Origin of the sequence: Pseudoalteromonas sp. SR45-6, assembly GCF_014163545.1 — a bacterium.
Lineage (GTDB): Bacteria > Pseudomonadota > Gammaproteobacteria > Enterobacterales > Alteromonadaceae > Pseudoalteromonas > Pseudoalteromonas rhizosphaerae.
Genome location: NZ_JACJDM010000007.1, coordinates 1 through 57671, shown reverse-complemented (window position 1 = coordinate 57671; position 57671 = coordinate 1). Strand labels below are relative to the sequence as shown.

48 protein-coding genes and 1 tRNA gene (1 of these 49 running past the window's edge) are annotated in these 57671 nt (G+C 40.6%); 37 read left to right on the top strand and 12 right to left on the bottom strand.

All coding sequences use genetic code 11. The features are described 5' to 3' along the window. Window positions 1–822, bottom strand: partial view of a GlxA family transcriptional regulator gene (locus H5158_RS05290; RefSeq protein ID WP_149982524.1) — the 5' portion only. Its footprint begins 189 nt before the window's first position; only the first 822 of its 1011 coding nucleotides appear in the window; the start codon lies at window positions 820–822; the stop codon falls past the left edge of the window. A gap of 126 nt (window positions 823–948) precedes the next feature. Between H5158_RS05290 and H5158_RS05285 the strand changes: the two genes are divergently transcribed. The 8 genes from H5158_RS05285 (at window position 949) to H5158_RS05250 (ending at window position 11936) form a co-directional block, all read left to right on the top strand. Continuing rightward, a complete protein-coding gene (locus H5158_RS05285) occupies window positions 949–2856 on the top strand; it encodes a beta-ketoacyl synthase (protein ID WP_182739617.1) in 1908 nt (635 codons plus the stop codon). A gap of 185 nt (window positions 2857–3041) precedes the next feature. Continuing rightward, complete coding sequence (locus tag H5158_RS05280) at window positions 3042–4844, top strand: M14 family metallopeptidase (protein WP_182739616.1); 1803 nt, start codon at window positions 3042–3044, stop codon at window positions 4842–4844. A 3-nt stretch (window positions 4845–4847) separates the two neighbouring features. Further along, window positions 4848–5489 carry an MBL fold metallo-hydrolase gene (locus tag H5158_RS05275; RefSeq protein ID WP_145233146.1) on the top strand — a complete coding sequence of 214 codons (642 nt, stop codon included), beginning with the start codon at window positions 4848–4850 and terminating at the stop codon, window positions 5487–5489. Window positions 5490–5578: 89 nt separating this feature from the next. Beyond that, a complete protein-coding gene (locus H5158_RS05270; protein WP_016707271.1) occupies window positions 5579–6037 on the top strand; it encodes an Lrp/AsnC family transcriptional regulator in 459 nt (152 codons plus the stop codon). Window positions 6038–6160: 123 nt separating this feature from the next. Next, window positions 6161–7717 (top strand): SulP family inorganic anion transporter, encoded by a 1557-nt coding sequence (locus H5158_RS05265; RefSeq protein ID WP_145233147.1) that lies wholly within the window; start codon window positions 6161–6163, stop codon window positions 7715–7717. A gap of 268 nt (window positions 7718–7985) precedes the next feature. Further along, the gene (locus H5158_RS05260; protein WP_145233148.1) at window positions 7986–9599 is read left to right on the top strand and encodes an ABC-F family ATPase; all 1614 of its coding nucleotides are present in this window, start codon (window positions 7986–7988) and stop codon (window positions 9597–9599) included. Between the two features lie 222 nt (window positions 9600–9821). After that, on the top strand, window positions 9822–11333 hold the full coding sequence (locus tag H5158_RS05255; RefSeq protein WP_246175591.1) for a BCCT family transporter: 1512 nt from the start codon (window positions 9822–9824) through the stop codon (window positions 11331–11333). A gap of 219 nt (window positions 11334–11552) precedes the next feature. Further along, the gene (locus H5158_RS05250; protein WP_182739615.1) at window positions 11553–11936 is read left to right on the top strand and encodes a hypothetical protein; all 384 of its coding nucleotides are present in this window, start codon (window positions 11553–11555) and stop codon (window positions 11934–11936) included. Here the strand turns inward: H5158_RS05250 and fghA are convergent. Further along, window positions 11890–12732: an S-formylglutathione hydrolase gene (gene fghA / locus H5158_RS05245; RefSeq protein WP_182739614.1), complete on the bottom strand. Its 843-nt coding sequence runs from the start codon at window positions 12730–12732 to the stop codon at window positions 11890–11892. The genes H5158_RS05250 and fghA overlap by 47 nt on opposite strands. 59 nt (window positions 12733–12791) lie before the next feature. Beyond that, window positions 12792–13913 (bottom strand): S-(hydroxymethyl)glutathione dehydrogenase/class III alcohol dehydrogenase, encoded by a 1122-nt coding sequence (locus H5158_RS05240; RefSeq protein WP_182739613.1) that lies wholly within the window; start codon window positions 13911–13913, stop codon window positions 12792–12794. 117 nt (window positions 13914–14030) lie between these two features. On the opposite strand from H5158_RS05240, the gene H5158_RS05235 reads away from it, so the two are divergent. The 5 genes from H5158_RS05235 to H5158_RS05215 all read left to right on the top strand — a co-directional run bounded on the left by H5158_RS05235 (window position 14031) and on the right by H5158_RS05215 (window position 18723). Beyond that, the gene (locus H5158_RS05235) at window positions 14031–14900 is read left to right on the top strand and encodes a LysR family transcriptional regulator (protein ID WP_182739612.1); all 870 of its coding nucleotides are present in this window, start codon (window positions 14031–14033) and stop codon (window positions 14898–14900) included. A 137-nt stretch (window positions 14901–15037) separates the two neighbouring features. Continuing rightward, complete coding sequence (locus tag H5158_RS05230; protein ID WP_182739611.1) at window positions 15038–16255, top strand: lipoprotein-releasing ABC transporter permease subunit; 1218 nt, start codon at window positions 15038–15040, stop codon at window positions 16253–16255. Beyond that, on the top strand, window positions 16248–16946 hold the full coding sequence (gene lolD, locus H5158_RS05225) for a lipoprotein-releasing ABC transporter ATP-binding protein LolD (RefSeq protein WP_145233154.1): 699 nt from the start codon (window positions 16248–16250) through the stop codon (window positions 16944–16946). The genes H5158_RS05230 and lolD overlap by 8 nt, the downstream gene beginning before the upstream one ends. Continuing rightward, a complete protein-coding gene (locus tag H5158_RS05220) occupies window positions 16936–18180 on the top strand; it encodes a lipoprotein-releasing ABC transporter permease subunit (protein WP_182739610.1) in 1245 nt (414 codons plus the stop codon). The genes lolD and H5158_RS05220 overlap by 11 nt, the downstream gene beginning before the upstream one ends. 9 nt (window positions 18181–18189) lie before the next feature. Beyond that, window positions 18190–18723 (top strand): DUF924 family protein, encoded by a 534-nt coding sequence (locus H5158_RS05215; RefSeq protein ID WP_182717426.1) that lies wholly within the window; start codon window positions 18190–18192, stop codon window positions 18721–18723. Here the strand turns inward: H5158_RS05215 and H5158_RS05210 are convergent. After that, entirely contained in the window at window positions 18720–19484 is a 765-nt protein-coding gene (locus H5158_RS05210) for a spermidine synthase (protein ID WP_182739609.1), read from the bottom strand. The two genes, H5158_RS05215 and H5158_RS05210, sit on opposite strands and share 4 nt — an antisense overlap. A gap of 135 nt (window positions 19485–19619) precedes the next feature. On the opposite strand from H5158_RS05210, the gene H5158_RS05205 reads away from it, so the two are divergent. The 5 genes from H5158_RS05205 to H5158_RS05185 all read left to right on the top strand — a co-directional run bounded on the left by H5158_RS05205 (window position 19620) and on the right by H5158_RS05185 (window position 24510). Then, window positions 19620–20093 carry a DUF1456 family protein gene (locus H5158_RS05205; RefSeq protein ID WP_145233406.1) on the top strand — a complete coding sequence of 158 codons (474 nt, stop codon included), beginning with the start codon at window positions 19620–19622 and terminating at the stop codon, window positions 20091–20093. A 334-nt stretch (window positions 20094–20427) separates the two neighbouring features. Further along, complete coding sequence (gene gdhA, locus H5158_RS05200) at window positions 20428–21780, top strand: NADP-specific glutamate dehydrogenase (RefSeq protein WP_182739608.1); 1353 nt, start codon at window positions 20428–20430, stop codon at window positions 21778–21780. Window positions 21781–21983: 203 nt separating this feature from the next. Next, window positions 21984–23381: a M28 family peptidase gene (locus H5158_RS05195; protein ID WP_149982512.1), complete on the top strand. Its 1398-nt coding sequence runs from the start codon at window positions 21984–21986 to the stop codon at window positions 23379–23381. A 216-nt stretch (window positions 23382–23597) separates the two neighbouring features. Beyond that, window positions 23598–23900 carry a hypothetical protein gene (locus H5158_RS05190; RefSeq protein ID WP_310736219.1) on the top strand — a complete coding sequence of 101 codons (303 nt, stop codon included), beginning with the start codon at window positions 23598–23600 and terminating at the stop codon, window positions 23898–23900. A gap of 139 nt (window positions 23901–24039) precedes the next feature. Next, the gene (locus H5158_RS05185; RefSeq protein WP_182717431.1) at window positions 24040–24510 is read left to right on the top strand and encodes a hypothetical protein; all 471 of its coding nucleotides are present in this window, start codon (window positions 24040–24042) and stop codon (window positions 24508–24510) included. Window positions 24511–24657: 147 nt separating this feature from the next. Here the strand turns inward: H5158_RS05185 and H5158_RS05180 are convergent, their stop codons facing one another. Both H5158_RS05180 and H5158_RS05175 read right to left on the bottom strand, forming a co-directional pair. Beyond that, complete coding sequence (locus H5158_RS05180) at window positions 24658–25833, bottom strand: putative zinc-binding metallopeptidase (protein ID WP_182739607.1); 1176 nt, start codon at window positions 25831–25833, stop codon at window positions 24658–24660. A 129-nt stretch (window positions 25834–25962) separates the two neighbouring features. Then, window positions 25963–26763 carry an SHOCT domain-containing protein gene (locus H5158_RS05175; RefSeq protein ID WP_182717432.1) on the bottom strand — a complete coding sequence of 267 codons (801 nt, stop codon included), beginning with the start codon at window positions 26761–26763 and terminating at the stop codon, window positions 25963–25965. Window positions 26764–27338: 575 nt separating this feature from the next. Here H5158_RS05175 and H5158_RS05170 point away from each other — a divergent pair. From H5158_RS05170 to H5158_RS05150, 5 genes are all read left to right on the top strand, one after another. After that, window positions 27339–30650, top strand: a complete 3312-nt coding sequence (locus H5158_RS05170) for a DUF2126 domain-containing protein (protein ID WP_145233164.1) — start codon at window positions 27339–27341, stop codon at window positions 30648–30650. Between the two features lie 146 nt (window positions 30651–30796). Beyond that, window positions 30797–33316: a circularly permuted type 2 ATP-grasp protein gene (locus H5158_RS05165; protein WP_182717434.1), complete on the top strand. Its 2520-nt coding sequence runs from the start codon at window positions 30797–30799 to the stop codon at window positions 33314–33316. After that, complete coding sequence (locus tag H5158_RS05160) at window positions 33313–34191, top strand: transglutaminase family protein (RefSeq protein ID WP_145233166.1); 879 nt, start codon at window positions 33313–33315, stop codon at window positions 34189–34191. Before H5158_RS05165 ends, H5158_RS05160 begins: the two co-directional genes overlap by 4 nt. A gap of 43 nt (window positions 34192–34234) precedes the next feature. After that, a complete protein-coding gene (locus tag H5158_RS05155; RefSeq protein ID WP_182739606.1) occupies window positions 34235–35689 on the top strand; it encodes a circularly permuted type 2 ATP-grasp protein in 1455 nt (484 codons plus the stop codon). Window position 35690: 1 nt separating this feature from the next. Beyond that, window positions 35691–36620: an alpha-E domain-containing protein gene (locus H5158_RS05150; RefSeq protein WP_145233168.1), complete on the top strand. Its 930-nt coding sequence runs from the start codon at window positions 35691–35693 to the stop codon at window positions 36618–36620. A gap of 82 nt (window positions 36621–36702) precedes the next feature. Here H5158_RS05150 and H5158_RS05145 read toward each other — a convergent pair whose 3' ends face one another. From H5158_RS05145 to H5158_RS05135, 3 genes are all read right to left on the bottom strand, one after another. Continuing rightward, window positions 36703–38448, bottom strand: a complete 1746-nt coding sequence (locus tag H5158_RS05145) for an AMP-binding protein (protein ID WP_182739605.1) — start codon at window positions 38446–38448, stop codon at window positions 36703–36705. A gap of 201 nt (window positions 38449–38649) precedes the next feature. Beyond that, window positions 38650–39096, bottom strand: a complete 447-nt coding sequence (locus H5158_RS05140; RefSeq protein WP_145233170.1) for a DUF3010 family protein — start codon at window positions 39094–39096, stop codon at window positions 38650–38652. A 66-nt stretch (window positions 39097–39162) separates the two neighbouring features. Next, entirely contained in the window at window positions 39163–40176 is a 1014-nt protein-coding gene (locus tag H5158_RS05135) for an endonuclease/exonuclease/phosphatase family protein (protein WP_182739604.1), read from the bottom strand. A gap of 258 nt (window positions 40177–40434) precedes the next feature. Between H5158_RS05135 and thrS the strand changes: the two genes are divergently transcribed. From thrS to H5158_RS05105, 6 genes are all read left to right on the top strand, one after another. Further along, complete coding sequence (gene thrS / locus H5158_RS05130; protein WP_145233174.1) at window positions 40435–42345, top strand: threonine--tRNA ligase; 1911 nt, start codon at window positions 40435–40437, stop codon at window positions 42343–42345. Between the two features lie 59 nt (window positions 42346–42404). Continuing rightward, window positions 42405–42968 (top strand): translation initiation factor IF-3, encoded by a 564-nt coding sequence (gene infC, locus H5158_RS05125; RefSeq protein WP_145233176.1) that lies wholly within the window; start codon window positions 42405–42407, stop codon window positions 42966–42968. Window positions 42969–43176: 208 nt separating this feature from the next. After that, entirely contained in the window at window positions 43177–43377 is a 201-nt protein-coding gene (gene rpmI / locus H5158_RS05120; RefSeq protein ID WP_004587840.1) for a 50S ribosomal protein L35, read from the top strand. 15 nt (window positions 43378–43392) lie between these two features. Further along, window positions 43393–43755 carry a 50S ribosomal protein L20 gene (gene rplT, locus H5158_RS05115; protein WP_008110477.1) on the top strand — a complete coding sequence of 121 codons (363 nt, stop codon included), beginning with the start codon at window positions 43393–43395 and terminating at the stop codon, window positions 43753–43755. Between the two features lie 173 nt (window positions 43756–43928). Continuing rightward, window positions 43929–45002: a sensor histidine kinase gene (locus H5158_RS05110; protein ID WP_149982502.1), complete on the top strand. Its 1074-nt coding sequence runs from the start codon at window positions 43929–43931 to the stop codon at window positions 45000–45002. After that, the gene (locus H5158_RS05105) at window positions 44999–45823 is read left to right on the top strand and encodes a LytTR family DNA-binding domain-containing protein (protein ID WP_149982501.1); all 825 of its coding nucleotides are present in this window, start codon (window positions 44999–45001) and stop codon (window positions 45821–45823) included. The genes H5158_RS05110 and H5158_RS05105 overlap by 4 nt, the downstream gene beginning before the upstream one ends. 104 nt (window positions 45824–45927) lie before the next feature. On the opposite strand, the gene pyk is transcribed toward H5158_RS05105, so the two are convergent. Further along, window positions 45928–47364: a pyruvate kinase gene (gene pyk, locus H5158_RS05100; RefSeq protein ID WP_149982500.1), complete on the bottom strand. Its 1437-nt coding sequence runs from the start codon at window positions 47362–47364 to the stop codon at window positions 45928–45930. Window positions 47365–47768: 404 nt separating this feature from the next. On the opposite strand from pyk, the gene gndA reads away from it, so the two are divergent. Next, the gene (gene gndA / locus H5158_RS05095; protein ID WP_182739603.1) at window positions 47769–49142 is read left to right on the top strand and encodes an NADP-dependent phosphogluconate dehydrogenase; all 1374 of its coding nucleotides are present in this window, start codon (window positions 47769–47771) and stop codon (window positions 49140–49142) included. Window positions 49143–49226: 84 nt separating this feature from the next. Here gndA and ansA read toward each other — a convergent pair whose 3' ends face one another. Then, entirely contained in the window at window positions 49227–50237 is a 1011-nt protein-coding gene (gene ansA, locus H5158_RS05090) for an asparaginase (protein WP_149982498.1), read from the bottom strand. Between the two features lie 70 nt (window positions 50238–50307). Continuing rightward, complete coding sequence (gene sppA / locus H5158_RS05085) at window positions 50308–52173, bottom strand: signal peptide peptidase SppA (protein ID WP_182739602.1); 1866 nt, start codon at window positions 52171–52173, stop codon at window positions 50308–50310. A 218-nt stretch (window positions 52174–52391) separates the two neighbouring features. Here sppA and H5158_RS05080 point away from each other — a divergent pair, with 218 nt between their 5' ends. From H5158_RS05080 to H5158_RS05050, 7 genes are all read left to right on the top strand, one after another. After that, a complete protein-coding gene (locus H5158_RS05080; RefSeq protein ID WP_182717443.1) occupies window positions 52392–54353 on the top strand; it encodes an FAD-dependent oxidoreductase in 1962 nt (653 codons plus the stop codon). Window positions 54354–54417: 64 nt separating this feature from the next. Beyond that, a complete protein-coding gene (locus H5158_RS05075; RefSeq protein WP_149982495.1) occupies window positions 54418–55095 on the top strand; it encodes a DoxX family protein in 678 nt (225 codons plus the stop codon). Between the two features lie 114 nt (window positions 55096–55209). Next, window positions 55210–55758, top strand: coding sequence for an NAD(P)H nitroreductase (locus tag H5158_RS05070; RefSeq protein ID WP_182739601.1), 549 nt, complete (start codon window positions 55210–55212; stop codon window positions 55756–55758). Window positions 55759–55960: 202 nt separating this feature from the next. Beyond that, window positions 55961–56338 (top strand): hypothetical protein, encoded by a 378-nt coding sequence (locus H5158_RS05065; RefSeq protein ID WP_182717445.1) that lies wholly within the window; start codon window positions 55961–55963, stop codon window positions 56336–56338. A gap of 101 nt (window positions 56339–56439) precedes the next feature. Next, window positions 56440–56530, top strand: a tRNA-Ser gene (locus H5158_RS05060). Between the two features lie 49 nt (window positions 56531–56579). Continuing rightward, the gene (locus tag H5158_RS05055) at window positions 56580–56966 is read left to right on the top strand and encodes a hypothetical protein (RefSeq protein WP_182717446.1); all 387 of its coding nucleotides are present in this window, start codon (window positions 56580–56582) and stop codon (window positions 56964–56966) included. Between the two features lie 104 nt (window positions 56967–57070). Next, window positions 57071–57671, top strand: a 601-nt coding sequence (locus tag H5158_RS05050) for an FKBP-type peptidyl-prolyl cis-trans isomerase (protein WP_182739600.1), incomplete at its 3' end; no start/stop codon positions are given.

Genomic DNA, 57671 nt, shown 5'->3' with positions numbered 1-57671 from the left:
AATGGGGCTTTGGTTGGTCGCAATGCGAAAACGGCGGGTAAAAGAGCGGTAACTCAAACTAAATAGTTGAGCGACCTCTGTTAAACTTTGTTCTGTGGTTAAGTTGTTTTTTAACCAAAATTGAATTTGCGCGATGAGTTCATCTGGATGCCGATCAACGGCGCCTTCAAGGTAGCGCTGATCTTCGTAAGGTTTCCTAATTTCGTGAGAAAAGTTGCGCTCAACATGCTGAGCGGCGGCCTGTCCGTAGTATTGGCTAATAATATGCACGATCACATCTGCTAAGGCATTTAGACTTGCCACACTGTATAAGCGCTCAGATTGAGTGATAAAAAAATCAGGCTTGAGCAGTACTTGTGGGTAGTCGCGTTTAAATTGTTCTGCATAATGCCAATGAGTGGTAGCGGGGTGACCATTTAATAACTTAGCTTCAGCGACTAAGCAATTGCCAGTACCCACGCCAATGATTGAGCTACCCGTTTGCCAGCTGCTGGCAAGCCACTGAACTAACCCAGAGTTTGCTCTGACAACAGGGCGAGGATTGCGCCAAATACCGGGCACAATAATCAAGTCACTGTAAGGTGCTGTGCCGTAGGTGTGATCCGGTAATATTGCTAAGCCGCTGCGATTTTTGATAGGTTCGCTGTCCTCAGCGATTAAATTAATCGTTAATGGCCGAAAAGTTCCGCTGTTTATATGCCCTTTGGCGTACGCCTCACCGGCTCTGAGCATTTCAATTGGCAAGGTGACACTGGTGATCAATAAGTGCTGGTATACCAAAATACTTATTTGCAAAGGGCTAAGTACCAAGTTGTTGTCCATTTAATTGCTCCGACCAGTTTGATTTGGCCTCATAGGCTCATTATTTGGCTATTTAAGCACAATGTTGATAATTAAATCCATCTAAACTGCAAGCTTCTCCTATAACACGTTTTCTCAAGGTAAATTATGACAGCATTACCCGTTATTATCGGCATGGGTGGAATTAACGCCGCAGGCCGTACTTCTTTTCATCAAGGTTATCGTCGTATCGTGTTAAATAACTTAGATACTCAAGCCCGGCAAGAAACATTTTTAGGCCTCGCCACGTTAATGAATTTAGTGAGTCTTGTGAATGGGCAACTGCAAGATTTAAAAGGCAATACTGTTGAGCAAAGCGACATAGAAGCACGCTTTGGTGAGCAAATTATTGCCGGTACGTTAATTCGCAAAATTGAAAAAGAGCATTTTGATGTCGATGCAACACCATGGCAGCAAAAAATGACGTTAACCGCGTCAGATGAAAGCGCCATTGTGTTTGAAACACGTCGTCGAGATTTACCTTCGCCGGTCCCTACAAGTTGGCAAGTAGAAGAGCTTGAAAATAAAAAAGTAAAAGTAACCATTGCGGCTCAGTTTGATATTAAACATGATTCTACTCGCGATAATCCGATTAAATCGGCTGGGCAACTACCAACAGGGTTTGATCCATCTATTATGTACAACAGTCGCTACCAGCCACGTGGTTTACAAGCCACTATTTTTGCTGCTACTGACGCGATTAAATCAACCGGACTTGATTGGCAACACATTATGAATAGTGTTGAGCCTGATAAAATTGGCACTTATTCAGCGTCGGTTATTGGTCAAATGGATGACAAGGGCTTAGGTGGTTTAGTAAAAGCGCGCCAGCAAGGTGATCGCGTCAGCACCAAGCAGTTAGCGCTTGGCTTAAATACAATGTCGACCGATTTTATTAATGCCTATGTGACGGGCAATGTAGGCACTACGTTTTCAACTTCAGGCGCGTGTGCAACATTTTTATATAACTTGCGCGCTGCAGTAAACGATATACAAGCAGGGCGTACACGTGTTGCTATTGTGGCAAGTGTTGAATGCGCAATTACCCCTGAAGTTGTTGAAGGCTTTGGTAATATGAGTGCGCTGGCGAATATTGAAGGTTTACGACGCTTGGATAACTTAAGCAATGATGATGAGCCTGATTATCGTAAAAGTAGCCGCCCATTTGGCGAAAATTGTGGCTTTACTTTAGGTGAAGGCGCACAAGTAGCGATTCTAATGGATGATGCGTTAGCACTGGAGTTGGGGGCAGACATTCTAGGCTGCGTGCCTGATGTATTTGTAAATGCTGATGGCGTTAAAAAATCAATTACATCACCGGGACCGGGTAATTATATAACCATGGCGAAGTCGGCGGCATTAGCCACGAGCTTATTAGGTAAAGAAGCATTACAACAACGTAGCTTTATTTTAGCGCATGGTTCAAGCACACCGCAAAACCGCGTAACAGAGTCATTAATTTATCATAAGGTGGCACAAACGTTTGCCATTGATAATTGGAAAGTAGCAGCACCAAAAGCGTATGTAGGGCACACAATTGCGCCAGCTAGTGGCGACCAATTAGCGATGGCGCTGGGTGTATTTGCACATAATATTATGCCGGGTATTACCACCATAGATAAAGTGGCCAAGGATGTGCATAACCAGTATTTAGATATTCGTACTGAGCATTATCAATGCGAAGACATGGATATTGCTTTTATTAATTCAAAAGGCTTTGGCGGAAATAATGCCACCGCCACTGTTTTGTCACCCATGGTGACCATGAAAATGTTAGCAAAACGCCATGGTAGTGCGGTGATGGATGCATATGCATTGAGCAATCAAACCGTTACAGCTGCTCAGACTAATTATCAGCAACAAGCTGACTTAGGACAATATGAGCTAATCTATCGCTTTGGTGATGGCATGATTGATGAAGATGAAATTGTCATTTCTGATACCGACATGCATATTCCCGGTTTTGATAAAGCCATTGCATTTAGTAAAACGAATCCTTATCAAGATATGTTTTAAGCACATTATTCTTGAGTGGCAAGGCGCTTTTATAGCGCCTTTTTTAATGCGTGAAAATTAGCCCTATAAAATTTTTAAATTGTCATTGGCTGCATTTTTTTGTTGAATCACCGCAGTTTACGCGATCTGTCATTTATCCTTGTTATAATTTCAAGCTATTAAAGAGGCCAACGTTTGAGAGTCCTATGATCGCCAGTTTATTATTGTTAAGTGCCAGTGTTACATTAGATAGCCATTTACCGCCATTGTTGCCATGGCAAGGTCAAAGTTTGGCACTGATACAACAAAAAGGCCCATTAACCACTGATTTCGAACTAAGCGAAGGGCTAAAGTCACCAAATTATCAGCAAACTATGGCCTTTGTAGATCGTCTTGTTGCAGCAAACCCTACCCAATTCCAAGTGCAAACTATTGCACATAGTGCCAGTGGCCGTGCGATCAACATGATGGTAGCAAGCGAAGATGGTGCATTTACACCTTCGCAGTTAATGCAAAACGCCAAGCCGACTATTTTTATTCAAGCGGGAATTCATGCCGGCGAAATTGACGGTAAAGATGCGATGTTTATGTTGCTACGCGATATTGCAACCGGTAAACGTCGAGATATTTTAAGCCAAGTGAACATCTTATTTATTCCTATTTTAAATGTTGATGGCCATGAGCGTAGTAGTCAGTTTAATCGCATAAACCAGCGTGGGCCAGTTGAAATGGGCTTTAGAACCAATGCTAATAATTTAAATTTAAATCGTGATTTCACCAAACTAGATACGCCGGAAGTACGTGGTGTATTAAAGGTGATCAAGCAGTTTAACCCAGATTTATATATCGATGTGCATGTGACTGACGGTGCAGATTATCAATACGATGTAACTTACGGGTACAACCCCGTATTTGCCAGTGAATCGCCAAGTGTGTCAGATGCGCTCAATAATTATTTTAAACCTATCATCGACACAAAATTACAAGAGCAAGGCCATATACCTGGGCCGCTGGTATTTGTAATGGATAAGCGCGAGTTTAAAAAAGGCTTAGCGGGCTGGGTTGCCACGCCTCGTTATTCGAATGGTTGGGGGGATTTAAGATCGTTACCCACAATTCTTGTCGAAAATCATTCATTAAAACCGTATAAACAACGTGTACTTGGCACCTATGTATTTTTAGATGGGGCTATTTCAGCATTGGCGCAACATCATCATCAATTAACCGAAGCGGTTGAAAAAGAACGAGCTTTTGTGCCAAGCCAGCTTATTGTTGAACGCAGTTATGCAAAAGAGCCAAACACTATCGCATTTGCAGGGATCAAATATTCGCGCAGTAAAAGCGCCTTGAGTGGCCAGATGGAAGTAAAGTATTTAGGCGAAAAACAGCACTATGATGCGTTGCCTATTTACTGGCAGAAGGACGCAAAAACCGTGATCACCGTACCAAGTACATTTTATATTCCACCTGCGTATCCAGACATTGTCGAAAAACTCAAATTACATGGTATTACAGTAGAAAACGTGAGCAGTGATGAGCTGGTAACTAATTTAAAAGTCGCGGTAGTAACAAAGCATGAATTTGATAAAGCGCCGTTTGAAGGACGCTTTCGAGTAAACGCAGATTTTGATTTTGTCGATGTACCAGAAAAGTCTTTGACCGGTTGGTCTAAAGTTGAAACTGCTCAACCTTTCGGTGAGTTAGTTGCCCATCTTTTACACCCCAAAGCACCGGATTCATTTTTTGCGTGGGGTGAGTTTAATACGATTTTTCAACGTACTGAGTACATGGAAAACTATGCATTAGCGCCATATGCTCGCCATATGCTCAAAGATAAACCGGCACTTGCACTTGAGTTTGATAAAAAAATTCGTGAGGATGCCGCTTTTGCTAAAGATGCACAAGCCCGATTAAACTGGCTCTATGAGCATACGCCATTTTATGATCAAGCTTATTTAAAGTATCCTGTGCTGATGACATTTGACACTAAACCGCAAATAAAGAATTAACATATGGAAATAATTACCGTACCGGTGACCGCTTTTGCACAAAATTGCCGAGTGGTTATTTGTAAACAAACACGCCACGCAGCGGTTATCGACCCAGGTGGCGACGCTGATAAAATCATTACTGAGCTTGCCAAGCATCAGTTAAGCTTGCAGTGTATTTTACTCACCCATGGTCATCTTGATCATGTCGGTGCGGCAAAAGTACTTGCTGAGCATTTTTCTGTTGATATTGTCGGGCCACAAAAAGACGAATTGTTTTGGTTTGATGCATTACCTATGCAAGCGCAAATGTTTGGCTTTGCACCAATTGCGCCTTTTCATCCTCAGCATTGGTTAAGTCATGGTGATACGTTTACATTGGGTCAATTGCGATTTGACATTCGTCATTGTCCGGGCCACACGCCTGGGCATATTGTATTTTATGAAGCAACACATCAGTTAGTGATAGTGGGTGATGTTATTTTTAAAGGCTCAGTAGGGCGTACAGACTTCCCTAAAGGGGATGCCCAGCAGTTACTTGACTCGATTAAAAATCAAATTTTGACACTGCCTGATGAAACGCGAATTCTATCTGGGCATGGACCTGACACTAAAGTGCTGACTGAGCGCATATCGAATCCATTTATAAGTGGTAAATTTGGTTAGTTGCGCATAATAAATGCATAAAAGTACAAGACTCAACCTATAAACCAATGTATAATTTAACCAATTTAGTAAAATAAATAAGAAATAAAATGTCTCTAAATCATGTTGACCGCCAAATTTTGGCACTGTTACAGCAAGATGCAAGTCTTTCGACCGCTGATATTGCTGATAAAGTCGGTTTATCTCAATCACCTTGTTGGCGTCGTATTGCTAAGCTTGAGCAAGATGGTTACATCAAAGGCAAAGTTGCCTTATTGGATGAGAAAAAGCTCGGCTTTGATATGCTAGTGTACGCTCATGTTCGTTTATCAAATCATGGCCGTACAAATTTAGCTGAGTTTGAACGACTTATCCTAAGTTATGATGAAGTAACAGAATGTTACAGTATGGCTGGCACTATGGACTTTATGTTGCGGATCATTTCTAAAGGCATTGAAGGCTATGAACAGTTTGTTCGTGATAATTTATTGAATCTTGAATTTGTTCAAGAAGTTCACTCAAACGTCACTATGACTTGTGTCAAACGCAGTACATCGCTGCCACTTTAATCGTATCTAATCATGCTAGCGCTATAAAGGCGTTAGCTTGTTCCTCTTACTGCAATTGTTAACCTTAGCTTAATTTGTTAGAATTCAGCGCTTTTTTGATCCCACACCCCGAAGAGGAATTCAATGTTTAACTTATTAAGCAAGGCGCCGAGCTCTGCTAAAAACGATATCTTATCAGGTATAACGGTTGCCCTAGCGCTCGTTCCTGAAGCTGTTGCATTTGCGTTTGTTGCAAATGTAGAGCCTTTAGTTGGTTTATATGCAGCATTTATTGTTGGCTTGATCACCGCTATTTTTGGCGGCCGCCCAGGTATGATCTCCGGTGCAACCGGTGCACTTGCCGTTGTTATGGTAAGTTTAGTGCTAGATCATGGGGTTGAGTATCTCTTCGCGACTGTATTACTGATGGGGATACTGCAAATACTAGCAGGGGTGTTTAAGCTCGGTAAGTTTATTCGTATGGTTCCGCATCCGGTGATGCTCGGGTTTGTAAATGGTTTAGCGATTGTCATCTTCTTAGCGCAACTAGGGCAATTTAAGGTGTCCGATGGTCAAGGTGGCATGCAGTGGATGACCGGCACGCCGATGATGATCATGCTAGGATTAGTCGCCTTAACGATGGCTATTATTCACTTTTTGCCAAAGTTGACTACAGCTGTGCCATCAACATTAGTCGCTATTGTTACTGTAACCGCCATTGTTATCGGATTTGATTTAGAAGCGCGTACAGTACTTGATTTCTTAAAAGATATGACCGGTGACAGTGCGGCAACTATTGCTGGTGGTTTACCACAATTTCACATTCCAATGGTGCCATTTACCTTTGAAACACTGAAAATTATTTTACCTTATGCGCTTATTTTAGCGGCAATTGGTTTGATTGAATCATTATTAACCCTTAGCCTGATTGATGAAATCACAGAAACCCGTGGTCACAGCAATAAAGAATGCATTGGTCAAGGCGCTGCAAACGTTACCTGTGGTTTCTTTGGTGCGATGGGAGGCTGCGCGATGATTGGTCAATCAATGATCAACATTAACTCAGGTGGTCGTTCGCGTCTATCTGGTATTACAGCAGCATTAATGCTCCTAGCATTCATTATTTTTGCCGCCAGTTTGATTGAAATGGTGCCGCTGGCAGCATTGGTTGGCGTGATGTTTATGGTGGTATTAGGCACCTTTGAATGGGCGAGTTTCAAAATGATGAAACGCGTCCCAAAATCAGATGCTTTTGTCATTGTATTAGTATCGGGTGTAACGGTGATAACTGACTTAGCAATTGCAGTATGTGTGGGTGTGATTGTGTCAGCCTTAGTATTTGCATGGCAACATGCTAAACATATTTTTACTACAAACTACATTGATGAAGAAGGTTCTAAAGTCTACGAACTACACGGCCCATTATTTTTTGGCTCAGTGAAAAAGTTCGCGGAGTTGTTTGATGTTAAAAATGACCCTAAAGACGTTATCATCGAATTTAAATACAGCCGAGTGGCAGATCACAGTGCCATTGAAGCAATTGATACTTTAGCTGATAAATACACCAAGGCAGGTAAGCAGTTGCATTTACGCCACTTGAGCCCAGACTGTATACAGTTATTACATAAAGCGCGCGACTTAGTAGAAGTTAATGTAATAGAAGATCCAACTTATAAAGTTGCTTCAGACAAGCTTGCTTAAACGAGACGTTTGATAAAAAAGCGAAGGCACTGCCTTCGCTTTTTTATTGCTATCGAACAAATCATTGGCTGAAACCGTAGATGACATTAAAATTTATTTAAGTCACATAAAAACCAGTGCTCGGTGAGTCAATTATTGAGACTAAGCTCGACTAGTGCAGCTAGTGCCTGTATAATTCGCGGCCTCTTTATACCGTCTTATTGCCTGTATTAACTTTTCCTTATTCAGCGAACAGTGTACTTGTCAGTATTTGCTTAGGAAATTCATTTTGATCTCTACCGCTAATATCACCATGCAGTTTGGTGCCGAACCCTTGTTCGAAAATATCTCCGCTAAATTTAGTAACGGTAATCGTTATGGCTTAATTGGCGCCAATGGATGCGGTAAGTCAACCTTCATGAAAATCCTCAATGGCTCATTAGTGCCAACATCAGGTAACGTATCAATTGGCCCAGGACTGAAAGTCGGTAACTTAAGCCAAGATCAGTTTGCATTTGAGCAATACTCAGTGGTTGATACTGTGATCATGGGTGACGTTGCATTATGGAAAATAAAGCAAGAACGTGAACGTATTTATTCACTGCCAGAAATGAGTGAAGAAGATGGTATGAAAGTCGCTGAGCTTGAAAGCGTTTTTGCTGAAATGGATGGTTACAGTGCAGAAAGCCGCGCGGGTGATATTTTATTAAAAGCGGGTATTGAAGAAGAATTTCATTTTGGTCTAATGTCACAAGTAGCCCCAGGCTGGAAGCTGCGCGTCTTACTTGCGCAAGCCTTGTTTGCTAACCCTGATATTTTATTACTGGATGAGCCAACCAATAACTTGGATATTCATACCATTAGCTGGTTAGAGCACGAACTTAACCAGCGTAAATGTACCATGATCATTATTTCTCATGACCGCTATTTTCTTAATGCGGTATGTACTCATATGGCTGATATTGATTACGGTGAGCTGCGTATTTACCCAGGTAACTACGAAAAATACATTGAAGCATCAACACTTATTCGTGATCAATTACTTGCTGGTAATGCTAAAAAGCAATCTGAAATTGAAGAGTTACAAGATTTCGTTAACCGCTTTGGTGCTAATGCGTCAAAAGCAAAACAAGCGAGTTCACGTGCTAAACGCATGGATAAAATCAGCTTAGATGAAGTGAAGTCGTCAAGCCGAATGGCGCCGTCATTGTATTTTGATGAAGGTAAAAAGATGCACCGCCAAGCATTGATCTTAGAAGACTTTGGCCATGGTTTTGACGGTGAAGTATTGTTTGAAGGCGGCGAGCTGATTTTAGAAGCGGGTTCAAAACTTGCGATTATTGGTGAAAACGGTGTTGGTAAATCAACCTTTATTCGCTGTTTAGTGGGTGAACTTGAAGCTAATCACGGTGTTGTAAAATGGTCAGAAAATGCATCGATTGGCTATTGTCCGCAAGATAGTAGTAAAGACTTTGATAACGATTTAACCTTGTTTGATTGGATGTCACAGTGGCGTACAGCCAAGCATAACGATTTAATGGTGCGTGGCATGTTAGGTCGGTTATTGTTTACTGCGGATGATGCGAATAAAAAAGCTAAAAACTGCTCAGGTGGTGAGAAAAATCGCCTATTGTTTGGCAAATTAATGATGCAAGACGTAAATGTTTTGGTGATGGACGAACCGACAAACCACATGGATATGGAAGCCATTGAAGCGCTTAATAATGCATTAAAAGGCTTTGAAGGTACGCTGATTTTTGTCAGCCATGACCGTGAGTTTGTTTCATCATTGGCAACTCGTATTATTGATATTCGTGACAAGGAAGTGGTTAATTTCCACGGCACCTTTAACGAATTTATGGCAAGCCAACAAGAGCAAGCGAAGCTTTTGGCTGCAAAGTAAAGTTTATTGATCTCAGTTTTATTAAATGCATGATCATGCAAGCGAGTTCAAGAGCTCTGTAAATCAATATAATTGGTATTAAGTATCAGAAAACCGGCTGCGGCCGGTTTTTTTATGTCTAAATTATGTAAAATTAAAAAGTTGCTTTGGTGTAGCTTTAAAGCGTCGTAACGTTAGCGCTGATAAAACCGATTTAATTAGTATAATTTTTAAGGTATCTATGTGGTAATTAAAGCTCGTATTACTAAATTAGTGTCGAATCTTGAAAAACTAGCGCTCACCTTGTGTGTGCTATTTGTTAGCGGGGCTCTATTATTTCCTGATATGCTCACCGCGCATATTCAACCACTGATCATTAATGCATTATCAGTGTTGGGTGGACCATTTTTTCTGTTAGTTAATTTTTTATTGATAAGCGTTATTGTGCTGGCTATTAGCCCACTCGGACAACGTAAAATAGGTGGAGAGCATACATCTGTCGAGTTTTCAACTTTTGGTTGGTTGTCAATGTTATTTGCTGCAGGAATGGGATCGGGTTTAATTTTTTGGGGCGTAGCAGAGCCTGCCATGCACGTATTGCAACCGCCATTAAAGCAAAGTCTTTACCCTGATAGACAAGGTGCTGCATTGGCTATTACGTTAGTAAACTGGGGCGCTCATGCATGGGCACTCTACGCAGTATTTGGCTTAGTCTTAGGTGGTTTGAGCCATAACAGTGGCAAAGCGGGAGATATAAGTGCTCCGGTGTTGAGTGTAACAACTTCATTTTTAAGTCGCGCAGGGCAGCTAAAGTGTAAATACGTGATTCAGTTAGTGGCCATTTTAGCTATTTTTTTTGGTGTAGTTGGCACGATTGCAAATTCAACATTATTACTACGAAAAGGGATTGAGCTTGAGCTTGGCATTAACTCGCCTTGGTTAGTTGGTTTGATTATTATTATGTTATTAGCGCTGTTGTTTAGCTTATCTGCGCGCTTAGGATTAAAAAAGGGTATTCAAACACTCAGTCAATTTAATGTTTTTTTAGCATTTGGAGTACTTATTTGGCTCATCATGATGGTACCACTACAACCGATTATAGATGTGGCGATCAGTGGCGTTAAATTTTATAGCCACTTATTAGTGACAGGGACATGGCAATTATCAAGTCAACTAAATGATCCTGCTTGGGCTAATAGTTGGACGTATAATTATTATTTTTGGTGGCTAGCGTGGGGACCTTTTGTTGGGGTTTTTTTAGCTAAAATAAGTCAAGGTCGGCCAGTTTGGCAATACATTGTTGGCGTAGTAATTGTGCCAACTTTCGTTACTTTAATTTGGTTTAGTGTTTTTTCGGGATCTGCTATTGCTTGGGATAGCGGCCATAGTAGTGGCATTATGGCCGCTATTAAAACTGATTATACACAAGGCTTATTTGTATTTTTTAAGCAGTTAGGTTGGCAAGGAGGTGTGCTTATTTGGTCGAGCTTATTATTATTACTGATCTTTGTTGCTACTTCGGCAGATTCTGCAATTTTAGTGATCCGTAATTTAGCGGGGACAAAAAGCAGTCATCGATTTAGTTTGTATGTGTGGTCTTTTACTTTAGCTCTAAGTAGCTGGGTATTGTTATTACAAAATAATGAATTACTTAACCGAAGTATTGCAATTATTGGTGCAGTGCCATTTTTGTTTATTTTTATTTTGCAGCTGATAGGATTTGTAAAAGAGTTTATGAAGGAGTTACAAGTGTAGTTAAACCTATTACTGTTGCTATGCTCGAGCTAGTTTATAGTTTAATTACTTTATTGTTATTCACTTACAGTTTTTTACAGTGTTTTATACTCGTTCGTTTATAGTGAGTATTACAGATACAACCACTAAGCAATACTAATGCTATTAAAAACTGGCTCATTCGAGGTAGTTAAATAATAACTTACGCATTTAAGCAATGGGATATAAAGGATTAAATTTATGTTCAAGCACTTTATTACTGTTTTACTTGTCAGCCAATTACTAAGCGCATGCACTGTAGCGGGTGTATTAGTTGATGGAGTTATTTATTCAAAAGCGGATACAAATTATGATGCTGATTTAGCGCAGGCCCCTGCACATGTATCGCCTCAAGATAATACTTACTTTAGTCATGAACAGACTTTGTCATTTGCGGACTTAGGCATCGAAGTAGATCGTTTTTTAGTGGGGTTAGTGCAAGATAGCTCAGAGCCTACTCTGGTCTGCAAAAGAATAACTAAATCAATACAACAATGTGAGGAAGTAACGACTGACAACCTCACAGTAGAGGATACAATTAACGCTGAAGATACACTTGATGAAATGATAAGTGTTCGTCGATAAAGCTGCTGATAAAAAAGTAACTATGATCGTAGCCTGCGTGCATATTCAACGTTAGCGGGTAATTAACTTGCTTTGCTACTGCAGTTAGGTTGTCTGGTTTTAGTTGCTCGACTAAAAAATTATCGGCATCACCTTGGTCAATACGCATTGGTAAAAATTCGTTACTGTGTGCCTTTTTCATTAGTTCACAGCTATCGTAATTGGCCCATTGTGATTGATCATCTCCTAAGTACTGACTAAACGCTTTTTGCCCCCAAGGACAGTCAATAGGGTTAGTGATTGGGCTAAAAGCAGAAACACTGGTGTAACTTTTTGGATTGCGCAATGCAATCATCAACGCACCGTGCCCCCCCATAGAATGCCCGCTAATCGCTTTTTTATCAGTCACGGGAAAGTGCTGTTCAATTAGCCAAGGCAATTCATTTACCACATAATCATACATATTATAGTGCGTGTTATAGGGGGCTTGGGTGGCGTTTAAATAAAACCCTGCGCCTTGGCCAAAATCATAACTGTCTTGGTCTGGCACAGTGTCGCCACGAGGACTGGTATCAGGTGCAACGATAGCAATACCAAGCGCTGCCGCTTTTTTAAATGCACCTGCTTTTTGCATAAAATTTTCATCCGTACAGGTTAAGCCTGATAACCAATACAGTACCGGTACTTTATTAGTTTGGCTGGCACCGGGTGGCAAGAAAATAGCAAACCGCATTGGGCAATGGGTGCTTGTAGATGTATGGCTGTATTGCTTGTGCCAGCCACCGCTAACTTTTGTGGCGCTTAAATTATCTAACATAGATTCCTCGCTAAAATACCACATAGCTTACACGCTATGCGGTATCTGTATTTTTAATATTAGTAGTGGATCACAGTACGAATACTTTTGCCTTCATGCATTAAATCAAACGCGTCGTTTATGTCTTCAAGACCCATGGTATGAGTGATAAAGTCATTTAATGCAAATTCGCCAGCCATGTAACGTTCAACAATCTCAGGTAGTTGTGAACGACCTTTAACCCCACCAAATGCGCTACCACGCCAGACACGGCCAGTGACTAGCTGGAATGGGCGAGTTGAAATTTCTTGTCCTGCACCAGCAACACCAATGATCACCGATTCCCCCCAACCTTTATGACAACATTCAAGGGCTGAGCGCATGACATCAACATTACCTATACACTCAAATGAGAAATCAACGCCACCATCGGTCATCTCGACAATAACTTCTTGAATAGGCTTGTCGAAATCTTTTGGATTGATCAAGTCTGTGGCACCTAATTTAGTGGCTAGATCAAACTTAGACGTGTTGATATCAATACCGATAATACGCGAGGCACCAGCCATTTTCGCGCCGATAATTGCTGACAAACCTATACCACCTAAACCAAAGATAGCAACGGTATCGCCTGCTTGAACTTTTGCAGTGTTTGTGACCGCGCCCATACCAGTTGTAACACCACAGCCTAGTAAGCAAATTTCTTCAAGTGATGCTGCTTTGTTTACTTTAGCCAGTGAGATCTCTGGCAGTACCGTATATTCAGAAAAGGTTGATGTGCCCATGTAGTGATAAATTGGTTGGCCATCTTTGAAAAAGCGAGTCGTGCCGTCTGGCATTAAGCCTTTACCTTGCGTTTCACGTACAGCGGAACACAAGTTTGTTTTGCCTGAAGTACACATTTTACATACACCGCATTCTGCAGTATATAAAGGAATAACATGATCGCCTACAGCAACACTGGTTACGTCTTCGCCGATAGCATAAACAACACCGGCGCCTTCATGCCCTAAAATGGCTGGGAAAATCCCTTCAGGATCGGCACCTGATAATGTAAATGCATCGGTGTGACATACGCCCGTAGCAGTAATTTTTACCATTACTTCGCCTTTTTTAGGCATCATTACATCCACTTCTTCTACAGATAGTGGTTGATTTGGACCCCAAGCAATTGCGGCTTTTGATTTTATAAATTCAGACATAGTAACTCTCTTGCTGGTTAAATACGAAGATGACTTGAAAACAATAACGCTATTTTATTTGTTTCTCAAACAATGTTAATCTTCATTTTAATAAAACACTTTTACAGTATGGTAATAATGAGTCGTTGGTTAGGCATAGACGAATTTATCGCAGTCGGTGAAGAAGGCAGCTTTACCCGCGCTGCAACCGCATTAGGGGTATCCGTTGCACACATAAGCCGCCATGTAACGCAATTAGAGCAGCGCTTAAATACCCAATTATTAACGCGTACTACCCGTAAAGTTGTACTGACTAAAGAAGGCGAAGTCTTTTTACATCAAACAAAACATTTACAGCATGCAATGGACGACGCCACCGCGTTATTAGCACAACAGCAAAATGCTCCTAAAGGTAAAATTAAACTCACAGCTCCGGTTATGTATGGCGAAAGCTTCGTGATGCCAGCAGTGCATACTTTTATGCAACTGCACCCTGATGTAGAAGTGGTGATGGCGCTGAGCAATGAACAAGAAAATTTACTTGAGGGCGGCTTTGACTTAGCTATTCGCCTTGGTCATTTAAAAGACTCTAGCTTAAAAGCACGACGTTTAAGTGCACGTCATTTTGTAATTTGCTGCTCAAAAGCCTATTTAGCCCGTTTTGGCGAACCTCACACATTAGCTGAATTACAGCACCATCAATGCTTAGTCGGCAACAGCAGTTATTGGCGGGTGTGCGAGCAAGGGCGTGATAAACATATCAAAATTGCGGGGCGGTTACAGTGTAATAGTGGCTGGGCGTTAGCTGATGCAGCTAAAAAGGGTCTTGGCATCATACAAGTGCCAAACTACTACATTGAGAGTGATTTAGCCACGGGTGATTTAGTGCCTATTTTAACCAATAATCAGCCAAAACCAGAAGGTGTATGGGGAGTGTATCCTCCGCGACAATTTGTTGCGACCAATGTCAGAGCATTACTCGATCACCTTATTAAATCTCTAAACTAAAAGTTTAAATAAAGCGGCTTAATTTTGATACAGCAGTTGATTTGTCATGAATTTTTACACTTTTGCGCATACCCAATGGCACTTTATTTATGCTAGTATGAGCGCTGAATTGGCATTAAATGTGACCATAAATAATTATGTTTCAACCTGTTAGCCTGTTTATCGGGCTGAGATACAGTCGCTCCTCGAAAGGGAACGCATTTATCTCTTTTATTTCGTTTTTCTCCATTGCCGGTATCGCCATTGGTTTAATGGCATTATTTACTGTCAGCTCAGTGATGAATGGTTTTGAAAATAACCTTAAAACCAATATGTTGGGCCTCATTCCTCATGTTGAAATTGCGTCTGATGGACAAACTCAAGCACAAATGATCCAGCTGCAAGATACCATTGTTGCGTCCAAATTTGTGAAAAGAGCGAGTTTGTATCGCCATGGTGAAGCCATTTTACAAACCAATCGCGATTTACATGGCGTGCTATTGCAAGGTTTGTACGACGATAACGCATCGCTTTATAAAATCAGCGATAAAGTTATTCAAGGTAATTGGCAAACAGTCATGACATCGCGCTATCACATTGCGGTTAGTCGTTATTTAACACGTAAACTGGGAATTGGTTTAGGTGATAAAGTGCGCGTGATCATGCCTAATGCGTCAACCTATACACCTTTAGGTCGCGTACCAAGCCAACGTTTGTTCACCGTTGCTGCCATTTATGAAACAGGTTCTGAAATTGATATGGGACTTGCTTTTACTAGCGGCGAATCGCTACAACGGGTATTAAAGTTGCCACGAACTAGTGCTCCTAATTTGAGTATTTCACTGAACGATCCTTTTCAACTAGATGCCTTTAGCGCTTCAGCTAGTGCAATTTTAAGTCAACATACAGTCACCGATTGGCGCCAGTCACAAGGTACTTTGTTTGCAGCAGTCGCAATGGAAAAACGCATTATGTCGATGCTGCTGGCGCTGATTGTATTAGTTGCGGTATTTAATATTGTCTCTGCGTTGACCATGATGGTGAGCGAAAAACAAAGTGAAGTGGCTATTTTACAAACGCTTGGCTTAACGCCGGCTCAAGTGCAGCAAGTCTTTATGATCCAAGGTTTGTACAATGGTTTGATTGGTACCAGTATCGGTGCAGCCCTTGGCTTATTACTCAGTGCTTATATCAACGAAGTGCTGGCAGGCATAGGTTTAAACTTGTTAACAGGGATTGCCTTACCAGTAAAATTTGACGTAATGAGCTTATCGCTGATTGCCGTAGGCAGTATTACCATGAGCTTTTTAGCCACTTTATATCCGGCGCGTAAAGCTGCCAATGTTAGCCCAGCAGAGGTATTGCGCTATGAATGATTTAGTTATCCAATGTGAACAGTTAAGTAAAGTGTATCAAGATGGTGAAAATCACGTTGAGGTTTTAAAAGGGGTTGATTTAACCTTACAACAAGGTGAGATGCTGGCTATTGTTGGCAGCTCTGGTTCTGGTAAAAGTACTTTACTGCACATTTTGGGGACTTTGGATTCACAAAGTGCCGGTGTGGCAAAAATTAAAGGTCAACAAGTTGCTAAACTATCACGTGCTGAGCAAGCGAAATTTCGTAATGAGCATTTAGGGTTTATTTATCAGTTCCATCATTTATTAATGGAGTTTAACGCGTTAGAAAATGTTGCGATGCCGCTGTTGATCAAAGGTCTCAGCGCTAAAAAAGCCAATGCTAAAGCCCTCGTAATGCTCGATAAAGTAGGGCTATCGCACCGTAGTAGCCATAAACCATCAATGCTCTCTGGTGGCGAGCGTCAACGGGTGGCAATTGCGCGGGCATTGGTGAGCGAACCTGATTTAGTATTGGCCGATGAGCCAACAGGTAACTTAGACAAACAAAATGCGATTAAAATTTACGATTTGATCAAAGAGCTTAATAGCAGTTTGAATACCAGTTTTGTGGTGGTGACGCACGACCTAGAATTAGCCGATAAGCTGGGTAAAATTGCTTACCTTGATGATGGGAAATTGGCAATTAAAGAGGCCAGCCATGTTGCTTAGTGCCTATTTAAGTAAACGTTTTAGAGCAAGCTCCGGCAGCAGCGATGAAAAAAATGGCTTTGTTAGTTTTATTGCCAAAGCGTCAACCATTGGTATTTTACTCGGCGTTGCAGTGTTAATTGTTGCTTTGTCGGTGATCAATGGCTTTGAACAACAACTAGTACATCGCTTATTAAGCGTTGTGCCACAAGTTGAATATGTTGCGCCTAATCGTCCAATTGATAACTGGCCGGATAAAGTTCAAAAGCTCTCAGAGCAACGTGGCGTAACCGGTGCAGCACCTTTTATTAGTGTCAATGGTATGGCGCAATACAAAAGTGAACTAAAAGCGGTTGAAGTGCGAGGGGTTGATCCTGCTCTAGAAAGTGACGTATCGGCGGTTAATCAGTTTACCCATGGCAAGTTGGTCAGCCAAATAAGCGAAGACGAAATTATTTTAGGCCAACAAATTGTTAAACAATTAGGTGTTAAGCAAGGGGAGTTAATTACCTTATTGATCCCGCAAGTTAACGAGATAAGTACTGAGATTTTAGCACCCAAAAGGGTCACTTTAACCCTTGCGGGTATTATTGAAATGGGTGGCCCTATTGATAGTTCTGCTGCCTTCATCCATCTCAGTAAGGCGCAATCAGTACTTGGTTATGAGCCACTGCAAGTAACAGGGCTTCGCTTAGCAGTAACCGATGTTTTTCAAGCACACCAAATTGCGCTACGGGTTGGCCAAACAATTGATGATTATGTTTATATCTCTAGCTGGTTTAGAACCCAAGGTAGCTTATACCAAGATATACAAATGGTCAGAACTATTGTTTATATTGTGGTGTTTTTAATCATTGCGGTGGCAAGTTTTAATATTGTTTCGTCATTAGTGATGGAAGTACGTGAAAAACAGGCCAACATAGCGATATTAAAAACCATGGGCGCTAAAGACAGTACGATATTAGCGACCTTTATTTTACAAGGACTTAGCCAAGCATTTATTGGCGTGGTACTGGGCTCATTTATAGGTGTGATACTGGCGCTGAACATCAGTGAGCTTTTTACCCTACTGAGTCAGTTGTTAGGCTCAAACCCGCTGGAAGGGGTGTATTTTATTGAGTTTTTACCCAGTAAGCTGGTATGGCAAGATATTGTGATCACTGTTATTGTAACTTTTGTGTTGGCAGTATTAGCCACTATTTACCCTGCATGGCAGGCAACAAGAGTGGAACCAGCCAAGGTATTAGGCAACTAAGGGAAATTTATGTTTAGTTATCAAGTAGTAATAGATTATTGGTTTGATGAACTCGGTCCATCTGGTTGGTATAAAAAATCTGATGCTACAGATATTAAGATACGAGATACATTTAGTGATCTGTTGATAGCTATTACAAAAGGCGAGTATGCGTCTTGGCGAGTGACTGCCTTAGGTGCATTAGCTGAAGTGATTGTGCTTGATCAGTTTTCTCGTAATATTTACCGGGATACCCCTCACGCGTTTAGTCAAGATCCGCAAGCGTTAACATTGGCACAGTTGGCAATCGAAAAAGGCTTTGATCAATTATTACCTGTTGAGCAGCGGGTGTTTTTTTATATGCCGTTTATGCACAGCGAATCGAGCTTTATACACCAACAGGCGATGGTATTATTTAAAGGTTTGAGTAATGAAGATTATGAACTTGCCCATAAAAATATTATCGATCAGTTTGGTCGCTACCCACACCGAAATACTATTTTAGGGCGTCAGTCCAGCGCCGAGGAAGTTGCGTTTTTAGCTCAACCAGGCTCGCAATTTTAATCTAGCTTAGGTATATAAAATAATTGTTTAATTTCAGCAGCTAAATCAGGCGAGCTAAAATCTTTGTGCTGTTTTATCTGTTCAATATTAATAGCATCAAGGCGTTGCTCACTGGCGATCAGCACAATATTTTTATATTGGTTAAATTCAATCACCACAATATGACTGAATAGACTTCGAAGTGTCGTTAGTAGAGCGATTAATTGTTGTTTATTTTTTGCAGTAAAGTTGATGCAGATCTTACCGTATGTGCTAAGTCGCGCATGACAGTCGCACAAAAATGCCTGCTTTTGTAAAAACGCTGGCTGCGATTTACCACTAAAAACATCAATTAAAATCACATCAAATTTGCGGCTACTTTGAGCAATAAATTGTTCAGCACATTGCGCTACAATATGATTGTTGTCATTGAGGAAAAAATACTGCTTAGCTGCTTTAATTACATTCGGATTAATTTCGACAGTCGTTAATTCAAATCCGGCTTTATTAGTCACTGCTCGTTCAAAACAACCGCTGCCTAAACCTAAATTTAATATCTGTGAGGAGGGTTCGCTACAAAGCAAAAATAGCAGCATAGCTTGATTTACCGGATTACATACTTGCTGCGGTTGTGATTTTTCCATTACACCTTGTAAAGTTAGCTTATCCCCGAGTGTAAGCCAACGATAATCAGCATTTTCAAAAATCTTTAGCGTGTCTTGCTTACTTTGGATTGTTGCTACTAGGTATGCATCGGTAGTAAATGGCGTTAAATCAATCATGCCGTTCCTTCATAATGGGGATGTTGAGCAAAACAAAAAATCAATAGGGTGGCCTTGTTAACTCTGCTAAACTGTATGGCTACTCATAAGCCAGCAATACCTGCTTGGTTGTCTTATCTTACTCTGGAATTTACTTTGACTAATAATGATATTTTACGCCGCCTTCGCTATACCTTTAATTTAGCTGATACTACCATGATTGAAATTTTTGCTGCAGCAGATCATGACGTGACTCAACAACAAGTGATTGGTTGGCTAACCAGAGAAGGGGAAGAGGGTTACGTAGATCCAAGTGATACTGAGTTTGCCATTTTTCTAAATGGTTTTATTAATACAAAGCGCGGTAAGCGCGACGGTGAGCAACCAGCGCCAGAAAGTAAATTAAATAATAATATTATTTTAATGAAATTACGTATCGCATTAAATATGAAAACGGAAGACGTGATCGATGTCCTTGCCTTAACTGATTTTAGTTTGAGTAAGCATGAGTTAAGTGCATTTTCTCGTAAAGCCGATAACAAGCATTATCGTGTATGTAATGACCAAATATTACGTAACTTTTTAACTGGTTTACAGCTACAACTTCGTCCAGAGGCAAGCGGCGAATAATTTACGTGTTCATATCCGTATTTATATCGTACGGGTATGATTTTTAACCCCACTTTAAGCATCGGTGTTTTAAGCAGCCCTCTGCGTTAGTATTTAAATCTTTATTTATTCACATTTCATAAATTTATATTCTTTTTTAATGAGCGTTAATTGTTGCTCTTGCGTATCAACTCAAAAATAATTCACGTTATCGAACGTTAAATATATAGGTTTATCATGTTACAGTGTTAAAAATATTACAATTTTTAAGGCTCTTAACTAGATGACCCATAAACTTGATCACGTCTATTTTAACATCTGAGACAAGCATAACTTTTAACACGGAAGAATAATTATGAATTATATCCATGATACCATTGCACATTTAAAACAAACTAGCCCAGCACAATGCGAATTTTATCAAGCCGTTGAAGAAGTGCTTGAATCACTTGAACCTATTCTTGAAAACTCAGCCGACTATCAAAAGAATGCGATTATTCAACGTCTAGTTGAACCTGAACGTCAAATTATGTTTAGAGTCCCTTGGGTTGATGATGACGGTAACATTCATGTCAATAAAGGCTATCGAATTGAATTTAACTCAAGCTTAGGTCCATACAAAGGTGGTTTACGTTTCCATCCAAGTGTAAATGCCAGCATCATAAAATTTTTAGGGTTTGAGCAAATTTTTAAAAATGCGTTAACTGGCTTACCGATTGGTGGTGGTAAAGGCGGCGCAAACTTTGATCCTAAGGGCCGCTCTGACAGCGAAATAATGCGTTTTTGCCAATCATTTATCAATGAGTTGTATCGTCATATCGGCCCAACCACCGATGTGCCTGCGGGTGATATTGGCGTTGGGGCACGCGAAATAGGCTATATGTTTGGTCAATATAAACGGTTGACCGGACGTTACGACGGTGCGTTTACCGGCAAAAGTTTATTGTGGGGTGGATCATTGGCTCGAAAAGAAGCGACAGGATATGGCGCTGTTTATTTTGCCAATTACATGTTGCAAGACAATGATGACTCACTTAAAGGTAAGCGCTGTTTAGTTTCTGGTGCCGGGAACGTGGCAATTTACGCGATGGAAAAACTTTATCAATTAGAGGCAACACCTATCACTTGCAGTGATTCAAGCGGTACGCTGTATCATGAATCAGGTATTGATGTTGCACTTGTTAAAAAGCTTAAAGAAGGTGCGCGTGAAAGTTTAGCTGTCTATTTAGAAACCCACAGCGATGCGAAGTATATTGCTTGTGCAGATTACCCAAGTGATGGACATGCGGTATGGCGTTTTGTTGCTGATGCCGCTTTTCCCTGTGCGACGCAAAATGAGTTAACTGAAGCTGATGCGCGAACGTTAATAAGCAATGGCTGTATATTAGTTTGTGAAGGCGCAAATATGCCAAGTACTAAAGAAGCGGTCGATGTGTTGCTTGCTGCTAAAATAGCCTATGGCCCTGGCAAAGCAGCTAATGCGGGTGGTGTTGCGACGAGCCAATTAGAAATGGCGCAAAATGCCAGTATGCAAATGTGGACATTCGAAGAGGTCGATACTAAGCTGCAACAAATAATGAAAAATATCTTTGATACTGCAAGTGATACAGCCGCTGAATTTGATCAACCTGGTAATTTAGTGTTAGGTGCTAATATTGCTGCTTTTCGTCGTGTAGCCGATGCTATGATTGAGCAAGGTGTTGTTTAACATACGATAGTTTTACTATGCATAAGCCCACTATATTGGTGGGTTTTTTATTGACGTATATTTGTTCATACCGCGATTATTATCCCGTTTATCTAACCAATCAGTGATTGAACGAGTTAAACAGGTGTTGGTCTCAAAATTATTTGCAGCAGGTAACTGCTCACGTATTGTATATTTATCAAATAATAAAGAGCATCAACACTATGTCTGATCATAAAACCTATCAGCTATCGACCCTCAAGCCCGCAATTTTAATAACTACATTGTTTATTTCAACAAGCACCTTGGCCGCTGAGCTAAATTATCAAGATCAAACCAAGCTTCATGATATTGCCGCTGATGTTTCAGCAACACGTATTGGCAGTGATATTCAAACACTTGTTGATTTTGGCACTCGTCATACGTTATCAGATACGAAATCAAACACCCGAGGAATTGGTGCAGCTCGGCGTTGGATCAAGGCTGAGTTTGAGAAAATTTCTCAGCAATGCGGTGGCTGTTTAGAAGTAATAGAAGTTAAAGATACCATTTCTGGCGAAAAGCGTATTCCAAATCCTGTTGAAGTGGTGAATATTATTGCTATTCAACGCGGTACTGATCAGCCAAACCGGATGGTGATGATGTCGGGCGATATTGATTCACGGGTCAGCGATGTAATGGATTTTACCAGCGACGCACCAGGGGCGAATGATAATGCATCGGGTGTTGCTGGGGTGATTGAATCAGCTCGCGTGTTATCTAAATATAAATTTAATGGCTCAATTGTTTATGCCGCACTTTCAGGCGAAGAGCAAGGACTGTTTGGTGGTAAAATTTTAGCCGACTATGCACAAAAGCAAGGCTGGCAAGTACACGGTGTACTCAATAATGACATGATTGGTAATATTACTGGTATTAATGGCGTTACTGATAACACGACTGCACGTATTTTCTCTGAAGGTACGCGGGTTATCGAAACCAAAGAGCAAGCGCATAAACGCCGTTTTACCGGTGGCGAGGTCGATTCAGCTAGTCGTAATTTAGCCCGTTATATCGATACCATTGCCGATCGCTATATTCCCAATCTTGACACATTGCTAGTTTATCGACTCGATCGCTTTGGTCGAGGAGGGCATCATCGCCCGTTTAACGACATGGGTTATGCTGCTGTAAGAGTAATGGAAACGAACGAAAATTATAACCATCAACATCAAGACTTACGCACTGAGGATGGTATTGTTTATGGTGATACCATTGATGGCGTTGATTTTGATTATACCGCAAAATTAACAGCGCTTAATGCGGTAAGTTTAGCGTCAATGGCATGGGCACCGGCACCACCTAATAACGTTGAAATATCAGGTGCTGTGCAACCTAGTACGACCTTAAAATGGCAAAAAAATAATGATAAAACGACCACGGGGTACAGACTCTATTGGCGTTATACCAGTGAACCACAATGGCAGTTTAGCCGCTATGTGGGTGATGTAAGTGAAGCGACTCTTAAAAATGTAGTCATTGATAATTATTATTTTGGGGTTGCTGCGGTTAATAAAGACGGTATTGAATCACCGGTGGTTTTCCCTGGCGATGTAGGTGCGTTTGAGCAAACACTAAAGTAATGTGTAGCGTCTGATATTCAAGCGTAATTACAGTTGCGCTTGAATATCAGGCAAGACAATTTAGTAGCGGACTTCGCAATTGAACAGCAATAGTTGTATTTTATGTTGACCTTAGTTTATGAATGTACACTTTTCATACAATAATTTCAGTGAATACTTGAAGTTAATGGCTTTTTCGTATTATGGTGGAGTTAAATGTGAATTAGTTGACAGTGTATGAATCTATTTTTGCTGATTGCAGGCAGCTTAAGTGCTTTAGCCGCACTCGCTCACCTTGGTTGTATTGTTTTTGGTGCGCCGTGGTATCGCTTTTTCGGTGCTGGTGAGCACATGGCAATGCTCGCAGAGCAGGGTAAGTTGACGCCTTCGCTGATCACTTTCTTCATCGCTTTTGTATTAAGCGTTTGGTCGTTATATGCTTTTTCAGCCGCGGGTTTGTTCAAACAGCTACCTTTCATACGCTTTGTGTTAGTTGTGGTAACTGCGATTTATTTCGCGGTATTGCAGGATTATATTTAATGACTAATCCGCTAGGACGCAGTGAGATGTTTTGGCTTTGGAGCTCGATCATTTGTTTACTGATTGGCGGCTTTCATTTTATAGGATTAAAACAACAATGGCTGGTTTTATCAGTTAAATATTAGCAAGGAAGGAAGCAATGTCTTTATTTGTATCGACGGATTTTAACCCCCCAGAAGCGCTGCAGACAACTGCGTTTTATTTTACCCCATTAAATGAGCAGGTAGTCGAGCTTGATTTTACTGCTGTAATGTCAAGTGTGCCGCAGCTAAAAGGTATATTCGCCCCCAAGCCTGATTGGCCAAAAGCCGATATGACCCTTGAAGAGAATCGTCAAAGCTTAGCTCAACATGCCGCAGAGTTTAACGAAAAAAAAGCATTTGCTTATGCAATATTAAACCCGAAAAAAACACGCTGCCTAGGCTCAGTGTATATCGATCCTGGGGTAAACAATGAATTCGATAGTGAGATTACTTTTTGGCTACGTAATGATAGTCAGGAATTAAATAATACCTTACGGTTATGCATCTTACATTGGCTCGCTGAGCATTGGCCATTTGAACGAGTACGATTAATTTCAACTAAGTATCAGGCAAGCTTTAGTTTGTAATACCAAAAGTTTATAACGCAATGCAGGTCATACTCATTAGCGGATGTGTTGTGTTAGCTGGCTGATAACATACTGCGGTTTGTTATCTGTGTCAGTGCTGCTAATCCGGGTAGCGCATTTGCCAAAATTACATTATCAAGGCTGTTGTTATGTGTCCTCAGCTGTTGTATTTAAATCAGGCATAAGGTTAAGTCTGTTATGGATCGCGTGATGAACGAACGAAAGCTTAGTGCGTACCGCCTGCGTTAAAACAAATGGATAAGCATCAGCTAAGCCCATGCTGCGATTTAACGAATTTAAAATAATCGAAAATTCCATCCAGCTATCTAACATTACTGAGATTGATGTTTGGCTATTAAAGTAATACGAGTTTTGCGGTAGCCTTAACTCATCAGTGTCCTCAACTTCAAATTCATTACCGAGTGTAGAACCGGTAATAGAGAAATTTTTTGCTGTCTCTAAAGTATCAATAATATGCATGTAGTGCGCCCAAGTTTCTGCCCAGTCTTCAAAAGGGTGCATGGTGGCGTATTCACTAATATAGTTTTCATGCCAATTAGCAGGAGCGCCATTTTTATAATGGGCATCAATCGCTTGTTGGTAATCTAAAGAATCATCGCCAAAATATTGTTTACATAGAGCATGTTTATGCGGTGAATTTGCAATTAACTGGTCAAAATAATAATGTCCTAACTCATGACGAAAATGACCAAGCAAAGTGCGATAGCGCTCACCCATAGCATGCTTTGTTTGTGAGCGAGCGACATCATCAGCTTCAGCCAAATTGATAGTAATATGGCCGCAGTTATGGCCAGTAAAAACATTTTCTTGACCTGCTAATTTAGTCACAAAATGGTCATTAACACTGCGGTCGGTTATAAAATCAAAACTAAGGCCACCTTCGGCATCTTGGCTGAGGTTGTTTAATGGTAAAGAAAGCGCTTTAAGCGTATACAATGCTCGGCGTTTTGCTGTTTCCATTTTGGTCCAAAGTGGAATGTGTTGATTAATACTTAGATCTGGGATTGTTTCATTAAACCGACATGCGAAACACAGCACTTCTTCTGTGTCTGGGGCTGGTACAAAACTGTTGATATCAACCATGCCATTGCATGCCTTATAGTGTGCATTGTTATCACATTTCTGATAAGGCACGTCAGGGGCTGACGTTTTGTAATATAAGCCCGTTGTGTCATTAAATTCGTAGGGTTCTACAAGGTTAAAATTATCATCAATACCAACAGTTTTGCCACAGGCAAGGCAGTGACTACTTTCAAAAAACAATATTTGATTATCTTTGCAGTTACATTTAAACGTTTTCATATTTTCTTACCGTATCCGTTGATAAATACAATGACAAATTATTCAGTGAACAGACTTACATTAGCTATATTGCTAACAAATTATATAGTTAGCAAATTATAAAATTAATAAGCCTGAGATTACTTGCCGTTAAATTCGTTGCAATAAATCTGATTTTTTTTCATTAAACTCAGCATCAGTGAGTGCGCCTAAATCACGTAATTGTGCTAATTTTTCAATAATGTCGAGGGTTTCATTCACTGAGTATTGCGAAGCATTAATAGCTGTCGACTCGCTACTCATCATTTTATCATTTAAGCCTGTCTCAGGGGGAGATTGCTGTTGTTTTGCAAAGTCTGTTGATTGGGCAAAGTTGGTATTGTGACTTGAATGTGTCTGAGTGAAGCTATCATCAGCAATCACTGGCAAACTATTTACGCTAATGTTTCCCCACTGGCTACTAAAGGTAAGCGATATATCGTTGCCTTGTTGCTGGCTTACCCCCCCGATCTGGTGATCGAGTGTATCATAGACTGTGACCTGACCATTTTTTTCAATGGCTAAGCGATTAGGGAAGACAGCATATCGGGTGTTGTTTTGTGAACCGGTACTCGATGGATTACCTAAATTAACTGGCCACCACTGGTTGCTTCCTAAAGTACCTGCAGGAATGACGGGGAAAACTTGGTTGTTTGCTAAAATAGTGGCAAGTTCGTTACATAAGTTATCAACGGTGTTTTTCAAGCCATTATTGAACATGTCTCCTACCATTGTCATTCCACCGCGCATCCATTGACCTGAGCCGCCAAGTTCTGGGCAATTAAACTGCGCCATTGAACCGCCGCCATTATTTACTGCAACTAACATATGTACTACTGCCCCATAACTTAAACCATAGCGGGCAGATATCCCTTTAACCAAGTTGTCACCAATGTTTGTTAATGTTTGCATAAATAGCGTCCTTAATATGAAGATAGGCGGGATGTGTATTACGTCATGATCTAACTGTGAACAATCTACCTTAAGCATTGATGCTAATCATAAATTAGCAAAATAAAATGCCAACATTGCTTGTTTAAAGACACTAAGCTTGCTAGTTTGGCTTTCAGGGCGATTAAAAATCAAACTACTATAACACTGTTAAGAAGCTTAATCGTGGTTTTATTGTGAACTATTTTTTAAGTTCGTTTTAGCGAAGCATTTAACTGGTGTTGTGATTAATTGGGACTTTTTTCTATTTAATCGCTAGAAAAAACAGGCATGCTTTATTGGTGAATTACATAAAATAATAAGCGCTGTGTGATTTTTAATACCTAGCTTTGTGCTAATTTGGTGCGGATGTCGCACCAAATAATTCTTCACAGCGCTCGCTCTTTGATTCTAAACAGTCAATAGTGACCAATATATAGGCTAACAGCCTAATTTTATTATGTAATCTATATGGAATGTATATTGCTTAAATAGCAGGCAGGTAGTAGTAAGTTATACTTAAATGGCTATACAAAAAATTAAAGAGGGATTAATCGATGACAATTACTGTTGGTATAGCGCACCATACTCAATACAAGTACGACCGCCCAGTAAATATGGGGCCGCATATTTTCCGCTTACGTCCAGCACCGCATAGCCGAACTAAAATTAAAAGCTATTCATTAAAAATAGTGCCGGAAGATCATTACATCAATTGGCAGCAAGACCCTTTTGGTAATTATCAGGCAAGAGTGGTATTTAATAGCCCCACAACTGAGTTTAGTTTTACTGTTGATTTAGTGGCTGAAATGACGGTAATTAATCCGTTTGATTTCTTTTTAGAAGAATATGCTGAAGAGTTTCCATTTGAATACGATAAAGTCGCAAAGGCTGAGCTTAATCCCTATTTAAAAAAACGTAAGGCGAGTCCTAAGTTTTTAGAATTGATTGATTCGTTACGTCCGGAAAAACCAATCAGAAGTGTTGATTTTTTAGTTGCGGTCAATCAGTCAATTTATAATCTTGTTGGCTACGGCATTCGTTTAGAGCCTGGAGTTCAAACGGCGAACGAAACCATCACAAAAAAAACCGGTTCATGTCGAGATTCTGCGTGGTTGTTAGTACAACTGTTTCGTCATTTAGGTTTGGCTGCTCGTTTTGTATCTGGTTATTTAATCCAACTTACATCAGATCAAAAATCACTTGATGGCCCAAGTGGTCCTGATGAAGATTTTACTGATTTACACGCATGGACGGAAGTATATATTCCAGGCGCAGGTTGGATCGGGCTTGATCCTACCTCCGGCTTATTTGCTGGGGAAGGCCATATTCCGCTTGCATGCACACCTGAACCTAGCTCAGCAGCACCTGTCTCTGGTGGCATAGATAAGTGCGAATCAGAATTTAGTTTTTATAACAAAGTAACGCGCGTACATGAAGACCCTCGCGTTACAAAGCCGTATTCAGAAACACAATGGGCTGCAATAAACCGCTTGGGTCAGCAAGTTGATGATGTATATGTTAAGGAAGGTGTTCATTTAACAATGGGCGGTGAGCCGACGTTTATTTCTATTGATGATATGGAACATCCCCAATGGAACACAGAAGCCGACGGTAAAGAAAAACGAGTGCTAGCACAAAGCTTATTTATTGCGATGAACAAAGCATATACCAAAGGTGGCTTTACACATTATGGGCAAGGTAAATGGTATCCGGGAGAGTCACTGCCTCGCTGGCAATATGCATGTTATTGGCGAAAAGACGGTGAAGCTTTGTGGCAAGATGCCAGTTTATTAGCTGATCCGAATAAAGATTATAAATTAGACCACACAGATACCAAGCGTTTTACAGAACAGCTATGTGCAGAAATAGGCCTTGAAACCAAGGCTATCACTACAGCCTATGAAGATATTTTATATCATTTATGGCAAGAGGCATCGTTACCCAAAGAGGTGGGGCCTAAACAGCCTGAACTTCTTAGTGCAATGAGCCGTAAAGGCTTTTTAGCTAAAATGGAACAAGGTATTGAAAAGCCTGTTGGTTATGCATTGCCGCTGCAGTTTAATCAAGCGAAACATTGCTGGCAGTCATGCAAATGGGAATTTAAACGCGAATACTGTTTTTTATTACCAGGTGAATCACCCCTTGGTTATAGATTACCGCTTGATAGCCTTGAGTGGACAAGCAACATTATTGAGCGAGATCCGTTTGATATTCCAGATAACTTTACAAAAGCTAAAAAACTGCAAAAAGGCTTTATTGGTCAACAGATGATCAAAACCGCAATGGCATTGGAAGTAAGAGAAGGGCGGTTGTACATCTTTATGCCCCCAACGAGCCATTTTGAACATTATATGTCGCTGTTAAATGCGATTGAAAGCACCGCAAAAGCCCTGCAAATCCCGGTAGTTATTGAAGGCTATAGCCCGCCTAAAGATAGTCGTGTAGAAAAATACGCCGTGACACCTGATCCAGGTGTCATTGAAGTGAACATCCACCCATCTTCGTCATGGCAGCAATTAGTTGATAGAACAACGACACTTTACGATCTAGCCAAACAAGCACGCTTAGGAACAGATAAGTTTATGGCGGACGGTCGTCATACCGGCACCGGGGGTGGTAATCATGTCACTTTAGGTGGTGAAACACCGCAGCAAAGCCCGTTCTTACGACGCCCAGATATTTTAAGAAGTTTTATTACTTATTGGCAGCACCATCCTGGATTATCTTATTTATTTTCAGGTTTATTTATTGGCCCTACAAGCCAAGCACCTCGTGTGGATGAAGCACGTGATGAGTTGCTCTATGAGCTTGAAATCGCATTTTCACATATGCCTGAAGGGGAAGTGCCTGAGCCATGGCTCGTTGATCGTTTGTTACGCAACTTACTTGTTGATTTAACAGGTAATACACACAGGGCGGAGTTTTGTATTGATAAGCTATATTCACCCGATTCAGCAACAGGACGACTAGGTATTGTCGAGTTTAGGGGATTTGAAATGCCACCTCACTCACAAATGAGCTTAGTGCAAATGTTGTTATTACGGACTTTATTAGCTTGGTTTTGGAAAAAGCCTTATCACAAACCGTTGATCCGTTGGGGCACCGAATTACATGATAAATTTTTATTACCTCAGTATGTTGAAAATGATTTAGCTGAGGTTGTTAGAGATCTGCAGCAAGCTGGTTTTGCATTCCAAGTAAGTTGGCTAAACCCATTTTTTGAGTTTAGGTTCCCTGTTTGCGGCACCCGAGAACTCGATGATGTGACGTTAGAGCTTAGAACCGCGATTGAACCTTGGCATGTACTGGGTGAAGAAGCCAGTGCATCTGGTACTGCTCGGTATGTTGATTCGTCATTAGAGCGCGTGCAAATCAAAGTAATTGGCACAATGAGTGACCGCTATATCGTTACGTGTAATGGCCGACGCGTGCCGCTTAAAATTGTTAAAGGCAAAGCGAAAGATGAAATGGTTGCTGGGATCCGTTACCGTGCATGGCAGCCACCAACAGCGCTGCATCCTACAATTGGTGTACATGCACCGTTAGTATTTGATCTGATCGATACCTGGGAAGGCCGCTCAATGGGTGGTTTTGTCTACCATGTTAGTCATGCTGGTGGGCGAAATCCAGAAACATTACCCGTTAATGCATTTGAAGCTGAAGGGCGAAGGGTTGCACGATTTTGGGAGCATGGTCACACACCATCATTATTAGCATCTGATCAGCCTAGTTGGAGCCCATCGGCTGCGACACGAAGCTTTGAATCAGCACAATCGGTGAGTGAATTTGTTGTTCCCGATGAAGAAAATACTAATTCAGATTACCCTAATACGCTCGATTTAAGGAGACAACCTAAGTTCAAATAAATCATATTTTTGGGTTGTTAATTGTATGACTCCACTTTGACATTACGCAAAGTAGAGTCATTATTTAACAGACGCTTTTGTTAATACAATTACCAACAAATTGAACTAGAATGATAGTTTACTTTTTATAGCGGAGCGCTTTTAGCTTGTACATTAATAATAATACGATGCCAGAGCTTCCTAATTGGTTGTCTTTATACCTTGATAAACGCCACGGTCATGATGAATTGGCGGATCACAGTGGCTTAAACCCTGAGCATTGGGATACTTTATTTAATCGTTTAGCAAGTTTAACCGCTGAAGATGTAAGTAGTCGTGCCATTGAAATTACGCAACTTTTGCAAAATGGCAATATTAAAAGTGAGAGTAATCAACAGTGGCACTTCGATCCACTGCCTTTTATGTTTTCTCGAGCAGATTGGAATACGTTAGAGCAAGGCATAAAACAGCGAACTTTATTACTTAATAAGATCCAACAAGATGTTTATTCTGAGCAAAAGCTACTTTTGAGTGGGCAAATATCACCGCAGCAGCTGTACCAAGATAGTCATTACTTACGTGAAGGATTTAGCTTACCAAGTGATGAGCTAAAACTTTTTTTTACAGCGGTTGATGTGTATCGCGCACCATCGGGTGAATTTAAAGTCTTAGCTGATCATTGCCAATGTCCGTTAGGTCTAGGGCTATTGCTTAAAAACCGCATTATAGCTAGGCGCGTTATGGCTGAAGAGTTTGCTGAATGCAACGTGCAACAAATTAAAGAGTTTTTAAATTTGTTTCAAGAAGGCATTAACGAGTTTATTCATTATATGGATGATCCTCGTATTGTTATTTTAACTCAAGGGATCGATGATCCAAATTATAACGAGCATGCGTTTCTATCTACTTACTTTGGCTATACTTTAGTGCAAAGCGCTGATTTAACAGTGCGTAATGGCGAAGTGTGTTTAAAGTCATTACAAGGGTTGGGGAAAATCAATGTGATTTTACGTTGGATCCCAGATCAAAGTATCGATTCACTTGAACAAACACAATACTCGTTACATGGTATTCCAGGCTTATTACAAGCTGTACGTGAGGGCTCAGTAAAAGTATTAAATCCTTTTGGAAGCGGGGTACTCTCATCACCGGCAATACAATGTAATTTAGCCCAGCTATCAGAGCAACTTTTACAACAACCATTATTACTAGATTGCCCTAAGTACCACAGCATTGAAGATGTTAAATCATCGGATTGGTCACAGTTAGTGTTTGGTAGTTATAAAGATCCTAAACTAACACTTGATGGCCATTTAGACGCGGATAAAATTAAACAACTTATAACTAAGCAACCTAGCGATTATTATTTTCAAGATAAACCCGCATTTAGTAGCGCACCATTTTGGGATGACGGTAAGTTAATTGCAAAACCTGTGGTATTTAGGTGTTATGTATTAACCACAGAAAATGGCATCGAAGTGCTGCCATCGGCACTGTGTTTCTCTTATCAAAATAGTGCTAACGCTAAGGGCGCTGGTTGGCTCAAAGATACTTGGATAAATACCAGTAAAGATATTGATTTAACTGAGCAAAGTGTACCAACACCAATTAAAAAAAGAATGGATGTAAGCTTACTTGAAGGGGTTATATCAAGTCGTACTGCAGAACATTTATTTTGGCTCGGTCGTTATTTAGAGCGCTGTGAAAATACCATAAGAATATTACGTATCTTTATTGATCGTTACACTGAGTTGGCTATTTATCCAGATTTAATACGCCGCAGTACTGTTGCTCGTTTGTTGGCTGCTATCAGCGCTCAGCATATTGTCTACCCTTATGTAGAGCAAGCTATCAAGCTTGAAGAATTTGATAGCGCAGTGTCTAAGCAAACAGCGTTTGCTTTACTCGCTGATGAGCTACGCGCGGGTAGTATAATAAATACGTTACATTATTTAGCGAATGCATCAGTACAGATCCAAGAATTATTGTCCCATGATAGTCGTCGTATTATTGATGAAATCAATGAACAAGTTAAAGTGCTAAAGCATATCAATATCAATATTTCATCACGTGCGATGCAAAGTATTTTAGATAAAGTGATTGGTTTGATCATGGCCTTTAATGGCTCGTTAGTGGATTGTATGCCAAACAGCAATGGCTGGTTTTTACTTGAGATGGGTCGCAGGATTGAGCGCAGCTTACAAATCACCTCATTAACAGGGGCTTTATTAACGCAAGAACTCGAGCAAGCTGAAGAGCTTGGTTTACTCGAAGCGGTTTTGAGTAGTCAAGTTAGCTTAGTGACCCATAAACGTCGCTATAGAATGTATCAAAGTATAGGTACTGGGCTTGAGCTATTATTACTTGATGCAGAATACCCTCGCTCATTACTTTTTCAGTTAGAGCAAATAAACCAGTTATGCAAGCATTTACCGACTAAACGCAGACAGGGAGTGATAGCAGCACATGAAAAAGCAATTTTACTTTCTAAAACGAGTTGCTATGTCACAGAAAAAGACTACCTGCAAAGGACGGACGCTGGAGTTCGTAAACAGTTAATCGAGTTTAACCATAATATTCGCCTGAACTTAAATACCTTTTGTGATGTATTATTATTGCAGTATTTTTCTCATACACAAACGGCGAATAAATTGAATTGGACTAATATTGAGCAAGCTCAATCGTGAAATATAAAATAAAGCATTCCACAACTTACAGTTATGCCGATTTTGTTAGCTTGTGTCAAAACCAAGCACGGTTAACACCAAAAACAAATCGTGCCCAGATATGCCACAGTAGTCGCATAGATATTGAGCCGCCGGCAAATTATCTACAAGAATTTACGGATTATTTTGATAATAAAGTGACCGCGTTTGAAATAGCCACTCAGCATAAAAAACTGAAAGTGACTATGACCAGTGAAGTGGAACTTTTATTAAGTGCAAATATTAACCTCGTCGACACTGATATGCCTTGGCAAGAGGCTCGCGATATCGTCGCAAAGCCAAATACATATCAGCTGTTAAAAACATCGGAGTTTATTTTGCCATCTCAATATACTCCTTTTGTACAGGGTATAAAGGAATACGCTTTAACGTCGTTTTTAGCTGATATTAGCTTGATTTGCGGCTGTAAAGATCTCATGGCACGGATTTTTCATGAGTTTCAGTATGATCCCGGTTTTACTACGATTAGTACGCCTTTGAGTGTTGTTTTTGCACAAAAAAGGGGCGTTTGCCAAGATTTTGCACATTTTGCGATAGCGTGCTTACGCAGTATTGGTTTAGCAGCACGTTATGTTAGCGGGTATATAGAAACAATGCCTCCCGAGGGGGAAGAAAAGTTAGCAGGTGCAGATGCGACCCATGCATGGTTTTCTGTGTTTGTGCCAAGGTTTGGTTGGGTAGACTTTGATCCAACAAATAATGTTATGCCTAATGAGCAGCATATAACACTTGCTGTTGGCCGTGATTTTTCTGATGTCACTCCTTTGAAAGGCGTGGTTTTTGGTGGCGGTACACAATTGCTTGATGTAGCGGTTGATATGATTCGATTGGAGTGATTAAAACAACTCAATATTAATAATGGATAAGGCGGAAGGATGTATGAAAATTGACTGGAAAGCATATCAAACAAATGGCTTTTTTGATGAATTAATAGACGCACAAGGAAATATTCGAACGCACGGTAAACAGTTAGCACAGTTTTTTTCTAGCTTATCAAAAGAAGAATTAGTTAAAGCCAGAGCTGTTGCAGATCTAGCCATAAAAGAAATGGGCATCACGTTTACAGTTTATAATGAAGGCAATATGATCGATAGAGCGTGGCCGTTTGACATTATTCCGCGCACTATTGGTAAAAAAGAATGGCAGACTATTGAGGTAGGTTTAAAACAGCGTGTTGAAGCGTTGAATCTGTTTATCAATGATTTATACCATGATCAAAAAATAATAAAAGACGGTATTTTTCCAAAAGGCTTACTCGAAAAATCAGTTAACTTTCGCTCTCAATGTGTTGGAATTACTCCGCCAAATAATATATGGGCGCATATTTGCGGCTCCGATTTAGTGCGTGATGGAAATGGCACTATGTTTGTACTCGAAGATAACTTACGGGTGCCGTCTGGGGTGTCTTATATGCTTGAGAACCGCTCAGTGATGAAACGTGTTTTCCCTGAGTTATTCGAACAAGTGTCGATTTTACCAGTTGATGATTATCCTTCACAACTGTTTGATATGTTGGCAGCAATGTCACCTCGTCCAGACGATAAGCCTGAAGTAGTGGTATTAACACCCGGTGTATTTAACTCCGCCTATTTTGAACATTGTTACCTTGCTCAAGAGATGGGCTGTGAATTAGTAGAGGGGCGTGATTTAGTAGTCGAAAAAGACGACTGTGTCTATATGCGCACAATTACAGGCTTGCAACGCGTTGATGTAATTTATCGACGCATCGACGATTTATTCTTAGATCCCGACGCTTTTTTACCTGAATCACAATTAGGTGTACCCGGTTTAATGCGAGCATGGTCGAAAGGTAATGTGGCGTTAGTCAATGCACCCGGTGCAGGGGTTGCGGATGATAAGGTGGTTTATGCCTATGTACCTGACATCATAAAATATTACTTGGATGAAGAACCCAAGATCGAAAATGTGCCAACCTATAAGTGTTTAGATCCTAAAGAATGTGATTATGTTATTAAAAATATCGATAAACTAGTTGTCAAACCTGCAAACGAGTCGGGTGGCTATGGTTTATTGATTGGTCCTAAATCGACTAAAAAAGAGCAACAAGCAACCATTGCACAAATAAAAGCCGATCCACGGAATTGGGTAGCGCAACCAACTCTTGATTTGTCTACGGTTCCGACCCTTGACGGCACAGAGCCTGATGGACGTCACGTTGACTTGAGACCGTTTATATTATCGTCAGGTAAAGACACACAGATCACTACTGGTGGCCTTACTCGTGTTGCGATGGTGAAAGGTTCATTAGTGGTAAATTCATCTCAAGGCGGTGGTAGTAAAGATACCTGGATTGTTGACGAAGAGGCTAAATAATATGTTATCAAGAGTAGGTGAAACTTTATATTGGGTAGCTCGTTACGTTGAACGTGCAGAAAATGTTGCACGGTTAATTAATGTCAACAACATGCTGATGTTGGATTTACCTAAAGGCGTATGTACAGGCTGGGAGCCATTAATAGATATTATTGGCGCGCGTCAGGCGTATGAAGATAAACACGCTGATTACACAGAGCAAAAAGCGCTGCGTTATTTACTTGTAGGTAGTGATAATGGCTCGTCTATTTTAAATTCTATTATCTATGCAAGAGAGAGCGCTCGGACGATCCGAGACGTAATGCCTCGCGATGTATGGGAAGAAATTAACTCCCTTTATTACTATGTAAAAGATAATCAAAAAGAAGGGCTTGCTAAGCGTGGCCGATTTGCTTATCTAAAGAAAATCATCGAATCAGCCCATCAAATATTTGGTGCTTTAGATGCGACTATTAACCATGATCATGGTTTTACGTTTATCCGCTTTGGGTCGTTAATAGAACGTGCTGATATGACGTCACGAATATTAGACATTCGTTCAGAGACGTTGATCACCAGCGATGAAGCAAAACCTTATGAAAATATTCAGTGGATCAGCTTATTGCGCTCGCTTAGTGCTTATCAAATGTATCGACAAGAGATGAGCGTACGGGTGCAACGTGCTGATGTATTAGAATTCGTGATGCACAGTGAAGTATTTCCACGGTCAATTTTGTTTTGCTTAATAGAGCTGAAAACGCTGATTTCACCTTTGCCAAATTCTACAGAGATTATAAATTTAATAGATGCAGTGGTAAAACAATTGAAAGCTGAAGATGTAAGAGCGCTTAAAAATGGCCACTTACACAATTATATGGATCAAATTCAAATTGAATTAGCGGGCATTCATAATGCATTAGCGCAAACGTATTTTTTAAAACCGCCAGAATAGGCCTGTTAAGCTATTAATCTTATAATACGCCCAAGGTTTTAAATTACATTGGGCGTTATTAACTAACGTGAGCTTTGGCTAATTATGAAAACGCGTTGTCTTTTAATTGTGCTTGCATTTGTTCGCGCATTTTAAACTTTTGTAGTTTTCCGGTAACCGTCATAGGGTAACTTTCAACAAATTGAATGTGTTTTGGTATTTTAAAATAAGCTAATTTATCTTTTAAGAAGCTGCGAATTTCTTGCTCTGTTAACACGGCATCATCTTTAGGCTGCACCCAAGCACATACTTCTTCGCCGTACTTGTCGTCACTGATGCCAAAAATAGCAGCATCTTGCACGCCAGGGTAAGTGTAAAGTACTTCTTCAATTTCGCGCGGGTAGATATTTTCGCCACCACGAATGATCATATCTTTAATTCTGCCCACTATTGCAACAAAACCTTCCGCATCCATTACACCTAAATCACCAGAGTGTAGCCAACCTTCTTTATCGATAGTTGCGGCGGTTTTTTCTTCATCATTCCAATAGCAACGCATAATACCCGCACCACGGCTGCATACTTCGCCAGCAAGCCCTATTTTTTGTATATTCCCCACTTCGTCAATAATTTTTACTTCTGTATGCGCCAGCGCGCGACCGACGGTAGTAACTTGTTTTTCAATGGATGAGTCAATCTCCGTGGCATTATTGATGGGACTACATTCCGTTTGACCGTAACCGATTACAACTTCATTCATATGCATCAGCGATTGTACTTTACGCATCACTTGCTCAGGACACGTCGAGCCTGCCATGATACCCGTACGTAGACTGGATAAGTCAAAACGAGCAAAATCTTTTAGTTCCAGTTCAGCAATAAACATAGTCGGTACGCCATGCAGTGCAGTACAGCGTTCTTTTTCAACCACCTCAAGCGTGATTGTTGGATCAAAAGAATCTCCCGGAAATACTGCCGTAGCTCCTTTGCTTATACATACTAAATTACCTAATACCATTCCAAAACAGTGATATAACGGCACTGGAATACACAGCTTATCATCTGCAGTTAAGCGCATTGCATTAGCCATAAGAAAACCATTATTTAAAATGTTTTTATGGGAGAGCGTAGCGCCTTTCGGATTGCCTGTTGTGCCGGAGGTAAATTGAATGTTGATGTCTTGATCTGGTTGCAAAGTTGCACCAATGGCGTTGAGTTCAACGCGGTGGGAGGCAGTTGGCATTGTCATAACTTGACTAAAACTAAACATGCCAGCGGCAGGCTCATCACCAATGCGAATAATATTTTTTAAATAGGGGAGGTTTTTTGCCTGCAGTTGCCCAGCTTTTGCAGCGGCAAGTTCGGGCAGTAATTCATTAAGCATGCCTAGGTAATTACTGGCTTTGAAACTTGAAGCGGTTATAAGAGTTGAACACTCGACTGAATTTAGTGCAAATTGTAGTTCGTTTGGACGATACGCTGGGTTAATACAGACCATGATCGCGCCAATTTTGGCGGTCGCAAATTGGGTTAAGCACCACTCAAGGTTGTTTGGTGACCAGATACCAACACGATCACCTGGTTTTACACCTAAAGCCAGTAACCCCATTGCCAGCTGGTTGATCTGCTGCTGATATTCTTTATAGCTTAAACGAATGTTTTGATGATGCAGTACTATTGCAGGGTGGTCTGGGTTATTGTCGACAATGGAGTCGAAGTAATCACCTATGGTTTTATTGATCAATGCTGGGCTTTGTGCTCCTTTATAGTAGCTATGCTCTAAGCCTGCTGCATCTTTGACTGTTTTATTCGCATCGGTTGCAGTTGTATTATTGTTACTTATTTGCATGTACGGTCTCCGTGTCAATGTTGTGAGAGTCTACTTAGTTAGAAAAACACAGATTGTCGACAAATGAAAGCGCTATACGACCAATGTAGTAATAAAAATGATAAATATTAGGCAATAAAAAACGCTAGCTGTAGCTACAACAAAAACATTGCAGTACACACTAGCGTAGTATCTGATTATAAATTGAACTTTAATTGAAAATTAAAGTTCTTCGCTGCGGTAGGTTTTTTTCATTAAATGTACATATGCATTTACAAACGCATTTTCTTGGTACTTTTTAAGCCCCGTTTCAGCGAAATCAATAGGAATAGGATTACGTTTTAATTGCTCTTTGATCTCGGTTGTGCTGAATAAATAAACACTCAGCTCAGGGATCAATTGAATTGCAGTTTCCATTTTGAAACCGTTCGCACTACCGGCAAATTTACCTTTAGGCGCACGTTGACGAATAGCAACTGAGTCAATTTGATAGTCCTGCATAAGTTTCGCAAAATCAAATTGGAATTTACGCATTACTTCAGTGTCATTACCATTACCTAAGGTAAAGCGAGTTTGGCGAATATCTCGTATATCAAATACATCGTTATCTTTTGTTAAAATACACAGTAGTACGTCACTACCGGTAATTTCTACACCGCATGTTCTCATTGTCATTCTCTAAATAACTAATTTGGGCAGCATTATATCAATTAAACGCCTTAAAAACAGTGCATTTTAAAAACCGATTTCAATCCCAATGCCGCTGTGGTCGCTTACGCAGATATCTTCATCAATTTGGTTTGGATTTAAGTGTTTATCAAAGCTTAGATAGTGCAACGATTTTATCCGCGATAATGCACAATCAGTATTAAAGTGTCCTGAGGTCAAAATATAATCAAGCACATTGCCACGACCTTGATAGTAATGTGTTGCTGGTTTTACTTTACCATTTGCCGATTCACTGCTTAATTCAAACGAATCAGTTAATCCTACAATGGGTTGTTCAAGCTCTAAACAGGGCTCGCAACGAGTAGGGTGAAATCCTTGGGTCATGAATGACAGCGCAGGGCTGTCAATATTGTCGTTAAAATCCCCCATTACTAATGTTGCACAGTTTTTTTCACGCTGGGTTTTTAGTGCATCATAATAAACAATCGAAGCTTCCAGTGAGCGTGATATTTGCGATTGCATCATGCCAACGGTTTGTTGTAATAGATTTAATAAGGGATCGTCTTGATTATGAATGTTTAAAATATGCGCCATTGAATGCACCCGTTGTGATTTAAAGTGCACCACGTAGCAGGTTAAATCACCAAATTCAGGTACATCAAAACTGCATTTAATAGGTGTGCGATTAAATTTAAATTCATTTTGATTATTTAAGTACTCAAGTAGTTCTGGGCAAGGGGTGAGTTCGTGGCATGCTTGAAAAGGGATTTTCGCGGCAATCGCCACCACAGGGTTAAATAATACCTGTGGATAGAGATGATCACTGCGTGGACTGGCAACAGTAGCAAAATAGTCATAGCCTTGCTCTTTACACAAAATTGCCAATTCTTTGGGGCTAAACACCTCTTGGAAAGCAACAACCATTGCTTGACTTTGCTGTAGGAAGTCAGTGATAAAGTGCTGTTTTTGCCGCCATTGCGTTGCGTTGTAACGTTCATGTAATTGATAAAAAGAATAAGGTGGCGCCGTAAAATTAAGTAAATTTAAAGTGGCAAAACGGATACGATTAGACGTCGTCATTAGGTTATCCAACAGCTGAAATTAAATTAAGTATGAAATGCGAGGGTTATTTGTCAATTTGTCTGGCTAAATACTTGTATTTAGTGGCTCCAAACGCGACAATAACTGCTTGTGTTTGCTAAGACTCAACAAATACATTAACCAAATACGGTTAAAATTAACAATGCTTATTCGTAAAAGCGTTGTCGAGTTATTCATTTTAATTTAATAAATACATGTGATGCATTGTAGGCGTCACCACTGTAGTAAGGACTTATAATGCCAGTTATTACTCTTCCTGACGGCAGTCAGCGTAGTTTTGAAAACCCTGTAAGTACACTTGATGTAGCCAATGATATCGGCCCAGGCTTAGCAAAAGCCACTATCGCTGGTCGTGTTAATGGCACTCGTGTTGATGCCTGTGATTTAATTTCTGACGATTCTCGCCTTGAAATCATCACCGCAAAAGATGATGACGGCTTAGAAATAATTCGTCACTCATGTGCTCACTTGATTGGTCATGCAGTTAAGCAACTGTTTCCTGATGCAAAAATGGCAATTGGTCCAACGATTGATAATGGTTTTTACTATGATATCGATATGGAACATTCATTAAGTCAAGATGACTTAGAAGCTATTGAAAAGCGCATGTTGCAACTTGCTAAAACAAACTACGACGTGGTTAAGAAAACCGTAAGCTGGCAAGAAGCCCGTGATGCATTTGCAGCGCGCGGCGAAATGTACAAAATTCAAATCCTTGACGAAAACATTGCTAAAGATGACCGTCCAGGATTATATCACCACGAAGAATACATCGATATGTGTCGTGGTCCACATGTACCGAACATGCGTTTTTGCCAACATTTCAAAATAATGAAAGTAGCCGGTGCTTACTGGCGTGGCGATTCAGATAATAAAATGTTGCAGCGTATTTATGGCACTGCATGGGGCGATAAAAAGCAACTTAAAGCCTACTTACAACGTTTAGAAGAAGCCGAAAAACGTGATCACCGTCGTATTGGTAAAGCACTTGATTTATGGCATTGGCAAGAAGAAGCGCCAGGCATGGTGTTTTGGCACAACGATGGGTGGAGCATTTACCGTGAACTTGAAGAGTTTGTGCGTGAAAAGTTACGCGAGTACCAGTACGAAGAAGTAAAAGGTCCAATGATGATGGATCGTTCTTTGTGGGAAAAATCAGGTCACTGGGAAAAGTATTCAGAAGCAATGTTTACCACTGAATCTGAAAAGCGTGAATACGCAATCAAACCAATGAACTGCCCAGGTCACGTACAGATCTTTAATCAAGGTTTAAAATCGTACCGTGATCTTCCACTGCGTATGGCTGAATTTGGTTGTTGTCATCGCAACGAGCCGTCAGGCGCACTTCATGGTCTAATGCGCGTACGTGGCTTTACTCAGGATGATGCCCATATCTTCTGTACTGAAGAGCAAATCATGGACGAAGTATCAGCGTGTATCCAAATGGTTTACGATACGTATGAAACATTCGGCTTTGAAAAAATTGTGGTTAAGCTGTCAACACGCCCTGAACAGCGTATTGGCGAAGATCATATGTGGGACAAAGCAGAGCTTGCATTAGCTGATGCCCTGAAAGCAAATAACATCGAATTTGATTATTTACCGGGTGAAGGTGCTTTCTACGGTCCAAAAATTGAATTTACTTTGTACGATTGCTTAGACAGAGCGTGGCAGTGTGGTACAGTGCAACTAGATTTTGCATTACCAGGGCGTTTAGGGGCAACTTATGTTGCTGAAAACAACGAACGTCGTACACCTGTAATGATCCACCGTGCAATATTGGGCTCTATCGAGCGCTTTATCGGTATTCTTACAGAAGAGTACGCGGGCTTATTCCCGACTTGGCTTGCACCAAAGCAAGTAGTGATTATGAATATCACTGATAAACAAGCAGCTTATGTGCAGGAAATTGTACAAAAATTAAATAAACTTGGAATTAGAGCAGCTGCTGACTTGAGAAATGAGAAGATTGGCTTTAAAATCCGTGAACATACATTAAAACGTATCCCCTATTTACTTGTTGTTGGTGATAAAGAAGTTGAACAACAAGAAGTAGCAGTACGTACCCGCACAGGTGAAGACTTGGGCAAATTTAATGTTGATGAATTTGTCGCTAAAATTAGCGAAGAAATTAAAAATCGACTATAAAAACTCTGCGTGTAGGGCATACATTTAATTGCTAACTACACGCTTATTATTTGATATTCTTGGAGGAACGTACTATTAGAGGCGGCAAGAAAGGGCAACAAACAGCCCAAAAAAATCGTATTAACGAAGAAATTACAGCTCAAGAAGTTCGCTTAATTGACATTGAAGGCGAGCAAGCTGGAATTCAGTCATTAAAAGACGCGCAAACTATGGCTGATGCCGCTGGTGTTGATCTAGTAGAGATTAGCCCAAATGCTGAGCCGCCTGTTTGTAGAATCATGGACTACGGTAAGTTCATCTTTGAAAAAAGCAAAGAACTAAAAGAGCAGAAGAAGAAGCAAAAGCAAATCCAGATAAAAGAAATCAAATTCCGTCCTGGTACGGATGAAGGTGATTATCAGGTTAAGCTTCGCAACTTACGTAAGTTCTTAGAAGGTGGCGATAAAGCTAAGATTACCATCCGCTTCCGTGGTCGTGAAATGGCCCACCAAGAAATTGGTATAGAATTATTAAACCGTATCAAAGGCGATTTGGAAGAGCTTGCAGTTGTTGAGTCTTTCCCTAATCGTGTTGAAGGTCGCCAAATGGTTATGATGATGGCGCCTGTTGCTAAAAAGCAATAAACAAGCTAAGATACGCAGCGAATTTAGCTCAGGTCACCAAGTAATATGCAAATATTCACCTGTGCTAACCGGTAATAAAGTAAAACTGCAGCATTTATGTTGGGTTTTCACCGGAATATGGCAGTAAGTTAGGCCTAAAAGTGGAGCTATAGCAATATATCTCACGCCTGCTCACTAATTTTAAAGCAATACATTTGGAGTTATTGCAATGGCTTATAAGCTAAAAAGTCACAGAGGCGCGGCTAAGCGTTTCAAAAAGACTGCTTCTGGCGGTTTCAAGCGTAAACAAGCGCATCTTCGTCACATTCTGACTAAGAAAACTTCTAAGCGTAAGTTACACCTACGTCCTAAGATGATGGTTCATAAGAACGACCATGGTCTAGTTTCACGTATGTTACCATTCGCTTAATAGGGGTTTTTAGAAATGGCAAGAGTTAAACGCGGCGTTGTCGCACGTGCACGTCACAAAAAAGTTTTAAAACAAGCAAAAGGTTACTACGGAGCACGTTCACGTGTTTACCGCGTAGCTTTCCAGGCTGTTACTAAAGCGGGTCAATACGCTTACCGTGACCGTCGTGCGAAGAAACGTACTTTCCGTCAATTATGGATTGCACGTATCAATGCTGCTTCACGTCAAAATGGTCTGTCTTACAGCCGTTTTATCAATGGTCTTAAAAAGACATCTGTAGAAATCGATCGTAAGATCCTTGCAGATATCGCTGTTTATGACCAAGTTGCATTCGCAGCGCTTGTTGCAAAAGCTAAAGAAGGCCTAGCGGCAGCTTAAGTTTTTAAAATAAGTATTAAAAAGGAGCCTATGGCTCCTTTTTTTGTGGCTAAAATAAAGTTTTCACCAACAGTTATTTGCGGTAAGGCTCGTGAAAAGCGAGATAGTCGGTAGTGATCCCAACCGCGCTAACGCTATATAATAATTACAAATAAATGAGGTAATTAACTATTTTGAATTGGCAATCCTTAGTTGATAACCGTCAACGCTTTTTCTGGGTATTACAGATTGCGGGTTGGGTCGGTTATGCACTTGTTAACTACATTGGTTCTAAAGTCTTTGAGATGCGCGATATTTATGTATTTGTGATCGTACTCAATGCTTACGCCGGCTGTTTAATGACTGTGCCATTGCGTTATATGTATCGCAAAGCCTGGAATGCATCTCCTTGGGTTTTAATGTTAGTAGTGTTTGGCGCTTCGTACATTACAGGTACTTTATGGGCGGTAATACAAAAGTTCAATTTATGGGAGATTTATCGCCATGGCTATCGTCCTACAGAGTGGTTTTACTATCTACAACAAGGCTTAGATTCGGTTTATATTATTCTTTGTTGGAGTGGTTTGTACTTTGGCATTAAATATTATCAACTACTGCAAAGTGAGCGCCAAAAAGCCCTAAAAGCTACTACGATGGCGCATGAAGCACAACTGAAGATGCTACGTTATCAATTAAATCCTCATTTTTTGTTTAATACTCTTAATGCTATATCTACATTGATTTTGGTAAAAGAGAATAAAGATGCTAATTTAATGGTGTCGAAATTGAGCGACTTTTTACGTTATACACTCAATACCGATCCGATAAAGAAAGTCCCACTTGAACAAGAGTTGCATGCACTGATGCTTTATCTTGAAATAGAGCGAGTACGCTTTGATGAACGGTTGCAAGTGAATGTGCAAATCAGTGATGAAGCAAAAAATGCATTAGTGCCGAGTTTAATATTGCAACCGATCATCGAAAATGCGATTAAATATGCGATAGCTCATCTGATCGAAGGTGGGGTGATTGATATTAAAGCACAAGTTTTTGCTAATGAACTATTACTGGAAGTAGGCGATAATGGCCCTGGTACTGAATTACTTAATGGCCAATTAGTTAATTCACAAGGGGTAGGGGTGGCAAATACGAAAGACCGCCTGAAAACTTTGTATGAAAATAACTATTCGTTTGTGTTATCACATAATACGCCAAGTGGATTGAAAGTGAATCTGCGCGTTCCGTTTGAGAAGGCTGTGAAGAAATGAGCAAGATTAAGACCCTGATTGTCGATGATGAACCATTAGCCCGTAGAGGCTTAGCTGTAAGGCTAGAGGAGTTTGATGATATCGAAGTCATTAAATTATGTAGCTCTGGCCAAGAGGCAATCGATGCATGCCAAGCAGGGAAAATAGATTTAGTTTTTTTAGATATTCAAATGCCTGGAATGAATGGATTTGAGGTTGCCAGAGCACTCAGTGAAAGTGTCAGAGCGTTACCAGCTATTGTATTCGTAACCGCATTTGATCAGTTCGCAGTCAAAGCATTTGAGATCCATGCTTTAGATTATATCCTTAAACCAGTCGACGACAACAGACTAAAACAGGCGGTAGAAAAAGTGCATACCTACTTGAAGACGCAACAAGACAACGCCCATAAAAAGAAATTGGCGAGTTTTGTAGCTGGAATTACTGGTAATAATTGTGAAGAGATTTTGAAAAAACTGGCAACTGGCGATACATTAACAGATCGCCGTTACCCAGAATCTTTAGCGGTGAAAGAGCAGGGTGAAATAATCCGTGTACCTGTAGCGACAATTCAATGGGTTGATGCCGCTGGTGACTATATGTGTTTACATTGCCAAGATGGTCAAACGCATATTTTACGAAAAACTATGAAAGAACTAGAACAGGAACTTGATCCTCAGCTATTTGTACGTGTCCATCGCAGTGCGATTGTAAATACTAAACAAATTAGCAAGCTTGTAACTCAGGTAAGTGGTGAGTATTTATTAGTGCTTGATAACGGACAAGAATTAAAAGTAAGTCGTAGTTATCGCGATAAAGTAAAAGCTGCGTTAGCAAGTTAACTTAGAAACGGGCTCAATAGCTGTTATATAACGAAGTAAATTAAACCATGTGTTTTAAATAAAAAACGCGAGCCTTGGCTCGCGTTTTTTTATAACTGCGTTAATTAAGCAACAGTAACAATTTTCATAGTGTTGGTTGCACCAATCGTTTCCATAGCATCACCATGAGTAATGATCACAGTATCGCCAGATTGTAATGAACCCGCATTCACAAGTGTGTTAAGGGCATCTTTTACCATGTTATCTTTTTCACATTGTGTTGAGTCAAAGAATACCGGGTAAACACCACGATATAATGCTGTTTGACCAAGCGTACTGGCATGACGAGACAATGAATAAATAGGTAAGCCAGAGCTGATACGTGACATCAATTTTGCTGTGCTACCTGATTCAGTTAAAGTAATAATCGCTTTTACTGAATCTAAATGGTTTGCCGCATACATAGCTGACAATGCAATTGATTCTGCATTAGAAGAGAAACGGCTGTCTAAGCGATGTTTAGAAACGTGAGTTTCTTTTTGTGATTCTGCCCCTAAACAAACGCGCGCCATGGTTGCCACGGTTTCTTCTGGGTAATCGCCTGCCGCTGTTTCAGCTGAAAGCATTACCGCATCAGTGCCATCAAGGACTGCGTTGGCAACATCCATAACTTCTGCACGGGTTGGCATTGGGTTATCGATCATTGATTCCATCATTTGTGTTGCTGTGATCACGGTACGGTTAAGTGAGCGAGCACGACGGATAATGAGTTTTTGTTTACCCATTAAGGCAGCATCACCAATTTCAACACCTAAGTCACCACGAGCAACCATCACCGCATCTGAAGCAAGAATAATATCATCAACTGCTTCTACCGTTTCAACGGCTTCAGCACGCTCAATTTTAGCTAAAAGCTGTGCTTTAGAGCCTGCAGCTTCAGCTAGTGAACGCACATAACGCATATCGTCGCCACTGCGTGGGAACGATACTGCGATATAATCAACATCAATTTCTGCTGCAGTTAATAAATCTTCTTTATCTTTATCAGTGAAGGCTGGAGCAGTTAAACCACCACCTAAGCGGTTGATGCCTTTATTGTTAGATAACACGCCACCAACAGTTACTGTGGTATGCACTAAATGACCTTCAACATTTACTACTGTTAATTGAATTAAACCATCGTTTAAAAGTAGTAAGTCACCAGGGGCAACATCTTGTGGTAATTCTTTATAATCAATACCTACAGCGTTGATATCGCCTAGGCCTTTTTCCATTTTTGCATCAAGAATAAATTTTGCACCAACAGATAGCGTTACTTTGCCATCTTTAAATGTCGATACACGAATTTTTGGGCCTTGTAGATCGGCTAAAATAGCAATGTGCTTGCCTAGTTTTTTGGCAATGTCACGCACAGCTTGGGCACGGTCTTTGTGATCTTGTGCAATGCCGTGTGAGAAATTCAAACGCACTACGTTTGCACCAGCACGGATTATTTTTTCTAAGTTGTTATCTCGATCGGTTGCAGGTCCAAGGGTCGCGACTATTTTTGTGCGTCTAAGCATCAAATTCTCCTGTAGGCTTACGATGTTGTAAGCAGGTTGACGGTTTTTCGTTATTTATAGGTGTTAGTTTAACTGACACGCATAATACAGTTTTTACTGACAGCAAATAGCGCGTTGACATCAAGGTAACGTGTAAAGCTGTCATTATTTTATACAAAAAAATTATGACCACATTATGACACCGGTGTCAGGTCTCGTCAATGCTCGACTCAGAAATCCATATCAGGAAAATTTATCGCCCCGAGGCAACGGTTGTTTGATATAATCACTGTATCTTGCGTGTTTGTCTTGCGCAAAGCGTTGTATCTGTTGTCTAGGCTCGCATTTTTAAGTGGCTTGGGTATATAATGCGCGCGGTATTATTTCATTTACTAACCAATAGTTGTTACCGAGGAGGACACTAAATGCAAGTTGCATTAGTAGGGTTAGGCGTTATGGGTAAAAATCTTGCTCTCAACTTGATTGAACAAGGGATGACGCTAGTAGCTTATGATAAAAACCCAGACGCGGGCGAAGAGCTATTAAGCTGTGCTAAATTACAAGGCATGGCAGATCGTCTGCACATTGTGTCTGATTTAGGTGATATGGTAAAACGGTTAACGCCGCCTCGCTCAATTTTGTTATTAGTGCCAGCGGGTGAGTTAGTCGATACAGTTTGCAGCGATTTAGTTGATGCAGGCGTTGATTGTGACGATATTATCGTCGATTGTGGCAATAGTAATTATAAAGACGGTATTACTCGTAAACTTAAATATCAAAATAAATTTGAATTTGCCACTATGGGTATTTCTGGCGGTGCCGAAGGCGCGCGTCATGGTCCTGCGATGATGGCAAGTGGTTCAGAAGGCGGCTGGGAACGCGTTGAGCCATGGTTTGAAAAAGTAGCAGCAAGCTACAAAGGTGAATCGTGTTTTGCCCGTGTTGGTCAATCAGCCAGTGGTCACTTTGTAAAAATGGTGCACAACGGAATTGAATATGCATTGATGCAACTAATCGCAGAAATGTATCAATTATTACGCTTAGGCACTAACCGCACTCCACATGAAGTTGCAGAGATTTTTAATCAATGGTCTGAAGGCACACTCAATAGCTATTTATTATCTATCTCAAGTCATATTTTATCGTTAGAAACCGATGCGGGTGAAGCGTTAGTTGATTTGATTGATAATAAAGTTGGCGCGAAAGGCACGGGTTTGTGGACGGCACAAAATGCATTAGAACTGGGTATAGCCGTTCCTTCATTGGTTGCAGCTGTGCAAGCGCGTCACTTAACCAATACTGGTGACACACATGCAGCGAAAGAAATGACCTATGCAGCTAAATCAACTTCACAGGTTGAATTAGATTTAGATGAACTTAAAGATGCCTTCTTGTTTGCAAGTTTACTGGCTTATCGTCAAGGCCTTGCGCTGATCAAAGGTGCATCACGTGCACATCAATGGAAAGTCGATTTATCTAAAACACTGCAAACGTGGCGTGCTGGTTGTATTATCCGTGCTGATTACTTAGATAACATCGCTGAAGGTGTTGAGTTTATCGACACTTTAGAAAAAGAGTCATTAGCGCTGCGTAAGATAGCAGGTCAAGCAATGATGACTGGATTAGCATTTCCGGTACTTAGCTCAACGCAAACGTATTTTGCGACGTTGACGACACCAAGCAATGGTCATCTCGTACAAGCACAGCGAGATTATTTTGGTGAGCATGGCATTAAAACTCATAGTGGTGAGGTATGTCATTTAACTGATTTAGTAGAGATTGACGCGAAAGTACGTTAATTAGACCAATAGGTTTAAATGAAAGGCACGCTAATTAGCGTGCCTTTTTAATTTAAAAAATAGTTTTATTATAAAGCGCTCAGCTTATCTACTTAACTCACCACGTAAGTTGTCTTGCATTAAATGGCGAATAGTTTCAATTTCAAGCTTTTGGCTAAATAAGTAATGTAATTTAGTTAAGCATGCCTCTAAGGTCATATCGTAACCGCTGATCACACCAATGTTAAGTAATGCGTTACCAGTTGCATAGCCGCCCATATTTACATGCCCTTTTAAGCACTGGGTTAAATTGACGATAACCATTCCGCGCTTACTTGCGCTGGAGAGGATCTCTAAAAAGTCTGGATCTTGTGGCGCATTGCCCACACCAAAGCTCAATAATACGAGGGCTTTGATATTGTCGTTTACCAGACTTTTAACTACAGCATGACTGATCCCTGGATACAAGTATAAAACACCAATAGGTTGCGGCGTGATGTTGGTGACTTGTAGCTCATTTTCAACATACGGGCTTAACTGGCCTTTTAATAATTGAATATTAATACCTGATAGTGCTAATGGATCTAGGTTAGGGGATGCAAAGGCATCAAAGCCATCGGCATGCGCTTTAGTCGCACGATTGCCGCGAAATAATTGATTATTAAAAAATAAACTAACCTCAGCAATCGGATAATTAGCCGCTAAATACATCGCATTAAGTAAATTTACTTGGCCATCAGAGCGCAATTGCGACAGTGGAATTTGCGAGCCTGTCACTATCACTGGCTTTGTTAAGTTTTCAAACATAAAGGACAAAGCAGATGCGGTATACGCCATGGTATCTGTGCCATGAAGCACGACAAAGCCATCATAATCTTGGTATTTACTTTTAATATCATCTGCGATTAGTTGCCAATGAGCAGGGGACATGTCTGATGAGTCAATCAGCGGGCAATACTCGTGAATATCGAATAAGGGCATTTCATCACGATTAAATTCGGCATTGTTTTCTACGGTTTGTGTTAAAAAACCTTCAGCGGGAATATAGCCTCGACTCGATTTTTTCATCCCAATCGTACCGCCAGTATATGCGATATAAATACGTTTACGTTTCATAAAAAAAGCCCAGTAAAAAAACTGGGCTTAGTATAACGGTTAGTTGCTGCGATTACAGCCTATACACTATTTATTGCGAAATATTACACACTAAGCAGCGGGCATAAATGCCTTGCGGATCGTTGTAATCTTTTAGACCTTCAACCTCAGTTGTTAATTGCTTAACTAAACCATTGATAGATGCTTGGTTTGAGAGTGCGTTTTGTAGCGTACTTTGTGAGCCAATTAGCGATCTAATCGATGCATTTCCAAAAATATCCTGCATTAATTTCTCTTCCGCCGATAGACTCTGCTTAATGGTTTTAACTTCATAAAAATCAAGCTTAGCCAGTTCAGCTGCCGCTTTGATAGCGTCTTGCTTATTGCCTAATTTGTCAACTAAGCCAAGCTCTTGCGCTTGACTTGCAATCCAAACACGGCCTTGTGCAATAGAGTCAACTTGCTCAGGGGTCATATTTCGTGCTTCACCAACAACCTCTAAGAAGCGTTGATAAGCATCTTCTACACTTAGTTGAATAACCTGTGCCATTTTTTCATTAAGCGGGCGAGCGATTGATAGACCAGCCATTTCAGTTGTGGCAACGCCATCTGAATAAACACCTAATTTAGCCATGGTGTTTTCAAAGGTCATAAAGTTACCAAATACACCAATTGAGCCGGTAATTGTGCTCGGCGCTGCCCAAATTTCGTTGGCAGCAGAGGCAATCCAGTAGCCGCCAGAAGCTGCTACTGAGCTCATTGAAGCAACCACTGGTTTACCAGCTGCTTTAAGAGCAAGCACTTCAGCACGAATAACTTCAGAGGCAAACATACTGCCACCGCCAGAATCAATACGCAGTACAACCGCTTTTACTTTATCATCTAAGCGTGCTTTACGTAGTAAAGCCGCTGTAGAGTCACCACCAATTTCACCGGCTTTACGTTCGCCGTCAGAGATAGTACCGCGTGCAACCACAACGGCGACTTTTTCTGTCATTGGGTTATCAAACTCAATCGGCGGTTTAACCAATGAGAGATATTCTTTAAATGATACTTGGTTGAAGGTTTTGCCCGTTTCTTCAGTGCCTACTAAGGCAATTAATTGTTGACGCATTTGTTGATTGGTTTTTAAAGAATCAACCCATTGATGTTCAAGGGCATATTTACCTGAATCGCCATTAACTGCTTGCATTTTAGCCAGAAAAACGTCCATTGTTTCATCAAAGTTTGCTTCATCAAATGGGCGCACAGCGGCAACGTCTTGTTTGTATTCTTTCCACAATGCACCTAGCCATACATTATTAGCTTCTTTTGCTGCATCTGACATATCGTTACGAATAAACGGTTCCACAGCCGATTTAAATGTACCAACACGGAAAATATGCTGAGTGATACCGAGTTTTTCAAGCGCATCTTTAAAATACAATGGGTACATGCCAAAGCCTTGGATCTCTACACCGCCATAAGGGTGCATCGATATTTCATCAGCGTGCGCAGCAATGTAATATTGTGCTTGTGAGTAATAATAACCAGAGGCAATTACTTTTTTGCCGCTCGCTTTAAACCGCTCTAACGCTTGAGTGATTTGTTTTAATTTATTTAAATGCGCGTTAGGCATTTTTTGTAAATCCAGCAAAATCACACTAATGCGTTTATCTTCAGTGGCTTGATCAATTACTTCGATAATATCATCAAGTAAAATTTCAGCCGGCTCGTCGTTGCCCTGTGTTGCATCATTGATGGCAGCTTCAATTGGATCAACGTAAACTTTTTCTTCTACGATTGGACCATTGAGGTTTAGCCTGAGCACCGATGTGTTAGCAACATTGATTTCATTGTCATCGCTTGCGATTGAAACAATGAAAAGAATAACGAGTAACACAAATAAAAAATTGAGGACTAAACGACGAGAAAAGTTAATTCCTGCCCACAGTCCTTTAAATAGCTTTGCAATCAAAATAAATCCTTAGTCTGGTACAACTTATATCTGTCACCATCTTAGCCCAGAATAAAAATTAATTTAACTGTTAAATCGTAACTAAGTATTTATGAGCGAGGTTTTAACCGTGAGAATGTGAACATATTAACTAATTTATCGCTTTTGTTGCTTATTGCTTGCCAATCGAGCAAAATTGGCTAATGTATAGAGGTTAGACCAGTTCATTGGGGCAGAGGATGTTAGAACAACAATTACAATTGAAACACACACAGCTACGTAACCGTTTGGTAATGGGCTCAATGCACACGGGGCTTGAAGAGGGATGGCATAACCGAAAACGACTGCGTGCTTTTTATGAAGCGCGCGCTAAAGGTGGTACTGCGATGCTCATTACGGGGGGCTACAGTCCTAATTTGCGTGGCAAATTAACCCCAATCTCATCGTCTTTTAATAGCTATTATGATGTGTTTAAGCACCGTGCATACACTGATGTTGTCCATCAACACGGCGGTAAGATTTGCTTACAATTATTACATGCTGGACGTTATGCGTATCATCCATTTAATCAAGCACCAAGTGCAATTAAAGCACCTATTAACCCATATCAACCCAAAGCAATGTCGCTCAGTGCAATAAAAAAAACCATCAAAGACTTTGCTCATTCCGCCTATTTAGCACAAAAGGCAGGCTACGATGGCGTTGAAGTGATGGGCTCAGAAGGTTATTTGATTAATGAGTTTATGGCACCGCATACCAATAAACGCTCAGATGAATACGGTGGAAGTTTAGAAAACCGTATGCGTTTAGCGTTAGAGATAGTCAAAGCTGTACGTGCCAAAGTAAATAAAGAATTTTTAATTATCTTTCGATTATCGGTGATGGATTTAATTCCGAATGGGTCAACACCTGAAGAGGTTACGATCCAGGCCAAAGCATTAGAGCAGGCTGGAGTTGATATTTTAAATACTGGCATAGGCTGGCATGAAGCACGAGTACCTACTATTGCGAGTATGGTGCCAGCAGGTGCATTTAAAGAAGCTTCAAAACGTTTAAAAGAAGTGGTATCGGTTCCTGTCATTGCTGTAAATCGTATTAATACCCCCGAGATTGCCAATGAAATTTTAACTGCAGGGGATGCCGATCTGATTTCGATGGCACGACCACTATTAGCCGATCCAGAATTTTTTAATAAATACCAAGCACAACAAAGTAAACACATTAATATTTGTATCGGCTGTAATCAGGGCTGTTTAGATCATGTATTTAAAGGTAAACGAGCAACATGCTTAGTGAATCCTCAAGCGGGGTTTGAGCTAGATTATCCTCTTGAGCTGACCAACAAGGCTAAAAATGTGTTGGTTGTAGGTGCTGGGCCTGCGGGCTTATCTGCCAGTTGTTACTTAGCGCAAAAAGGCCATACGGTAACGCTGATTGATAAAAATACAGATATGGGCGGCCAATTTAATTTAGCGATGCGAATTCCTGGTAAAGAAGATTTCAATCATACCTTGCGTTATTTTATTAATGAACTTGAACGTCTGAAGGTCACGGTAACACTCAATACTCCTTTTACCGATAAAATGCTTGAGCAATACGATGACGTGGTGTTTGCAACGGGTGTGCGCCCGCGTGAGGCAAACTTTACCTGCGCGGATAATAAACGTGTTTTTTCATACGATGAAGTTATTCGAGGCGAAGTTGAATTAGGGCAATCTATTGCAATTTTAGGTGCCGGCGGCATTGGCTTTGATATGGTTGCTTTTTTAAGTGAACATAAAGATCAAAGTATTGCTGATTTTAAATCGCAGTGGGGAATTGAATGTCAGCCAAGTCCAGATAAAGATAATCGTCAATTGTTTATGCTAAAACGCAGCGCCGGGCGTTTTGGCAGTGAGCTTGGTAAAACAACGGGCTGGATACATCGTCAAGTTGCAAAGCAACATGGTGTAAAACAGATCGCTGATTGTCAGTATCATCATTTTGATAAGCAAGGTCTAAAAATTACTGTGGCAGGAGAGGAGCAGGTGCTACCTGTTGATACAGTGATCGCTTGTATCGGGCAAGTCTCTAATAACGAATTAATGTCGGGGTTAATCGATAATCCTAAAGTACATGTAATTGGCGGGGCCAAATTAGCATCAGCAATTGATGCAAAACGAGCTATTTATGAAGCGCTTCAGGTCGCGCGTAAAATTTAACTGAAATAAACTTTTAATCGTAGCGGTCTTTGTTTAATACATTACAAAAGACTAGACTGCTACGATGAATACATTGATCACACTATATAAAACTTCCCTCCAAAAAATAGCCATTTTTGATGGTATCCCTGCTTTACTATTTAGACTGATACTGGCGCCAGTTATGATCATCGCAGGTTATAACAAGCTAAATATCAGTGGTAATGGTAATGGGTTTTTTGAATTCTTTTTAGCTTCTCCAGATGTTGTTGCTTGGTTTGGTAACCCAGACTGGGGCTTAGGCTTACCTTTTCCTGATTTACTGGCTTTTTTAGCTGGCTGGAGTGAATTTCTCGGTGGCTGGCTGCTCTTAGTTGGTTTATTAACCCGTCTGGTTAGCATACCGCTGATGTTTACTATGGTCGTTGCCGCAACCTCTGTACATTGGCACAATGGCTGGTTTGCGATTGCGCCGACAGATCCAGATACCAGTGCTGCACAAGTACTTGATTGGTTGGCGATCCCCGGTGCAAAAGAAAGTTTAGATAATTCTCGTGAAGTAAAAGAACGTATTGAGAAAATTCGAGGACTTGTACAAGAACATGGTTTCCCAGATTACCTTTATGAAAAGGGTAAACCGTCGATTTTGAATAATGGCATTGAGTTTTCAGCAATTTATTTTGCGATGTTATTGAGTTTATTTTTTACCGGCGGTGGGCGTTTTGTTAGCCTTGATCACTGGTTACGGAAAAGATTCGAATAATCTAAATCTCTACCTGTCAGTTTGCGACGCCCGTCGCAAACTTTCTAACTTTCAAACTTTCTCAGCAATCCCTATCAATGCTATGCTAGTTTCTTTTTTAATTAGAGAATCGCTATGGACGCTATTGAGCTTTTATTGACTCGTCAGTCAGATCCTCGACTGATTGCACCTGCCCCAAACAACAGTCAACTTGATATTATTAAACAAGCAGCGCTTCGTGTGCCTGATCATGGTTGCCTTGCGCCTTGGCAATTTATTGTTGTTGCAGAAGATGCGCGAGAACGACTCGGCGAAATTTATTATCAAAGTGCAGTTGCAGAACAACAAGATGAAAAAGTAATTAATCGTGCCAAAGAGTTACCGCTGCGTGCACCGATGATAATCATTGCCATTGCCAAATATCAAGCGCACCCAAAAGTACCGCGTATCGAACAAGTACAAAGTGCTGGTTGTGCTGTGTTAGCTATGCAACAAGCAGCTTTTGCGCAGGGACTTGGTGGTGTCTGGCGTACTGGTTACTTTGCGCAAAGTGAGGCGGTAAAAGCGGCGTTAAAGCTTGATAATGAAGATGAGATTGTCGGTTACCTGTATTTAGGCACTCCAGAAGTGGACTGTAAAAAGACTGTTCGTCATAGCCCAGAACACTTTTTCACAAACTTATAGTTGCCAAAACGTAATTAATTGGAACTTTGTCGTGTTATTTCAGTCAGAGTGCATTAAGGCTACCTTTGTTATTATCTTTAGGTAGCTTGGCTGTCTGAAGCGCTTGGATGCAATAACCCTCAATACAATGGTTTGTTATTTTTCTGCAGTTTGTTAATGTATGGAGTGTCTTAATTAGAATAACAACAAGAAGACGAGGATAATGGGAAATTTATTTTTACGTGAAAAAGAAAAATGGTTAACGTGGTCCTTATGGGGCTTTGTTGGTGCGGCTATCACTCTTTACACAGCATTTAGTACACAGACTCCTCATTTAATCGCGATCTCATCAACTGCTATTGTGGTTATCTTAGCGTGGTGGATGCAACACACAAGACGATTTGATTTTGGTAGAGCGTTTAAAGTGTGTTGTTACGTGTTGTTTGTGAGTATTTTACCCGCTTTTGTATTGGTGCTTGTACCAAGTGATGATCTAAACCGCTTTGATTTAATCTTTCAGAGCTTAAGTTTTGTAACTTTTAGCTTATTAGTCTGCTTACTGTGTTCGTGGGTCGCGAAACGTCCAAAACAGTATTATTGATGTATTTTTAAGCGCTTCGAGTAATTGTAACGATTAATTTGAACTTTTTTACTTTTAGGGCTTTACAACAAGGCGGCTAACCCCTATTATCCGCGCCGTACGGAGAGATGGCAGAGTGGTCGAATGCACCGGTCTTGAAAACCGGCAGGGGTTTATAGCCCCTCTAGGGTTCAAATCCCTATCTCTCCACCATATTTAAAAAGCCGCCTTATGGGCGGCTTTTTGCTATCTGGAGTTTAAGATGTCACAGCAAAATCAATTAAACACCACACAACGGGTGCTAAAACACATACTGTTATGGTCGGTGTTTGGCTACTGTTATCACAGTGCTATTAACTTACTCGTTAAAATGGCGATGGATGCACAACCAGAGCATGTATTGCTCACAGCTATGCTTTACTGCCTAGGCTTTAATCTATTAGCTGGGCATTTAATTACTAAATATGATAAATACTGGCCAGAAATTGCGGCAATATTTATTGGTTGTATCGGTTTATTAGTCGTGCCGGTGTTATTAGTTGGTACGCAGGCATTACTGAGTCGTCCATTACTTGCTGGTATTTTAATCAGCTTGCCAATCTTGACTTTTGCTGTGCGATTAATAAAGCGAAAACTCACTAAAAACTAGCTCTAAAGAAGCCCAAAAGGGCTTTTTTTTATGATAGCATAGGCGCGTCTTTTAACTGATACCAGCGTTATTAAGCTTGGTATAAACAAAACGTGAAACATATTATGTCAGATAATTTTACTACAGATGCTGAAAAAGCAAGTTACGGTATTGGCCTACAGATGGGTGAGCAACTTAAAGCTAACCCTTTCGAAGGTTTAAACTTAAATTCAGTATTTGCAGGCATGAAAGATGCGTATGTGGGCGGCGATTTCCAAGTTGAGATCCCTGAGATCCAAGCTGCATTCGAAAAAATCAACACTGAAATCCAAGCACGTCGTGAAGAAGAGGCGAAAGTACTTGCAGCTGAAGGCATTGCATTCTTAGAAGAAAATGCAAAACGTGCTGAAATCACAGTGACTGAGTCTGGTCTTCAATATGAAGTACTAGCAACAGGTGAAGGCAACAAGCCAACTGCTGAGTCAACAGTGCGTGTTGATTATCACGGTACACTTATCAACGGTACTGTATTTGACAGCTCTTATGAGCGTGGTCAACCTGCTGAGTTTCCAGTTGGTGGCGTGATCAAAGGCTGGACTGAAGCATTACAAATGATGCCTGAAGGCACCAAATGGCGTATCTATGTTCCTCATGAGCTTGCTTATGGAGAACGTGGTGCCGGTGCTGCAATTGCACCATTCTCAACACTGGTATTTGACGTTGAGC

Bases quoted from the DNA above. Each gene is read 5' to 3' on its own strand.
- H5158_RS05285 (WP_182739617.1), top strand. From the start codon at position 949: ATGACAGCATTACCCGTTATTATCGGCATGGGTGGAATTAACGCCGCA.
- H5158_RS05280 (WP_182739616.1), top strand. From the start codon at position 3,042: ATGATCGCCAGTTTATTATTGTTAAGTGCCAGTGTTACATTAGATAGC.
- H5158_RS05275 (WP_145233146.1), top strand. From the start codon at position 4,848: ATGGAAATAATTACCGTACCGGTGACCGCTTTTGCACAAAATTGCCGA.
- H5158_RS05270 (WP_016707271.1), top strand. From the start codon at position 5,579: ATGTCTCTAAATCATGTTGACCGCCAAATTTTGGCACTGTTACAGCAA.
- H5158_RS05265 (WP_145233147.1), top strand. From the start codon at position 6,161: ATGTTTAACTTATTAAGCAAGGCGCCGAGCTCTGCTAAAAACGATATC.
- H5158_RS05250 (WP_182739615.1), top strand. From the start codon at position 11,553: ATGTTCAAGCACTTTATTACTGTTTTACTTGTCAGCCAATTACTAAGC.
- fghA (WP_182739614.1), bottom strand. From the start codon at position 12,732: ATGTTAGATAATTTAAGCGCCACAAAAGTTAGCGGTGGCTGGCACAAG.
- H5158_RS05240 (WP_182739613.1), bottom strand. From the start codon at position 13,913: ATGTCTGAATTTATAAAATCAAAAGCCGCAATTGCTTGGGGTCCAAAT.
- H5158_RS05235 (WP_182739612.1), top strand. From the start codon at position 14,031: ATGAGTCGTTGGTTAGGCATAGACGAATTTATCGCAGTCGGTGAAGAA.
- H5158_RS05230 (WP_182739611.1), top strand. From the start codon at position 15,038: ATGTTTCAACCTGTTAGCCTGTTTATCGGGCTGAGATACAGTCGCTCC.
- lolD (WP_145233154.1), top strand. From the start codon at position 16,248: ATGAATGATTTAGTTATCCAATGTGAACAGTTAAGTAAAGTGTATCAA.
- H5158_RS05220 (WP_182739610.1), top strand. From the start codon at position 16,936: ATGTTGCTTAGTGCCTATTTAAGTAAACGTTTTAGAGCAAGCTCCGGC.
- H5158_RS05215 (WP_182717426.1), top strand. From the start codon at position 18,190: ATGTTTAGTTATCAAGTAGTAATAGATTATTGGTTTGATGAACTCGGT.
- H5158_RS05210 (WP_182739609.1), bottom strand. From the start codon at position 19,484: ATGATTGATTTAACGCCATTTACTACCGATGCATACCTAGTAGCAACA.
- gdhA (WP_182739608.1), top strand. From the start codon at position 20,428: ATGAATTATATCCATGATACCATTGCACATTTAAAACAAACTAGCCCA.
- H5158_RS05195 (WP_149982512.1), top strand. From the start codon at position 21,984: ATGTCTGATCATAAAACCTATCAGCTATCGACCCTCAAGCCCGCAATT.
- H5158_RS05190 (WP_310736219.1), top strand. From the start codon at position 23,598: ATGAATCTATTTTTGCTGATTGCAGGCAGCTTAAGTGCTTTAGCCGCA.
- H5158_RS05185 (WP_182717431.1), top strand. From the start codon at position 24,040: ATGTCTTTATTTGTATCGACGGATTTTAACCCCCCAGAAGCGCTGCAG.
- H5158_RS05180 (WP_182739607.1), bottom strand. From the start codon at position 25,833: ATGAAAACGTTTAAATGTAACTGCAAAGATAATCAAATATTGTTTTTT.
- H5158_RS05175 (WP_182717432.1), bottom strand. From the start codon at position 26,763: ATGCAAACATTAACAAACATTGGTGACAACTTGGTTAAAGGGATATCT.
- H5158_RS05170 (WP_145233164.1), top strand. From the start codon at position 27,339: ATGACAATTACTGTTGGTATAGCGCACCATACTCAATACAAGTACGAC.
- H5158_RS05155 (WP_182739606.1), top strand. From the start codon at position 34,235: ATGAAAATTGACTGGAAAGCATATCAAACAAATGGCTTTTTTGATGAA.
- H5158_RS05150 (WP_145233168.1), top strand. From the start codon at position 35,691: ATGTTATCAAGAGTAGGTGAAACTTTATATTGGGTAGCTCGTTACGTT.
- H5158_RS05145 (WP_182739605.1), bottom strand. From the start codon at position 38,448: ATGCAAATAAGTAACAATAATACAACTGCAACCGATGCGAATAAAACA.
- H5158_RS05140 (WP_145233170.1), bottom strand. From the start codon at position 39,096: ATGAGAACATGCGGTGTAGAAATTACCGGTAGTGACGTACTACTGTGT.
- H5158_RS05135 (WP_182739604.1), bottom strand. From the start codon at position 40,176: ATGACGACGTCTAATCGTATCCGTTTTGCCACTTTAAATTTACTTAAT.
- thrS (WP_145233174.1), top strand. From the start codon at position 40,435: ATGCCAGTTATTACTCTTCCTGACGGCAGTCAGCGTAGTTTTGAAAAC.
- rpmI (WP_004587840.1), top strand. From the start codon at position 43,177: ATGGCTTATAAGCTAAAAAGTCACAGAGGCGCGGCTAAGCGTTTCAAA.
- rplT (WP_008110477.1), top strand. From the start codon at position 43,393: ATGGCAAGAGTTAAACGCGGCGTTGTCGCACGTGCACGTCACAAAAAA.
- H5158_RS05105 (WP_149982501.1), top strand. From the start codon at position 44,999: ATGAGCAAGATTAAGACCCTGATTGTCGATGATGAACCATTAGCCCGT.
- pyk (WP_149982500.1), bottom strand. From the start codon at position 47,364: ATGCTTAGACGCACAAAAATAGTCGCGACCCTTGGACCTGCAACCGAT.
- gndA (WP_182739603.1), top strand. From the start codon at position 47,769: ATGCAAGTTGCATTAGTAGGGTTAGGCGTTATGGGTAAAAATCTTGCT.
- ansA (WP_149982498.1), bottom strand. From the start codon at position 50,237: ATGAAACGTAAACGTATTTATATCGCATATACTGGCGGTACGATTGGG.
- H5158_RS05080 (WP_182717443.1), top strand. From the start codon at position 52,392: ATGTTAGAACAACAATTACAATTGAAACACACACAGCTACGTAACCGT.
- H5158_RS05075 (WP_149982495.1), top strand. From the start codon at position 54,418: ATGAATACATTGATCACACTATATAAAACTTCCCTCCAAAAAATAGCC.
- H5158_RS05070 (WP_182739601.1), top strand. From the start codon at position 55,210: ATGGACGCTATTGAGCTTTTATTGACTCGTCAGTCAGATCCTCGACTG.
- H5158_RS05065 (WP_182717445.1), top strand. From the start codon at position 55,961: ATGGGAAATTTATTTTTACGTGAAAAAGAAAAATGGTTAACGTGGTCC.
- H5158_RS05055 (WP_182717446.1), top strand. From the start codon at position 56,580: ATGTCACAGCAAAATCAATTAAACACCACACAACGGGTGCTAAAACAC.